This window comes from Streptomyces sp. NPDC042102 (assembly GCF_055582305.1).
In genome coordinates this window covers 180,537-235,513 of record NZ_JBVJDL010000005.1, presented here as the reverse complement: position 1 = coordinate 235,513, position 54,977 = coordinate 180,537, and the positions used below count along the sequence as shown (strand labels likewise).

General features: G+C 73.6%; 54 protein-coding genes, 5 tRNA genes and 1 pseudogene (2 of these 60 cut by a window edge). 38 read left to right on the top strand and 22 right to left on the bottom strand.

The annotated features are described in order from the left end of the window. A protein-coding gene (locus ACZ6KO_RS23235; protein ID WP_469305914.1) for an NUDIX domain-containing protein crosses the window boundary here: on the top strand, positions 1–49 show its final stretch. Its footprint begins 482 nt before the window's first position; only the last 49 of its 531 coding nucleotides appear in the window; the start codon falls outside the window, past its left edge; it ends in the stop codon at positions 47–49. 37 nt (positions 50–86) lie between these two features. Here ACZ6KO_RS23235 and ACZ6KO_RS23230 read toward each other — a convergent pair whose 3' ends face one another. After that, the gene (locus tag ACZ6KO_RS23230; protein ID WP_401449079.1) at positions 87–980 is read right to left on the bottom strand and encodes a 3-hydroxybutyryl-CoA dehydrogenase; all 894 of its coding nucleotides are present in this window, start codon (positions 978–980) and stop codon (positions 87–89) included. A 154-nt stretch (positions 981–1,134) separates the two neighbouring features. Between ACZ6KO_RS23230 and ACZ6KO_RS23225 the strand changes: the two genes are divergently transcribed. Continuing rightward, a complete protein-coding gene (locus tag ACZ6KO_RS23225; RefSeq protein ID WP_469305913.1) occupies positions 1,135–2,415 on the top strand; it encodes a glycoside hydrolase family 10-like protein in 1,281 nt (426 codons plus the stop codon). A 12-nt stretch (positions 2,416–2,427) separates the two neighbouring features. Here ACZ6KO_RS23225 and ACZ6KO_RS23220 read toward each other — a convergent pair whose 3' ends face one another. Continuing rightward, a complete protein-coding gene (locus ACZ6KO_RS23220) occupies positions 2,428–2,625 on the bottom strand; it encodes a DUF1918 domain-containing protein (protein ID WP_469305912.1) in 198 nt (65 codons plus the stop codon). A gap of 61 nt (positions 2,626–2,686) precedes the next feature. Beyond that, positions 2,687–3,643, bottom strand: coding sequence for a DMT family transporter (locus tag ACZ6KO_RS23215; protein WP_469305911.1), 957 nt, complete (start codon positions 3,641–3,643; stop codon positions 2,687–2,689). Here ACZ6KO_RS23215 and ACZ6KO_RS23210 point away from each other — a divergent pair. The 3 genes from ACZ6KO_RS23210 (at position 3,642) to ACZ6KO_RS23200 (ending at position 6,646) form a co-directional block, all read left to right on the top strand. Beyond that, positions 3,642–5,123: an aminotransferase-like domain-containing protein gene (locus tag ACZ6KO_RS23210; RefSeq protein WP_469305910.1), complete on the top strand. Its 1,482-nt coding sequence runs from the start codon at positions 3,642–3,644 to the stop codon at positions 5,121–5,123. The two genes, ACZ6KO_RS23215 and ACZ6KO_RS23210, sit on opposite strands and share 2 nt — an antisense overlap. A gap of 32 nt (positions 5,124–5,155) precedes the next feature. Then, entirely contained in the window at positions 5,156–5,905 is a 750-nt protein-coding gene (locus tag ACZ6KO_RS23205) for an N-acetyltransferase (protein ID WP_469305909.1), read from the top strand. Positions 5,906–5,989: 84 nt separating this feature from the next. Beyond that, positions 5,990–6,646 (top strand): maleylpyruvate isomerase N-terminal domain-containing protein, encoded by a 657-nt coding sequence (locus ACZ6KO_RS23200; RefSeq protein WP_469305908.1) that lies wholly within the window; start codon positions 5,990–5,992, stop codon positions 6,644–6,646. A 69-nt stretch (positions 6,647–6,715) separates the two neighbouring features. Here the strand turns inward: ACZ6KO_RS23200 and rox are convergent, their stop codons facing one another. Then, positions 6,716–8,161 (bottom strand): rifampin monooxygenase, encoded by a 1,446-nt coding sequence (rox, locus tag ACZ6KO_RS23195; RefSeq protein WP_469305907.1) that lies wholly within the window; start codon positions 8,159–8,161, stop codon positions 6,716–6,718. Between the two features lie 219 nt (positions 8,162–8,380). Between rox and argC the strand changes: the two genes are divergently transcribed. The 6 genes from argC (at position 8,381) to ACZ6KO_RS23165 (ending at position 14,266) form a co-directional block, all read left to right on the top strand. Then, positions 8,381–9,409 (top strand): N-acetyl-gamma-glutamyl-phosphate reductase, encoded by a 1,029-nt coding sequence (gene argC, locus ACZ6KO_RS23190; RefSeq protein ID WP_469305906.1) that lies wholly within the window; start codon positions 8,381–8,383, stop codon positions 9,407–9,409. Continuing rightward, entirely contained in the window at positions 9,406–10,599 is a 1,194-nt protein-coding gene (gene argJ / locus ACZ6KO_RS23185; protein ID WP_469305905.1) for a bifunctional glutamate N-acetyltransferase/amino-acid acetyltransferase ArgJ, read from the top strand. The genes argC and argJ overlap by 4 nt, the downstream gene beginning before the upstream one ends. Then, positions 10,596–11,507: an acetylglutamate kinase gene (gene argB / locus ACZ6KO_RS23180; protein ID WP_469305904.1), complete on the top strand. Its 912-nt coding sequence runs from the start codon at positions 10,596–10,598 to the stop codon at positions 11,505–11,507. Before argJ ends, argB begins: the two co-directional genes overlap by 4 nt. Further along, positions 11,504–12,709 (top strand): acetylornithine transaminase, encoded by a 1,206-nt coding sequence (locus tag ACZ6KO_RS23175; RefSeq protein WP_469305903.1) that lies wholly within the window; start codon positions 11,504–11,506, stop codon positions 12,707–12,709. The genes argB and ACZ6KO_RS23175 overlap by 4 nt, the downstream gene beginning before the upstream one ends. Before the next feature lie 7 nt (positions 12,710–12,716). Next, complete coding sequence (locus ACZ6KO_RS23170; protein WP_401449105.1) at positions 12,717–13,256, top strand: arginine repressor; 540 nt, start codon at positions 12,717–12,719, stop codon at positions 13,254–13,256. Positions 13,257–13,318: 62 nt separating this feature from the next. Beyond that, entirely contained in the window at positions 13,319–14,266 is a 948-nt protein-coding gene (locus tag ACZ6KO_RS23165; protein WP_469305902.1) for a hypothetical protein, read from the top strand. On the opposite strand, the gene ACZ6KO_RS23160 is transcribed toward ACZ6KO_RS23165, so the two are convergent. The 3 genes from ACZ6KO_RS23160 to ACZ6KO_RS23150 are packed head-to-tail and all read right to left on the bottom strand — an operon-like array spanning position 14,253 to position 17,031. Further along, a complete protein-coding gene (locus tag ACZ6KO_RS23160; RefSeq protein WP_469305901.1) occupies positions 14,253–14,951 on the bottom strand; it encodes a L,D-transpeptidase family protein in 699 nt (232 codons plus the stop codon). The two genes, ACZ6KO_RS23165 and ACZ6KO_RS23160, sit on opposite strands and share 14 nt — an antisense overlap. Before the next feature lie 3 nt (positions 14,952–14,954). Further along, on the bottom strand, positions 14,955–15,536 hold the full coding sequence (locus ACZ6KO_RS23155) for a pyridoxamine 5'-phosphate oxidase family protein (protein WP_469305900.1): 582 nt from the start codon (positions 15,534–15,536) through the stop codon (positions 14,955–14,957). 43 nt (positions 15,537–15,579) lie between these two features. Further along, a complete protein-coding gene (locus ACZ6KO_RS23150; RefSeq protein ID WP_469305899.1) occupies positions 15,580–17,031 on the bottom strand; it encodes a HEAT repeat domain-containing protein in 1,452 nt (483 codons plus the stop codon). Between the two features lie 162 nt (positions 17,032–17,193). Between ACZ6KO_RS23150 and ACZ6KO_RS23145 the strand changes: the two genes are divergently transcribed. Together ACZ6KO_RS23145 and argH are read left to right on the top strand one after the other, a co-directional pair. Then, positions 17,194–18,387 (top strand): argininosuccinate synthase, encoded by a 1,194-nt coding sequence (locus ACZ6KO_RS23145; protein WP_469305898.1) that lies wholly within the window; start codon positions 17,194–17,196, stop codon positions 18,385–18,387. A 109-nt stretch (positions 18,388–18,496) separates the two neighbouring features. After that, entirely contained in the window at positions 18,497–19,924 is a 1,428-nt protein-coding gene (gene argH / locus ACZ6KO_RS23140) for an argininosuccinate lyase (protein WP_469305897.1), read from the top strand. Positions 19,925–19,990: 66 nt separating this feature from the next. Here the strand turns inward: argH and ACZ6KO_RS23135 are convergent, their stop codons facing one another. After that, positions 19,991–20,542: an HAD domain-containing protein gene (locus ACZ6KO_RS23135; protein WP_469305896.1), complete on the bottom strand. Its 552-nt coding sequence runs from the start codon at positions 20,540–20,542 to the stop codon at positions 19,991–19,993. A gap of 101 nt (positions 20,543–20,643) precedes the next feature. Here ACZ6KO_RS23135 and ACZ6KO_RS23130 point away from each other — a divergent pair, with 101 nt between their 5' ends. The 3 genes from ACZ6KO_RS23130 to ACZ6KO_RS23120 all read left to right on the top strand — a co-directional run bounded on the left by ACZ6KO_RS23130 (position 20,644) and on the right by ACZ6KO_RS23120 (position 24,284). Beyond that, positions 20,644–21,195 carry a TetR/AcrR family transcriptional regulator gene (locus ACZ6KO_RS23130; RefSeq protein ID WP_469305895.1) on the top strand — a complete coding sequence of 184 codons (552 nt, stop codon included), beginning with the start codon at positions 20,644–20,646 and terminating at the stop codon, positions 21,193–21,195. Continuing rightward, the gene (locus tag ACZ6KO_RS23125; protein ID WP_469305894.1) at positions 21,192–22,739 is read left to right on the top strand and encodes an MFS transporter; all 1,548 of its coding nucleotides are present in this window, start codon (positions 21,192–21,194) and stop codon (positions 22,737–22,739) included. Before ACZ6KO_RS23130 ends, ACZ6KO_RS23125 begins: the two co-directional genes overlap by 4 nt. Before the next feature lie 69 nt (positions 22,740–22,808). After that, complete coding sequence (locus ACZ6KO_RS23120) at positions 22,809–24,284, top strand: bactofilin family protein (RefSeq protein ID WP_469305893.1); 1,476 nt, start codon at positions 22,809–22,811, stop codon at positions 24,282–24,284. 39 nt (positions 24,285–24,323) lie between these two features. Here the strand turns inward: ACZ6KO_RS23120 and ACZ6KO_RS23115 are convergent, their stop codons facing one another. Then, positions 24,324–24,953, bottom strand: a complete 630-nt coding sequence (locus ACZ6KO_RS23115; RefSeq protein WP_469305892.1) for a lysophospholipid acyltransferase family protein — start codon at positions 24,951–24,953, stop codon at positions 24,324–24,326. Positions 24,954–25,267: 314 nt separating this feature from the next. Here ACZ6KO_RS23115 and ACZ6KO_RS23110 point away from each other — a divergent pair, with 314 nt between their 5' ends. The 3 genes from ACZ6KO_RS23110 (at position 25,268) to ACZ6KO_RS23100 (ending at position 27,579) form a co-directional block, all read left to right on the top strand. Next, complete coding sequence (locus tag ACZ6KO_RS23110; protein ID WP_469305891.1) at positions 25,268–26,467, top strand: glycerophosphodiester phosphodiesterase; 1,200 nt, start codon at positions 25,268–25,270, stop codon at positions 26,465–26,467. Between the two features lie 73 nt (positions 26,468–26,540). Then, on the top strand, positions 26,541–27,044 hold the full coding sequence (locus tag ACZ6KO_RS23105) for a sigma-70 RNA polymerase sigma factor region 4 domain-containing protein (protein WP_401449132.1): 504 nt from the start codon (positions 26,541–26,543) through the stop codon (positions 27,042–27,044). Between the two features lie 37 nt (positions 27,045–27,081). Beyond that, a complete protein-coding gene (locus tag ACZ6KO_RS23100; RefSeq protein ID WP_469305890.1) occupies positions 27,082–27,579 on the top strand; it encodes a GNAT family N-acetyltransferase in 498 nt (165 codons plus the stop codon). Between the two features lie 45 nt (positions 27,580–27,624). Here the strand turns inward: ACZ6KO_RS23100 and ACZ6KO_RS23095 are convergent, their stop codons facing one another. Together ACZ6KO_RS23095 and ACZ6KO_RS23090 are read right to left on the bottom strand one after the other, a co-directional pair. Next, positions 27,625–28,056, bottom strand: a complete 432-nt coding sequence (locus ACZ6KO_RS23095) for a hypothetical protein (protein WP_469305889.1) — start codon at positions 28,054–28,056, stop codon at positions 27,625–27,627. Then, positions 28,049–28,420: a hypothetical protein gene (locus tag ACZ6KO_RS23090; protein ID WP_469305888.1), complete on the bottom strand. Its 372-nt coding sequence runs from the start codon at positions 28,418–28,420 to the stop codon at positions 28,049–28,051. The genes ACZ6KO_RS23095 and ACZ6KO_RS23090 overlap by 8 nt, the downstream gene beginning before the upstream one ends. Before the next feature lie 608 nt (positions 28,421–29,028). Here ACZ6KO_RS23090 and ACZ6KO_RS23085 point away from each other — a divergent pair. From ACZ6KO_RS23085 to ACZ6KO_RS23055, 7 genes are all read left to right on the top strand, one after another. Next, positions 29,029–30,081 carry a methionine ABC transporter ATP-binding protein gene (locus ACZ6KO_RS23085; protein ID WP_469305887.1) on the top strand — a complete coding sequence of 351 codons (1,053 nt, stop codon included), beginning with the start codon at positions 29,029–29,031 and terminating at the stop codon, positions 30,079–30,081. Continuing rightward, on the top strand, positions 30,078–30,746 hold the full coding sequence (locus tag ACZ6KO_RS23080; RefSeq protein WP_469305886.1) for a methionine ABC transporter permease: 669 nt from the start codon (positions 30,078–30,080) through the stop codon (positions 30,744–30,746). Before ACZ6KO_RS23085 ends, ACZ6KO_RS23080 begins: the two co-directional genes overlap by 4 nt. 101 nt (positions 30,747–30,847) lie before the next feature. Continuing rightward, positions 30,848–31,711, top strand: a complete 864-nt coding sequence (locus tag ACZ6KO_RS23075; protein ID WP_469305885.1) for a MetQ/NlpA family ABC transporter substrate-binding protein — start codon at positions 30,848–30,850, stop codon at positions 31,709–31,711. Positions 31,712–31,867: 156 nt separating this feature from the next. Next, complete coding sequence (locus ACZ6KO_RS23070) at positions 31,868–32,515, top strand: GNAT family N-acetyltransferase (RefSeq protein WP_469305884.1); 648 nt, start codon at positions 31,868–31,870, stop codon at positions 32,513–32,515. A 100-nt stretch (positions 32,516–32,615) separates the two neighbouring features. Continuing rightward, positions 32,616–33,815, top strand: coding sequence for a precorrin-6y C5,15-methyltransferase (decarboxylating) subunit CbiE (gene cbiE / locus ACZ6KO_RS23065; protein WP_469305883.1), 1,200 nt, complete (start codon positions 32,616–32,618; stop codon positions 33,813–33,815). A gap of 248 nt (positions 33,816–34,063) precedes the next feature. Next, positions 34,064–37,456 carry a nicotinate-nucleotide--dimethylbenzimidazole phosphoribosyltransferase gene (cobT, locus tag ACZ6KO_RS23060; RefSeq protein ID WP_469305882.1) on the top strand — a complete coding sequence of 1,131 codons (3,393 nt, stop codon included), beginning with the start codon at positions 34,064–34,066 and terminating at the stop codon, positions 37,454–37,456. Between the two features lie 342 nt (positions 37,457–37,798). After that, entirely contained in the window at positions 37,799–39,016 is a 1,218-nt protein-coding gene (locus tag ACZ6KO_RS23055; protein WP_469305881.1) for an RNA-guided endonuclease InsQ/TnpB family protein, read from the top strand. Positions 39,017–39,031: 15 nt separating this feature from the next. On the opposite strand, the gene ACZ6KO_RS23050 is transcribed toward ACZ6KO_RS23055, so the two are convergent. Then, complete coding sequence (locus ACZ6KO_RS23050; RefSeq protein ID WP_469305880.1) at positions 39,032–39,613, bottom strand: LppU/SCO3897 family protein; 582 nt, start codon at positions 39,611–39,613, stop codon at positions 39,032–39,034. 232 nt (positions 39,614–39,845) lie between these two features. Between ACZ6KO_RS23050 and cobA the strand changes: the two genes are divergently transcribed. Both cobA and ACZ6KO_RS23040 read left to right on the top strand, forming a co-directional pair. Beyond that, entirely contained in the window at positions 39,846–41,078 is a 1,233-nt protein-coding gene (gene cobA, locus ACZ6KO_RS23045; RefSeq protein WP_469305879.1) for a uroporphyrinogen-III C-methyltransferase, read from the top strand. 43 nt (positions 41,079–41,121) lie between these two features. Then, the gene (locus ACZ6KO_RS23040) at positions 41,122–41,940 is read left to right on the top strand and encodes a TrmH family RNA methyltransferase (protein WP_469305878.1); all 819 of its coding nucleotides are present in this window, start codon (positions 41,122–41,124) and stop codon (positions 41,938–41,940) included. Positions 41,941–41,988: 48 nt separating this feature from the next. Here the strand turns inward: ACZ6KO_RS23040 and ACZ6KO_RS23035 are convergent, their stop codons facing one another. Then, positions 41,989–43,155 (bottom strand): serine/threonine-protein kinase, encoded by a 1,167-nt coding sequence (locus tag ACZ6KO_RS23035; RefSeq protein WP_469305877.1) that lies wholly within the window; start codon positions 43,153–43,155, stop codon positions 41,989–41,991. A gap of 552 nt (positions 43,156–43,707) precedes the next feature. Here ACZ6KO_RS23035 and ACZ6KO_RS23030 point away from each other — a divergent pair. From ACZ6KO_RS23030 to ACZ6KO_RS23020, 3 genes and pseudogenes are all read left to right on the top strand, one after another. Next, positions 43,708–43,893, top strand: a complete 186-nt coding sequence (locus tag ACZ6KO_RS23030) for a hypothetical protein (RefSeq protein WP_469305876.1) — start codon at positions 43,708–43,710, stop codon at positions 43,891–43,893. A 297-nt stretch (positions 43,894–44,190) separates the two neighbouring features. Next, a complete protein-coding gene (locus ACZ6KO_RS23025) occupies positions 44,191–45,183 on the top strand; it encodes a phosphotransferase (protein ID WP_469306074.1) in 993 nt (330 codons plus the stop codon). A 67-nt stretch (positions 45,184–45,250) separates the two neighbouring features. Further along, positions 45,251–45,549: pseudogene (locus ACZ6KO_RS23020) on the top strand (TFIIB-type zinc ribbon-containing protein). An 84-nt stretch (positions 45,550–45,633) separates the two neighbouring features. Here the strand turns inward: ACZ6KO_RS23020 and ACZ6KO_RS23015 are convergent. The 5 genes from ACZ6KO_RS23015 to ACZ6KO_RS22995 form a co-directional block, all read right to left on the bottom strand. After that, a tRNA-Val gene (locus tag ACZ6KO_RS23015) sits at positions 45,634–45,708 on the bottom strand. Positions 45,709–45,756: 48 nt separating this feature from the next. After that, positions 45,757–45,828 (bottom strand) — tRNA-Val (locus tag ACZ6KO_RS23010). A 19-nt stretch (positions 45,829–45,847) separates the two neighbouring features. After that, positions 45,848–45,919 (bottom strand) — tRNA-Val (locus tag ACZ6KO_RS23005). A 1-nt stretch (position 45,920) separates the two neighbouring features. After that, positions 45,921–45,994: transfer RNA gene (locus ACZ6KO_RS23000), tRNA-Cys, on the bottom strand. 39 nt (positions 45,995–46,033) lie between these two features. Further along, positions 46,034–46,106: transfer RNA gene (locus tag ACZ6KO_RS22995), tRNA-Gly, on the bottom strand. A gap of 181 nt (positions 46,107–46,287) precedes the next feature. Between ACZ6KO_RS22995 and ACZ6KO_RS22990 the strand changes: the two genes are divergently transcribed. The 5 genes from ACZ6KO_RS22990 to ACZ6KO_RS22970 all read left to right on the top strand — a co-directional run bounded on the left by ACZ6KO_RS22990 (position 46,288) and on the right by ACZ6KO_RS22970 (position 51,223). Beyond that, positions 46,288–47,346 (top strand): chorismate-binding protein, encoded by a 1,059-nt coding sequence (locus tag ACZ6KO_RS22990; protein ID WP_469305875.1) that lies wholly within the window; start codon positions 46,288–46,290, stop codon positions 47,344–47,346. Next, the gene (locus ACZ6KO_RS22985) at positions 47,343–48,164 is read left to right on the top strand and encodes an aminotransferase class IV (RefSeq protein WP_469305874.1); all 822 of its coding nucleotides are present in this window, start codon (positions 47,343–47,345) and stop codon (positions 48,162–48,164) included. The genes ACZ6KO_RS22990 and ACZ6KO_RS22985 overlap by 4 nt, the downstream gene beginning before the upstream one ends. Positions 48,165–48,222: 58 nt before the next feature. Next, positions 48,223–49,062, top strand: a complete 840-nt coding sequence (locus ACZ6KO_RS22980) for a GNAT family N-acetyltransferase (RefSeq protein WP_469305873.1) — start codon at positions 48,223–48,225, stop codon at positions 49,060–49,062. Positions 49,063–49,266: 204 nt separating this feature from the next. Further along, complete coding sequence (locus ACZ6KO_RS22975; RefSeq protein WP_469305872.1) at positions 49,267–50,523, top strand: sensor histidine kinase; 1,257 nt, start codon at positions 49,267–49,269, stop codon at positions 50,521–50,523. A gap of 31 nt (positions 50,524–50,554) precedes the next feature. Then, positions 50,555–51,223 carry a response regulator gene (locus tag ACZ6KO_RS22970; protein WP_469305871.1) on the top strand — a complete coding sequence of 223 codons (669 nt, stop codon included), beginning with the start codon at positions 50,555–50,557 and terminating at the stop codon, positions 51,221–51,223. Between the two features lie 71 nt (positions 51,224–51,294). Here the strand turns inward: ACZ6KO_RS22970 and ACZ6KO_RS22965 are convergent, their stop codons facing one another. Beyond that, positions 51,295–51,801 carry a DsbA family protein gene (locus ACZ6KO_RS22965; protein ID WP_469305870.1) on the bottom strand — a complete coding sequence of 169 codons (507 nt, stop codon included), beginning with the start codon at positions 51,799–51,801 and terminating at the stop codon, positions 51,295–51,297. Positions 51,802–51,999: 198 nt separating this feature from the next. On the opposite strand from ACZ6KO_RS22965, the gene ACZ6KO_RS22960 reads away from it, so the two are divergent. Beyond that, a complete protein-coding gene (locus tag ACZ6KO_RS22960; RefSeq protein WP_469305869.1) occupies positions 52,000–52,437 on the top strand; it encodes a hypothetical protein in 438 nt (145 codons plus the stop codon). Here ACZ6KO_RS22960 and ACZ6KO_RS22955 read toward each other — a convergent pair. Beyond that, the gene (locus ACZ6KO_RS22955) at positions 52,434–53,636 is read right to left on the bottom strand and encodes a hypothetical protein (protein ID WP_469305868.1); all 1,203 of its coding nucleotides are present in this window, start codon (positions 53,634–53,636) and stop codon (positions 52,434–52,436) included. The genes ACZ6KO_RS22960 and ACZ6KO_RS22955 overlap by 4 nt on opposite strands. A 112-nt stretch (positions 53,637–53,748) precedes the next feature. Here ACZ6KO_RS22955 and ACZ6KO_RS22950 point away from each other — a divergent pair, with 112 nt between their 5' ends. After that, on the top strand, positions 53,749–53,928 hold the full coding sequence (locus tag ACZ6KO_RS22950; protein WP_401449192.1) for a hypothetical protein: 180 nt from the start codon (positions 53,749–53,751) through the stop codon (positions 53,926–53,928). Here ACZ6KO_RS22950 and ACZ6KO_RS22945 read toward each other — a convergent pair. Together ACZ6KO_RS22945 and ACZ6KO_RS22940 are read right to left on the bottom strand one after the other, a co-directional pair. Further along, a complete protein-coding gene (locus ACZ6KO_RS22945) occupies positions 53,869–54,483 on the bottom strand; it encodes a CGNR zinc finger domain-containing protein (RefSeq protein WP_469305867.1) in 615 nt (204 codons plus the stop codon). The genes ACZ6KO_RS22950 and ACZ6KO_RS22945 overlap by 60 nt on opposite strands. Positions 54,484–54,739: 256 nt before the next feature. Continuing rightward, a protein-coding gene (locus tag ACZ6KO_RS22940) for an SsgA family sporulation/cell division regulator (RefSeq protein WP_030011909.1) crosses the window boundary here: on the bottom strand, positions 54,740–54,977 show its 3' portion. Its footprint extends 176 nt past the window's final position; only the last 238 of its 414 coding nucleotides appear in the window; its start codon lies beyond the right edge, outside the window — the gene reads right to left on this strand; it ends in the stop codon at positions 54,740–54,742.

Below are 54,977 nucleotides of genomic sequence, written 5' to 3'. Positions count from 1 at the left end.
CAACATGGCGGCCGGGCTGCTCCTGCTGCACCATCTCCGGCTCGGCTAGACGGACAGGGCCCGGCGGGTACGGCCGGACGCGGGCGTCAGCCGTACGGGTAGAAGCCCGAGCCCGTCTTGCGGCCCAGGCGGCCCGCGTCCACCATCCGCTGGAGCAGCGGGGGAGCGGCGTACAGGGGCTCCTTGAACTCGGCGTACATCGAGTCGGCCACCGAGGCGACGGTGTCGAGCCCGATGAGGTCCGCGAGCTTGAGCGGGCCCATCGGGTGGGCGCAGCCCATCTCCATGCCGTTGTCGATGTCCTCGCGGCTCGCGATGCCGGACTCGAACATCCGGATCGCGGACAGCAGGTACGGGATGAGGAGGGCGTTCACGACGAAGCCGGACCGGTCCTGGGCGCGGATCGCGTGCTTGCCCAGCACGTCCCGCACCAGGGCCTCGGCCCGCTTGACGGTCTCCTCGCCCGTGGTCAGCGCGGGGATCAGCTCGACGAGCTTCTGCACCGGGGCCGGGTTGAAGAAGTGGATGCCGATGACCTGGTCCGGGCGCGAGGTCGCGACGGCCAGCTTCACCAGCGGGATGGAGGAGGTGTTGGAGGCGAGGATCGCGTCCGGACGGGTGATCACCTGGTCCAGGACCTGGAAGATCTCGGTCTTGACCTGCTCGTTCTCCACGACGGCCTCGATGACCAGGTCGCGGTCGGCGAACTCGCCGAGGTCGGTGGTGAAGCTGAGGCGGGCCAGGGTGGCGTCCCGCTCCTCCTCGCTGATCTTGCCGCGTTCGGCGGCCTTGGTGAGCGAGTTGTGCAGCCGGGTACGTCCGATCTCCAGGGCCTCGCCGGTGGTCTCGGCGACCTTGACCTCAAGGCCACTGCGGGCGCACACCTCTGCGATACCCGCGCCCATCTGGCCACAGCCCACTACGCCGACTCGTGTGATGTCGGAAGGGAGGTCAGTCACTTCGTGCCTTTCGCAGCTCATCCGTCGGCGGGTCCCCCGTGCTGCGCAGTGTCTCTGCTGCCCGGCGCCCGCCACGCCCCACGACGTTACTCCCGACCTTGCTCCGCGTGTCGGGCCGGGGCGGGCATGCTGGGCGATCGGAGAGGAATGTCACGCAGCGGAACGGAGACATCACATGGAGTGCATGGACCGGCGGGGGTTGCTGGCCGGAGCCGCGGGGGTACTGGCCACGACGGCCCTGGGTGTCACGGCGCCGGGCGCCACGGCGCAGGCGGCGCCGCCGGGAGGCGGGGGCAGGGGCAGGGGCGGCGGCGGGGGCGGGCTCGCCGTGGTCCCGGAGTTCCGCGGCATGTGGGTGGCCACGGTCACCAACGTGGACTGGCCCTCGCAGACCGGCCTGACGGCCACGCGGCAGCGCGAGCAGCTGCTGACGCTGCTGGACCGGGCGGTGGCCCAGCGGCTGAACGCCGTGATCCTCCAGGTCCGGCCGGCCGCCGACGCGCTGTGGCCCTCGCCGCTGGAGCCCTGGTCGCAGTGGCTGACCGGGCGGCAGGGCGCCGACCCCGGCTGGGACCCGCTGGGCACGGCGGTCGCCGAGGCGCACCAGCGGGGGCTGGAACTGCACGCCTGGTTCAACCCGTACCGGGTGGCCACGCACAGCGACCGGGAGCGGCTCGCGGCGAGCCACCCGGTGCGCCGCAACCCCGAGTGGGCCGTCGAGTACGGCGGTCGGCTGTACTACAACCCGGGACTGCCGGAGGTGCGGACCTTCGTCCAGGACGCGATGCTCGACGCGGTGGCCCGCTACCCGGTCGACGCCGTGCACTGGGACGACTACTTCTACCCCTATCCCGAGGCGGGCGAGTACTTCGACGACGACGCGGCGTACGAGCTGCACGGCGCGGGCTTCGCCTCACGCGCCGACTGGCGGCGCCACAACGTCGACCTGCTGGTCTCCGAGATGGCGGCGCGCCTGCCGGGGGTCCGGCCGGGGGTGCGGTTCGGTGTCAGCCCGTTCGCGGTGTGGCGCAACGGCGACCGCGACCCGCTCGGGTCGGCGACACGGGCCGGTGTCGGGACGTACGACGACCTGTACGCCGACACCCGCAAGTGGGTCAAGGAGGGCTGGATCGACTACGTCGCCCCGCAGTGCTACTGGCACATCGGGCATCCGCAGGCCGATTACCGGGTCCTGGTGCCGTGGTGGGCGCAGACGGTCGCCGGGACGGGGGTGGACCTCTACATCGGGGAGGCGCTCTACCGCTGCGAGTCAGGCAGTCCCACGCCCGCGTGGCGCGATCCGGCGGAGCTGTCCCGGCACCTGAGCCTGGCCCGGCAGCACGCCGAGGTCCGCGGCCATTCCTACTTCTCGGCGAAGCAGGTGGCCGCGGACCCCAATGGAGCGATGGCCAGGGTCGTCACCGACCACTACCCGACGGCGGTGCCGCCGCGCTGACGTGTGCGGTGCTCAGGGAGTGGGCTCGGCGGGGTGCCTGACGACGCAGTCGGGTCCCGGTGACATGACTGCCTCGTGGCCGTCCTGGAAACGGACCCGGTAGGGAGGGGTGCCGTTCTCGCCCAGGACCTGAGTGATCTCGCCGACCTTGTCGTGCTGCCCTACGACTCTGCCGTGCTGTACCAGCTGGTCGCCCTCGGTCGCGCGCATAGCTGACCTCCTCGGAGGCGGTCTGGATCCGGTGACAGCAGTTTACGGCGATTCGCCGGAATTATGCCCGCTGGGTGACTGCGATACAGACCAGGACCGCCACGGCGGCCAGTGGCGCGGCGGGGGAGAGGTGCTCGCCGAGCACCAGGACCGACCAGACGAGCGTCAGCAGCGGCTGGGCCAGCTGGAGCTGGCTGGCCCGGGCCGCGCCGATCTCGGCCATGCCCCGGTACCAGACGTAGAGCCCGAGGAAGGTGGAGCCGGCCGCCGCCCAGACCAGACCGATCACCCCGTGCGCGGTCAGGCGGACCGGCTCCTGGGCCAGGCCCAGCGCCGAACCGGCCAGGGTCAGCGGCAGGCACAGCACCAGCGCCCAGCCGATGACCTGCCAGCCGGGGACGGACCGGGCCAGCCGGCCGCCCTCGGTGTAGCCGGCGGCGCACACCAGCAGCGCGGCGAAGAGGAAGCCGTCGCCCGCCGAGGGGGAGCCGCCGCTCTGGGCGAGGGTGAACCCGAGGACCACCACCGCCCCGGCGACGGCGGCCGCCCAGAAGGTGCGTGAGGGACGGGCGCCGGTGCGCAGGGCGGCCAGCGCGGCGGTGGTCAGGGGCAGCAGGCCGACCACGACGGCCGCGTGGGAGGTGGTGGAGGTGCGCAGCGCGAGGGTGGTCAGCATCGGGAAGCCGACCACCACGCCGGCGCCGACGACGGCCAGGCCCGCCCAGTGCTCGCGGCGCGGCAGCGGGGCCCGCAGCGCGAGCAGGAAGCCGCCCGCGATCAGGGCGGCGAGGACGCTGCGCAGCGAGACCAGGGTCCAGGGACCGAAGCTCTCCAGGCCCCAGACGGTGGAGGGGAAGGTCAGCGAGAAGGCGAACACGCCGAGGCCGGCGAGCAGGGTGCCGGAGCGGCGCGCACTCCGCGCGGCCGCCGTGCCCGCCCGGCCGGCCGCGCCCGCCGTGTCCTGCGGGGTGGGAGCCGCTACTCCGGTGGGGGCGATAGCGCTATTCTGTGCTGTCATGAACGAGCGTAGCAGTGTGGCCGAACTGGCGGAATCCCTGCGATCCGAGCTGAACCGCTACTCCATCGGTGGAAAGCTCCCGTCGAGCCGGGCCCTCGTCGAGCGCTTCCGCGTCAGCCCCGTCACCGTCTCCCGGGCCCTCGCGCAGCTCGCCGCCGAGGGGCTGGTGGTCACCCGGCCCGGCGCCGGCGTCTTCCGGGCGCCGCCGCGTACGCCCGCCCGGGCCACCGGGGACACCTCCTGGCAGGAGGTCGCGCTGACCGCCGAGGCAGCCGGCGACATCGTGCCGCGCTCGGTGGACGCCTCCGGGGTGCTCGTCTCGCTCGCCGCGCCCCCGGTCGGGGTGATCGAGCTCAACAGCGGCTACCTGCACGCCTCCCTCCAGCCCGAGCGGGCCATGGCCGCCGCCCTCGCCCGCGCCGGACGGCGTCCCGGTGCCTGGTCCCGGCCGCCCGTCGAGGGCCTGCCCGAGCTGCGCGACTGGTTCGCCCGCGAGATCGGCGGCGCCCTCACCGCCGCCGACGTGCTGGTCACCGCGGGCGGACAGAGCGCGCTGACCACCGCGCTGCGGGCGCTGGCCCCGCCCGGCGCGCCGATCCTGGTCGAGTCCCCGACCTACCCCGGCCTGCTGGCCATCGCCCGTGCTTCGGGCTGCCGGCCGGTCCCGGTGCCCGTCGACGCCGAGGGGGTACGCCCGGAGCTGCTGGCGGCGGCCTTCGAGGCCACCGGCGCGCGGGTGTTCGTCTGCCAGCCGCTGTTCCAGAACCCGACCGGTGCGGTGCTGGCCGCCGGGCGGCGGCGCGAGGTGCTGCGGATCGCGCGGGCCGCCGGGGCGTTCGTGGTCGAGGACGACTACGCGCGGGCCCTGGCCCACGAGGACGCGGGCCCGCTGCCGGCGACCCTGGCCGCCGAGGACGCCGACGGGATCGTCGTTCACGTCCGCTCCCTCACCAAGGCCACCTCGCCGAGCCTGCGGGTGGGCGCGCTGGCCGCGCGCGGGCCGGTGTTCGAGCGGCTGCGGGCGATCCAGGTCGTCGACACCTTCTTCGTGGCGCGCCCGTTGCAGGAGGCCGCGCTGGAGCTGGTCGGGGCCCCCGCCTGGCCGCGCCACCTGAGGGCGGTCGCCGCCGAGCTGCGCCACCGCCGGGAGGTGCTGGCGGGCGCCGTGCGCCGGGAGCTGCCCGCGCTGTCCCTGCCCCATCTGCCCGCGGGCGGATACCAGTTGTGGGCCCGGCTGCCCGAGGGCTGCGACGAGGCCGGCTTCGTCGGCGCCGCCCTGCGGGCCGGGGTCGCGGTGGCGCCGGGCCGCCCGTACTTCTGCGCCGAGCCGCCGGGCCCGTACGTGCGGCTGAGCTTCGCCGGGGTCGCCGGTCCCGGCGAACTCGCGGACGGGGTCCGCCGGCTGGGCGCCGGGCTCGACACGGCGGCGGCCGGGGCGGGACCGGCAGCGGGCGGGGCGGGCGCGGACAAAATCCGTTGAGGAGCCCGTTTCCCCGCCCCTAGCCTGCGGGGATGACCGGCATAGAGATCACCACGGTGGCCCAGCGCCCCGAACTGGCGGCGCGGCTCTGGGACATGGCGGACACCTGGCCCGAGTTCGCGCAGCACGACGCACTCGCCTGGCTGCTCTACCCGCGGATGGTGGCCGAGCTGCCGGACTACGTCCTGGTTGCCACCGACGGGGACCAGGTCGTCGCCCGCGGGTTCAGCGTGCCCTTCGCCCTGCGGGCGCCGGGCCGCGGCGACCTGCCTGCGCGCGGCTGGGACCAGGTCCTCATGTGGGCCTTCTCCGACCTGCGGCGCGGTGTCGACCCCGACACGGTGAGCGCGATCGAGATCAGCGTGGCCACCGGCCGCCAGGGCGAGGGACTGTCCGGGCGGATGCTGGCCGCGATGCGCGAGAACGCCCGCGCCCGCGGCTTCGCCGAGGTCGTGGCCCCGGTCCGGCCCAGCGGCAAGCCCGCCGAACCGGACACCCCGATCCACGCGTACGCCTTCCGCACCCGTGCGGACGGTCTGCCGTACGACCCGTGGCTGCGCGTCCACGTCCGGGCGGGCGGGGTCATCCACGCGGTGGCGCCGCTGTCGATGACGATCAGCGGATCCCTGGCCGAGTGGCGGGAGTGGACCGGCCTGCCCTTCGACACGGCCGGCCCGGTCCGCGTACCGGGCGCCCTGGTCCCGGTCCACTGCGACCCGGAACAGGGCCACGCCGTGTACGTCGAGCCGAACGTGTGGGTCCGGCACCCGCTGACCGGCTGAGCCGCCGGCCAGCCGGCCAGCCGGCCGGCCGACCGGCCGGCCGGGGCGTGGCAGGGACCGGGACGCACGCACTACCGTGCGGGTGTGGATCTGTTCTCCCGCTCGTGGACGGCGCTGCGCACGGCGGTCGCGGACCTCCCGGACGAGGCCTTCGCCCGGCCGTCCGGGTGCACCGGCTGGCTGGTCCGGGACCTGGTGTGCCACCTGGTCATCGACGCACAGGACGTCCTGATCACCCTGGTCACCCCCGCCACGGCGGAGGTCACCGCCGACGAGGCGACGTACTGGCGCGTCGAGGAGCACCCGCCGACCGGCACGGATCCCCTCGACGCCCTGACCGTGCGGCTGGCCGCCGCGTACGGGGACCCGGAGCTCCTGCGGTTCCACCTCGACGACATCGGGTCCGCCGCCGGCCGCGCGGCGGCGCTCGCCGACCCCGGCGCCCGGGTGAGCACCAAGGACCTGGTCCTCACCGCGGGGGACTACCTCACCGCGTACGTCCTGGAGTGGACGCTGCACCACCTGGACCTGGCCGCCCACCTCCCGGACGTGCCGCGGCCGCCCGCGGCGGGCCTGGCCCGGTCCCGCAGGCTGCTGGAGAAGATCGCCGGCGCCCCCTTCCCCGCGTCGTTCAGCGACACCGACGCCCTCCTCGTCGGCACCGGCCGCCGGGCCCCGTCCGGCGCGCAGACGGCCGCACTCGGCGCGCGGGCCGGGCGCCTGCCGCTGGTCCTCGGCTGACCTCCCGCGCCGGACCGGGCCTGCGGTGCCCGATCCGGCTGGGTACGCCCGGCCGCCCGGCCCGGTGCCTCAGTCGCCCCGGGGCGTGCCGAACCACCGCTCCAGGGCGGTGAGGAGCTCGTGGCGGTCCTCGCCGGCCCATGCCACGTGGCCGTCCGGCCGCAGCAGGACCGCGGGCGCGCGGAGCTCCTCGCCGACGTCGACGACGTGGTCGACCCGGTCCGCCCAGCCCGCCACCGAGAGCCCGCCGGTCTGGTCCAGGAGCAGTCCGCGGCCGCCGTGCATCAGCCCGTAGAGCCGGCCCCGCTTCAGCGCCACGTCCCGCAGCCGTCGCCCGAGCAGCTCGTGCCCCGCGGCGCCGTCCGCCTCGCCGAGGTCGTAGCGGACCCCGATCGCGGTGATCTTCTCGATCAGGTACCGGTTCACCTCCTCGAAGCCGACCAGTTCCGCCAGGAGCCGGCGCACCGCCCGGGCCCCCGGTCCGCCCGACATCAGCTCGATCTGCGCGCGGGTGTTGTCCAGGACGGCGGCGGCCACCGGGTGCCGTTCGCCGTGGTAGGTGTCCAGCAGCCCCCGCGGTGCCCAGCCCGCCACCTCGGCGGCCAGCTTCCAGCCGAGGTTGAACGCGTCCTGGACGCCGAGGTTGAGCCCCTGTCCGCCGGTCGGCGGGTGGATGTGCGCCGCGTCGCCGGCCAGCAGCACCCGGCCCACCCGGTAGCGCTCGGCCTGCCGGGTGGCGTCACCGAAGCGGGAGAGCCAGCGCGGTGCGTGCGCCCCGAAGTCGGTGCCCGCGAACGCCCGCAGCCGCTCCTGGAACTCCTCCAGGGTCGGCGGGGTCGTCCGGTCCTCGGCGACCCCCTCGGCGGGCACGACGACGCGGTACGTCCCGTCCTCCAGGGGCATGGCGCCGAACCGCTGCTCGCTCTTGCGGACCTCCGCGCCCACGGCGGCCACGGTCTCCGCCGGCGCGGTCAGCTCCATCACGCCCAGCAGCGTCTCGACCCGGGCGGGCTCGCCGGGGAAGCCGACGCCGATCAGTTTGCGCACCGTGCTGCGGCCGCCGTCGCAGCCGACGAGGTAGCGGGCGCGCAGCCGCGTGCCGTCGGCCAGTTCGACGTCCACCCCGTCCTCGTCCTGGCTCAGTCCGGTCAGCTCGCAGCGGCGCCGGATCTCGGCACCGGCCCCGACGGCGTGCTCGGTCAGCAGCCGCTCGGTGACCTCCTGCGGAATGTGCAGGACGTACGAGTGCGCGGTGTCCAGCCGCTCGGGCCACTCGGCGCCCAGGCCCGCGAAGAAGCCGCCGGCCCTGATCTGCCGGCCGTGCGCGAGGAACCGCTCCAGCAGGCCGCGCTGGTCCATCACCTCGATGCTGCGCACGTGCAGCCCCTGCGCCCGGGACTGCCGGGTCGGCTCCGCCTCCTTCTCCAGCACGAGCACGCGCACCCCGTGCAGCCGCAGCTCGCCCGCCAGCATCAGACCGGTCGGTCCGCCGCCGGCGATGATCACGTCATACATGCAGTCCCCCATGGCACAGCCCCCGATGACAAAAGCCCTGATCAGGGCTCAGACCGGAGATTCTGCGGCATGACCGGGGCCTTGCCGCAAGGCCCCCCGTGCGCTATACGTTGAGAGTGGCGAGGAGTCGGTGCTCAGGTACTCCTTGCCTTTTGTTTTTCCGGCTTTGCATAAACCTGCGGATGTACGTATAGTCATGCCATCGATGAGGAGGATTCGATGGTGGTACGTGTTGCGGTGGCCGGAGCGAGTGGATACGCGGGCGGCGAAGTGCTGCGTCTGCTCCTCTCCCACCCCCAGGTCGAGATCGGCGCGCTGACCGGGCATTCCAACGCAGGGCAGCTCCTCGGGCCGCTCCAGCCGCACCTGCTGCCGCTGGCCGGGCGGACGCTGGAGGCGACCACGCCCGAGGTGCTCGCCGGTCATGACGTCGTGTTCCTCGCGCTGCCGCACGGGCAGTCCGGTGCGGTGGCCGCCCAGCTCGGCGACGGGGTGCTCGTCATCGACATGGGCGCCGACCACCGGCTCAAGGACGCCGGTGACTGGGAGCGCTTCTACGGTTCCGCGCACGCCGGGACCTGGCCCTACGGGCTTCCCGAACTGCCGGGCGGCCGCGCCGCGCTGGAGGGGTCCAAGCGCATCGCGGTTCCCGGCTGCTACCCCACCGCCGTCTCGCTGGCGCTCGTACCGGCGTACGCGGCCGGGCTCGCCGAGCCCGAGGCGGTGGTCGTCGCCGCCTCCGGCACCTCCGGCGCCGGCAAGGCCCTCAAGCCGCACCTGCTCGGCTCCGAGGTCATGGGCAGCATGACCCCCTACGGCGTCGGCGGCGGCCACCGGCACACCCCGGAGATGATCCAGAACCTCAGCCCCGCCGCCGGGCAGCGGGTCTCGGTGTCCTTCACGCCGACCCTGGCCCCCATGCCCCGCGGCATCCTCGCCACCTGCACCGCCAAGGCCGTCCCCGGCACCACCGCCGACGCGGTGCGCGCGGCCTACGAGAAGGCGTACGCGGACGAGCCCTTCGTCCACCTGCTGCCCGAGGGCCAGTGGCCCGCGACGGCGTCCGTCTACGGTTCCAACGCCGTTCAGATCCAGGTCGCGTACGACGAGGCCGCGCAGCGGATCATCGCCATCAGCGCCATCGACAACCTCACCAAGGGCACCGCCGGCGGCGCCGTGCAGAGCATGAACATCGCCCTCGGGTTCCCCGAAGAGCTCGGGCTTTCCACGATCGGAGTCGCGCCGTGACGGTTACGGCAGCACAGGGATTCACGGCCGCGGGCATCGCGGCCGGGATCAAGGAGAACGGCAATCCGGACCTGGCCCTCGTGGTCAACAACGGTCCGCGACTGGCCGCTGCGGGCGTCTTCACCTCCAACCGCGTCAAGGCCGCGCCGGTCCACTGGTCCGAGCAGGTCCTGCGCGGCGGCGCCGTCAGCGCCGTGGTCCTCAACTCCGGCGGCGCCAACGCGTGCACCGGCCCCAAGGGCTTCCAGGACACGCACGCCACCGCCGAGCAGGCCGCGGCCGTCCTCACCGGGCTCGGCGGCGCCGAGCACAACGCCGGGGAGATCGCGGTCGCCTCGACCGGCCTGATCGGTGTGCTGCTGCCCATGGACAAGCTGCTGCCCGGCGTCGAGACCGCCGCCCGGGCCCTGTCCGAGGACGGCGGCGAGGCCGCCGCCGTCGCGATCAAGACCACCGACACCGTGCACAAGACGGCCGCGGTCACCTGGGGGTCCCCCCGGACGGAGTCCGGGGGAGGCTGGACGGTCGGCGGCATGGCCAAGGGAGCCGGCATGCTGGCCCCGGGCCTGGCCACCATGCTCGTCGTCCTCACCACCGACGCCGACCTCGACAGCGCCACCCTCGACAAGGCGCTGCGGGCCGCGACCCGCACCACCTTCGACCGGGTCGACTCCGACGGCTGCATGTCCACCAACGACACCGTGCTGCTGCTCGCCTCCGGCGCCTCCGGCCAGGTGCCGGCGTACGACGCCTTCGCCGAGGCGGTACGCACGGTCTGCGACGACCTCGCCCGCCAGCTCATCGGGGACGCCGAGGGCGCCGGCAAGGACATCCGCATCGAGGTGATCGGCGCGCTCACCGAGGACGACGCCGTCGAGGTCGGGCGGTCCATCGCCCGCAACAACCTCCTCAAGTGCGCCATCCACGGCGAGGACCCCAACTGGGGCCGGGTGCTCTCCGCCATCGGCACCACCGGGGCGTCCTTCGACCCCGACCGGCTGAACGTCGCCATCAACGGCGTCTGGGTCTGCAGGAACGGCTGCGTCGGCGAGGACCGCGACCTGGTGAGCATGAAGGACCGCGAGGTCCGCATCACCGCCGACCTGGCCGCCGGCTCCGAGTCCGCCGTGATCTGGACCAACGACCTGACCGCCGAGTACGTCCACGAGAACAGCGCGTACAGCTCATGACCGGCACCGCGCGCAAGCACACCGCGCTCCCCAAGGCCCAGATCCTCATCGAGGCCCTCCCCTGGCTCACCCGGCACCACGGCAAGACCGTCGTGATCAAGTTCGGCGGCAACGCCATGGTGAACGAGGAGCTCAAGGCCGCCTTCGCCCAGGACGTCGTCTTCCTGCGGCACGCCGGCATCAAGCCGGTCGTCGTGCACGGCGGCGGCCCCCAGATCAGCGCCCAGCTGGACAAGCAGGGCCTGGTCAGCGAGTTCAAGGCGGGCCTGCGGGTCACCACCCCGGAGGCGATGGACGTCGTACGGATGGTGCTCGCCGGACAGGTCCAGCGCGAGCTGGTCGGCCTGCTCAACCAGCACGGACCGTTCGCCGTCGGCATGACCGGCGAGGACGCGCACACCATCTCCGCCGTGCAGCACCGGCCCGAGATCGAGGGCGAGCTCGTCGACATCGGCCGGGTCGGTGAGATCACCGGCATCGACACCGGCGCCATCGAGGCCCTGCTGGAGGACGGCCGGATCCCGGTCATCTCCTCCATCGCGCGCAGTGCCGACGACGGCCACGTGTACAACGTGAACGCCGACACCGCGGCCGCGGCGCTCGCCGCCGCGCTCGGCGCCGAGACGCTGATGGTCCTCACCGACGTCGAGGGCCTCTACGCGGACTGGCCCAACAGCGACGAGGTCATCAGCCGGCTCACCGTGAGCCAGCTGGAGAAGCTGCTGCCCGAGCTGTCCAGCGGCATGGTGCCCAAGATGGAGGGCTGCCTGCACGCCGTCCGCAACGGCGTCACCACCGCCCGCGTGATCGACGGGCGGGTCCAGCACTCGATCCTGCTGGAGATCTTCACCGACGAGGGAATCGGCACGATGGTGGTGCCCGACGCGCAGGGAGGGGACAGCGCATGAGCGGCGGCGGCAACCAGGAGTACAGCGCCCGCTGGCGGGGCGCGCTGACCGACAACTACGGCACCCCCGCGCTGGCGCTCGTCCGCGGCGAGGGCGCCCAGGTGTGGGACGCCGACGGCCGCGCGTACACCGACTACGTCGGCGGTATCGCGGTCAACGCCCTCGGCCACGCCCACCCGGCGATCGTCGCCGCGGTGACCGCGCAGGTCTCCACCCTCGGGCACGTCTCCAACCTCTACGCCTCCGAGCCCGTCCTCGCGCTCGCCGAGCGGCTGCTGACGCTCTTCGGCCGGGAGGGGAGGGTTTTCTTCTGCAACTCCGGCGCCGAGGCCGTCGAGGCCGCCTTCAAGATCGGCCGGCTCACCGGGCGGTCCCACATGGTCGCCACCTCCGGCGGCTTCCACGGCCGCACCATGGGCGCCCTCGCGCTCACCGGCCAGCCGGCGAAGCAGGACCCCTTCCTGCCGTTGCCCGGCGACGTCACCCACGTTCCGTACGGCGACGCCGAGGCCCTGCGGGCCGCCGTCACCGAGGACACCGCGCTCGTGATCATCGAGCCGATCCAGGGCGAGAACGGTGTGGTCGTGCCGCCCGCCGGGTACCTGACGGCCGCCCGCGAGATCACCCGCGCCACCGGCACCCTGCTGGTCCTCGACGAGGTCCAGACCGGCATCGGCCGCTGCGGCCAATGGTTCGAGCACCAGGCCCACGAGGGCGTCGAGCCCGACCTCGTCACGCTCGCGAAGGGTCTGGGCGGCGGCCTGCCGATCGGTGCCGTGGCCGCGTTCGGCCCGGCCGCCGACCTGCTGCGGCCCGGCCAGCACGGCACCACCTTCGGCGGGAACCCGGTCGCCTGCGCCGCCGGTCTGGCCGTGATCGACACCATCGCGGCCGAGGGACTCCTCGACCGGGTCAAGGAACGGGGTGAGCGGCTGCGCTCCGGAATCGAAGGTTCCGGCCACCCGCTGGTCTCCCATGTCCGAGGTGCGGGCCTTCTGCTGGGTATCGTGCTGAAGGAGCCGCTCGCACCGAAGGTGCAGCAGGCGGCTCAGGAAGCCGGCTTCCTGGTCAACGCACCCGCCCCCGACGTCGTACGGCTCATGCCCCCGTACGTGATCTCCGACGACGAGGTGGACGCGTTCGTCCGGGCGCTTCCCGGCATCCTCGACGCAAGCCACGGGGACGGACGATCCGGAGAATGAGACGACGATGAGCCAGGCGCAGGACAACGAGCACGGGGGAGGTCCGTCCGTTCCGCAGACCCGCACCGCCCGCCACCGCCGGATCGTGGACATCCTCAACCGGCAGCCGGTCCGTTCCCAGAGCCAGCTGGCCAAGCTGCTCGCCGACGACGGGCTGAGCGTCACCCAGGCGACGCTCAGCCGGGACCTCGACGAACTGGGTGCGGTGAAGATCCGCAACACGGGCGGCGAGCTGATCTACGCGGTGCCCAGCGAGGGGGGTTTCCGGACCCCGCAGGCACCGCTGGGGGAGTCGGCCAAGGAGGAGCGCATGCGGCGCCTCTCCGGCGAGCTGCTGATCTCGGCGGAGGCGTCCGCCAACCTCGTGGTCCTGCGCACCCCGCCGGGTGCGGCCCAGTTCCTGGCCTCGGCCATCGACCAGGCCGAACTGCACGCGATCCTCGGCACCATCGCGGGCGACGACACCCTGATGCTGATCAGCCGCGACCCGGCGGGCGGCCAGGCCCTGGCCGACCACCTGCTGCGCCTGGCGCAGAAGGAGGGCTGAGCCGCTCCGGCTCGGGTGGAAATCCGGTGCCGGGCCGGTGCCCGTCCGCTTAGCCTCGGGGCGTGCTTCCTTTCGTCCTCGCCGCGGCGGTGTCCGCCGCTGCCGCCGCCGTGTACGCGGCCATCGGCCTGTGGTGGTGGCGCCGGGCCCGGGTCCGGCGCGAGATCCTCCGGATCGTCGCCGCCCTCGACCTCGCACCGTACGACGCCGCCGTGCTGCGCAAGGGCGCGACCGAGGCGGCGGCCGCCGAGCTGGTCCTCGACGGGTACCTCCGGATCGACGCGGAGGGAGCGGCGTTCCTGACCGAGCGGGGCCGTGACGTGGACCGGACCCCCGCCCACCCGGTGCCCGCCGCCCTGCTGGAGGCCGTACGCCGGCACGATCCCGAGCCCGTCTCGATCGGCTATCTCGACTGGCACGACGACGCGTACATGGAGTGCCGCGCCGGGTACCTGAGGCAGCGGGAGGAGCGGCTGCCCGAACTCCCGCGCATGCCGGGCGAAGAGGAGGGGGTGTCGGGCTGCGGCTCCTGCGCGGCCATCGTCCTGCTGCTGTGCCTGTGGGTCGTGGCCGTCAACCTGCTGGTGGAATCCCGCCCGCAGGGCCTCATGGAATGGGCCGCCGCCGTGCTGACCGGGCTGGGCCTGGTGTCCTTCTTCTTCGCCGACGAGGCGGGCAAGGCGGCCCGGGCCCGGACGGAGTGCGGCGAGGCGCTGGAGGACCGGATCCGCGCCGAGCCGCACCCGGCCCTCGCGGCCCTGGAGGAGGAGCAGCGGAGCTACCTGCTGCGGAGCGTCAACGACCACTGGAAGTGGCGCGGCGCCGACGGCGTCGCGGAGGAGGGCGACGACGAGGGCGACGGGGCCGACGAGGACGACGAGTGGCTGGACGACAAGGTGTGGTGGGAGGACGCGTACGAGTACCGGGCCTCCGACGAGGAGGCCGCCCGGGACCCGGGCCCCGGCGCCACCGGGGGACACCTCCCGCCGGACAGGCCTAGGAGCGGGTGACGGCGAGCGGCCCGGTTTCGGTGCCGATCGCGATGTGCGGGTCGCGCCGCGGGTTCGCCCAGCGCAGGATCGCGCGCATCGCCGGCTCCGGCACGGACACGCAACCCGCCGTCGCGCCCTTGCCGTTGACGTGCAGGAAGATCCCCGCCCCGCGGCCGCGCACCGGCCGGTCGTAGTTGAAGGCGATGACGAGCGCGTGCGCGTACTGCTTGTCGTACGTCACCAGGTGCTCCGCCTCACCGGGCGCGCAGTCGGCCGGCAGCGGCTCCGTCCAGCGGTTGTACGCCGCCGAGGCGTTGTCCTGGCACCACCAGGAGTCCGGGGTCACCCGCCGGTAGCCGACCTCGGTCCCGGCGGGCGCCGACCGGATCCCGAAGGCGTACGGCAGCGCGTACAGCCCGGTGGGCGTGGTGTTCGTGCCCTGCACCCGGGTGGCGCCGTCCGTCAGCCCGTTCGCCCCGAACCGGGCCTCGGCGCCACCCGCCGCGAACCAGCGTCCCGCCCGCCGGTCCCACCAGGTCAGCCGCCCCGTGGTCGAGCCGGGCGCGGGGGCCACGGCGGTGATCAGCTGGGTCCCGCCCCCGGTGTCCGTCATCCGGGCGGGCAGCGGCGGGAGGGACGTGTCCGGCGGCAGGGCCGGGCCGGCGAGGAGGGTCACGGCGAGGGCGAGAGCGGTGCGCAGCACATGTCAGACGGTACGGGCCGGAAGGGGCAGGGGCAGCGCAGGCAGGCCGTCGAGACTCCGTCCGATGTGGTCCTTCTTCTCGCAGTACTGCGCGAACTCCTCGTCCGACTTGCGGCCGAAGTACTCCGCGTGCAGCGTCCGCTCGCCCTGGTAATCCATCAACGGGACGGCGTACCCGCACACGTCCGCGATCCGCTTCGCGTGGACGACGACGACGGCCCGGGCCGCCGGGCCGTCCGCGTCCCCGAACAGCGCCACCAGCTCCGGCCAGCGGGGGTCGTCGCGGAAGACGGCCTCGCCCTCGCCGTGGATGCGCACGATGTTCGGCGGCCCGGAGAACGCGCACCACATGAGGGTGATCCGGCCGTTCTCGCGCACGTGCGCGATGGTCTCGGCGCCGCTCCCGCCGAAGTCCAGGTAGGCCAGGGTCAGCTCGTCGATGACGACGAGCGTCCCGGCGCGGCCCTTGGGGGAGAGGTTGATGTGGCCGTCACCGGCCAGCGGTGCCGTAGCGGTGAAGAAAACCGGCTGCGCCTCGATGAACTCGCGCAGTCGGCCGTCTATGCGTTCGTGGAGTTTTCCCATGTCAGGATTATGTGCCGGACGGCCGCGACCGGACGGCCGGTTTTCACGGCGTGGCCTCCTCCAACTCCTCGAACCCCAGTCGCGTCCGTAGCGCCGCCCCCCGGTGGGACCCGTCGAACGCGGGGGCGGCGCGCCGGAACAGCTCCTCCAGCTCGGCCGGGTCGGTGCCCGCCGCGCAGAGTGCCGCCTGCCACTCCCAGCCGCGCACCGTGGCCCCGGCGATGCTCCGCAGCGCCGGCTCACGGTCCGTCAGCATCGCGACGGCGGCCCGCAGCGCGTCCATGCCGCCGCGCGTGCGCAGCAGCCGGAAGGCGACCCGCCGGGTGTGCGACGGCCGGTCGGCGGCGATGCGCGAGGTCAGCTCCGCGAGGGGCAGTCGCGCGGCCCAGGAGGTCAGCGACACGGCCGCCTCGCGCGCCACGGCCGGGTACGGATCGTCCAGCAGCGGCAGCAGTTCCGCGGTGGTGACCGTGCCCAGTTCCCGCAGTCCCGCGAGCGCCGCCGCGCGGACCCGCCCGTCGGGGTGGGCCAGCAGGGCCCGCAGCACCGGCGCGTCGGCACGCTGCCCGCACTCGGTGAGCCCCGTCACCGCCGCGCCGCTGACCCGGGCCGGGTCGGCGCACAGCTCCAGGTAGCGGGCGCGCGGTTCGCCGCCGTCCTGGCCGACGAGCCAGCGGGCGCAGGCCCGCACCAGGCCGGAGGGGTCGTCGAGGTAGTCGTACGCCTGCTCCTGCCGGCCCGCCGCACGCAGGCTGGTCACGCCCGCCGCGCGCACGTGGCCGCTGCGGGCGCCCAGCAGGACCTCGCTGACCCGGTCGTCGGGGCCGTCGGCGGCGAGCCGGGCGAGCACCCCGTCCGTCCACAGCCGTTGCACCAGCGGGTCGTGTACGGCGCGGGCGGCGAGAGCGGCCAGCTCCCGTGCGCCGAGCAGCCCCTCCTCCAGCGTGATCCGGGCCGCGCACCGGGCGGTGGCCCGGTCCGCGCTCTCGCGCAGCTCCGCCAGCACCCCGGCGTGCGCCGGGTCGCGCAAGGCCTCCTCGAACAGCTCCACGGCCCAGCCGCCCTGCACGCGCCGGCCGATCCGCAGGACCACCGGGGTCAGGTGGCGCAGGGCGGAGGCGGGGTCCTCGGCGAGGACCCGCGCGAGGACCCGGCGCGCCGCGGCGCGTACGGGTGCGGCCCAGTCGGCGCACCGGACCACCGTCAGGGACAGCCGCAGCGGGGAGCCCTTGGTGGCGTACCGGAGCGCGGCCTGCCGCTCGCGGCCGTCGTAGTGGCACAGGGCCGTCTCCGCACGGAAGGCCAGCACCGTGTGCCACGGGCGGCTGCGGTCCAGGCCCGCCTCGTACCCGGACAGCCGGCGGACTCCGTGGTCGAGGTGCACGACGCAGTCCGGGTGCCGCCAGTCGGTCACCTCGTCCGGGTCGTGCCCCTGCGCGAGGAGCAGGGCGGCGGCGCGCCCGTCGGCTTCGGTCCAGGTCGATCGGCGTTCCATCCGGTGATCCTAGGCGGCCGCGGCGGCCCCGGTCGTCCGGTTTTCCCGCCGGGGGCGCCCTCGGACACCCCGGCTGACCTGCCGAAACGCCCGCCCGTTGACGAAACATACGGAGTCATGCATAGTTATGCCTGTCGTTGATTGCACCGTAAGGAGAAACCCGTGACCGAGCGCGTCGTACTCGCCTACTCGGGCGGCCTGGACACCTCCGTCGCCATCGGCTGGATCGCCGAGGAGACGGGCGCCGAGGTCATCGCCGTCGCCGTGGACGTCGGCCAGGGCGGCGAGGACCTGGACGTCATCCGCAAGCGCGCGCTCGACTGCGGTGCGGTCGAGGCCGAGGTCGCGGACGCCAAGAACGAGTTCGCCGACGAGTACTGCCTCCCGGCGATCAAGGCCAACGCCCTCTACATGGACCGCTACCCGCTGGTCTCGGCGCTCTCCCGGCCGGCCATCGTCAAGCACCTGGTGGCGGCCGCCAAGAAGCACAACGCCTCGGTCGTGGCCCACGGCTGCACCGGCAAGGGCAACGACCAGGTCCGCTTCGAGGCCGGCATCCAGGCCCTCGGCCCCGACCTCAAGTGCATCGCCCCGGTCCGCGACTACGCCATGACCCGTGACAAGGCGATCGCCTTCTGCGAGGCGAAGAACCTCCCGATCGCGACCACCAAGAAGTCCCCGTACTCCATCGACCAGAACGTCTTCGGGCGCGCCGTCGAGACGGGCTTCCTGGAGGACATCTGGAACGCCCCGATCGAGGACATCTACGAGTACACCTCGAACCCGGCCACCCCCCGCGAGCCCGATGAGGTCGTCATCTCCTTCAAGGAGGGCGTGCCCGTCGCCATCGACGGCAAGCCGGTCACCGTGCTCCAGGCCATCCAGCAGCTCAACGAGCGGGCCGGCGGCCAGGGCATCGGCCGGATCGACATGGTCGAGGACCGGCTCGTGGGCATCAAGTCCCGCGAGGTCTACGAGGCCCCGGGCGCGATCGCGCTGATCACCGCCCACCAGGAGCTGGAGAACGTCACCGTCGAGCGCGAGCTCGCCCGGTACAAGCGGCAGGTCGAGCAGCGCTGGGGCGAGCTCGTCTACGACGGCCTGTGGTTCTCCCCGCTCAAGCGGGCCCTGGACGGCTTCATCAACGAGGCCAACCAGCACGTCACCGGTGACATCCGGATGACCCTGCACGGCGGCCGCGCCGTCGTCACCGGCCGGAAGTCCGAGGAGTCGCTGTACGACTTCAACCTCGCGACCTACGACACCGGCGACACCTTCGACCAGTCGAAGGCCCAGGGCTTCATCGACATCTTCGCCCTCTCCGCGAAGATCGCCGCCAAGCGCGACCTGGCGTAACCCGCCGTACGCCGTACGCCGAACGCCGTACGTGACCGCCTCCCCGTAACCTCCGCGGCGGGGAGGCGGTTCCACATCCGAAGTCATGCAGTCTTGAGGAGCAGCAGCTGTGAGCAGCAACAACGGTGACGTCCGGCTCTGGGGCGGCCGCTTCGCCGACGGTCCGTCGGAGGCGCTGGCCCTGTTGTCGGCGTCCGTCCACTTCGACTGGCGCCTCGCGCCGTACGACATCGCCGGCTCCCGCGCCCACGCGCGCGTGCTCCACACGGCGGGCCTGCTCACGGCCGACGAGCTCGACCGCATGATCGCCGGCCTCGACCGGCTGGAGGCCGACGTCGCCGACGGCTCCTTCACCGGGACCGTCGCCGACGAGGACGTGCACACCGCCCTGGAGCGGGGCCTGCTGGAGCGGCTCGGCCCCGACCTCGGCGGCAAGCTGCGCGCCGGCCGGTCCCGCAACGACCAGGTCGCCACCCTGTTCCGGATGTACCTGCGCGACCACGCCCGGATCATCGGCGGCCTGATCGCCGACCTCCAGGACGCGCTCGTCGGCCTCGCCGAGGCGCACCACGACGTGGCCATGCCCGGCCGAACCCACCTCCAGCACGCCCAGCCGGTGCTCTTCGCCCACCACGTGCTGGCCCACGTGCAGTCGCTGTCGCGGGACGCCGAGCGGCTGCGCCAGTGGGACACCCGCACGGCCGTCTCGCCGTACGGCTCGGGCGCGCTGGCCGGCTCCTCCCTGGGGCTGGACCCGGAGGCGGTCGCTGCCGACCTCGGCTTCGAGCGCGGCTCGGTGGGCAACTCCATCGACGGCACGGCCTCGCGCGACTTCGTCGCCGAGTTCGCCTTCATCACCGCGATGATCGGGATCAACCTGTCCCGGATCGCCGAGGAGATCATCATCTGGAACACGAAGGAGTTCTCCTTCGTCACCCTCCACGACGCCTTCTCCACCGGCTCCTCGATCATGCCGCAGAAGAAGAACCCGGACATCGCGGAGCTGGCGCGCGGCAAGTCCGGCCGTCTCATCGGCAACCTGACCGGCCTGCTCGCCACGCTCAAGGCGCTGCCGCTGGCCTACAACCGCGACCTCCAGGAGGACAAGGAGCCGGTCTTCGACTCCTGCGACACCCTGGAGGTCCTGCTGCCCGCCTTCACCGGCATGATGGCGACCCTCACCGTCAACCGCGCGCGGATGGAGGAGCTGGCCCCGGCCGGGTTCTCGCTCGCCACCGACATCGCCGAGTGGCTGGTCAAGCAGGGGGTGCCGTTCCGGGTGGCCCACGAGGTCGCGGGCGAGTGCGTCAAGGAGTGCGAGGCCCACGGCATCGAGCTCGACGAGCTGACCGACGAACAGTTCGCGAAGATCTCCGAGCATCTCACCCCCGAGGTCCGCACCGTCCTGAACGTGCCCGGCGCCCTCGCCTCGCGCAGCGGCCGCGGCGGCACGGCCCCCGGCGCGGTCGCCGCGCAGCTCAACGAGCTGAAGGCGGACCTGGTCATCCAGCACGCCTGGGCGGCCCACAAGCAGTAGTGCCACCCCGCGCGGCGGGAGGGGCGGCCGGGTCCTCCACGACCCGGCCGCCCCTTCCGCGCGTCGTCAGAGGGCCTGGCCCCAGCGGGCCAGGGCGTCGAAGTCCTGCCCGGTCAGCCCGATCCGCTCGTCGACGTACCGCAGCAGCGCGTGCGCGGGGTGGAGCTGCTCGACGTACTCGCGGTCCATCGCCGTGATGTCGTCGTCGATCCACGCGAAGGGCCGGCCGGCGGCGTACTCCAGGATGTACTGCGTCTTCCAGAACGTGCCGCGCGGCGCCCGCCCGTGCATCACCGGCCAGTCGATGTACGGCAGCCGGGGCAGCCCCAGGTGCGGGCCTATCCAGTCGTTGGCCTCGTCCTTCCAGGTGGTCGCCCACACCAGCTCGTACGTCCGCGCCAGCGCGAGCAGCCGCGTGCCGTGGCCCGGGTTGAGCCACACCCGCAACGGCTTGCCGTCGGTCCAGCCGGTCGGGCGCATGCGGTGGGTGGTGTAGCCCTCCGGGCGGCGCTGGGGCTGTGCGGCGTAGGGGTTCAGCGGGCCGTCGACGTCGATGAGCAGCAGCGGCTTCGGTGGCTTCGGCAGCTTCGGCGTCTGCAGCGTCTGCAGCGTCTTCATGGGTCCAGGATTCCTTTCCGGCTGCCCGTCGGGCAGCTCGTTTTGGCTGTCGGATGCGCGCGAGTGAGACATTCGTGTCTCATTTGGTGTATCGTTGTCTCATGGCCATGGATCGCGACCAGGTGCTGCGCGCTGCCGCCGCCCTCCTCTCCCGCAAGTCGACCGCCACGATGGACGAGGTCGCCAAAGCCGCCGGAATCGGCCGGGCGACCCTCCACCGGCACTTCGCCGGGCGCGACGCGCTCGTACGCGCCCTGGAGGACCTCGGCATCCGGGAGTTCGAGGCGGCGCTCGAGCGGGCCCGCCTCGACGAGGACGGCGCCGTCGACGCGCTGCGCCGGCTGGTCGCCGAGTCCGAGCCCAACGCCCAGCTGCTGGCCTTCCTCGTCACCGAGAACCAGCTCTTCGAGGGCGACCAGGTCAACGAGGGCTGGGCCCGGCTCGACGCCCGCGTCAGCGCCGTCTTCAAACGCGGCCAGGAGCAGGGCGACATCCGGATCGACCTCAGCGCCACCTGGCTCACCGAGGCCCTCTACGGCCTCATCGGCAGCTGTGCCTGGGCCGTGATGGACGGCCGCGTCGCCGCCAAGGACTTCCAGTACATGATCATCGAGCTGCTGCTCGGTGGCGCCCGACGGAGTGTGGAGAAATGACCCGTACCGAACAGCTGACCCAGGGGAAGGGGACGGAGGCGATCAGGAGCAAGGGGCGCTGGCTCGCGCTCTCGGTCCTGGTCCTGGCCGTCCTGCTGGTCGCGGTGGACGCCACCGTACTCGGTCTGGCCACCCCGTCGCTCAGCGAGGACCTCAAGCCGACCGGCAGTCAGCTGCTGTGGATCGGCGACATCTACTCCTTCGTCATCGCCGGCCTGCTCGTCTCCATGGGCTCGCTCGGTGACCGGATAGGCCGCAAGAAGCTGCTGCTGACCGGTGCCACCGCCTTCGGCGCCGTCTCCGTGCTCAACGCCTACGCCACCAGCCCCGAGATGATGATCGTCGCCCGCGCCCTGCTCGGTGTGGCCGGTGCGACGCTGATGCCCTCCACCCTCGCGCTGATCCGCAACATCTTCCACGACCCCAAGGAGCGCAGCCTCGCCATCGGTATCTGGGGCGCCACCGCCTCGGCCGGCGCGGCCGTCGGCCCCGTCCTCGGCGGAGCGCTGCTCCAGCACTTCTGGTGGGGCTCGGTCTTCCTCATCAACCTGCCCGTGATGGCCGTCCTGGTCCTCGTCGGCAGCAAGCTGCTGCCCGAGTCGAAGAACCCGGTCACCGGGCCCTGGGACCTGCTCAGCGTCGCGCTCTCCCTCGTCGGCATCATCGGTGTCGTCTACGCCGTCAAGGAGGTCGCCACGCACGGGCCGACCACGGAGGTCTGGGTCGCCGCCGTCCTCGGCGCCGCCTGCCTGTACGCCTTCGTCCGCCGCCAGTTCGCCCTGAGCGCGCCGCTGCTCGACATGCGGCTGTTCAGGCACCGGGGCTTCTCGGGCGCGGTCCTCGCCGACCTGCTCACCGTCTTCGGCCTGTCCGGACTGGTCTTCTTCCTCTCCCAGTTCCTCCAGCTCGTCCAGGGCCGCGACCCCCTGGAGGCGGGCCTGGCCGAACTGCCCGCCGCGATCGGCGCGGTGGTCACCGGTCTGGTCGCCGGCCGCTACGCCCGCAGGTACTCCGTACGCTCCATCGTGGCCGGCGGCCTCGGCGCCATCGGGCTCGCGCTCGGCGTGATCACCCTGGTGCACCGGGAGACCGGCTACCCGCTGCTCGGCGCGGCCCTGCTCGTCGTCGGCCTCGGCGCCGGCTTCTCCTTCACCGTCACCGCCGACGTGATCCTCTCCAGCGTCCCCAAGGAGCAGGCCGGTTCGGCCTCCGCCGTCTCCGAGACGGCGTACGAACTCGGCGCGGCCCTCGGCATCGCCCTGCTCGGCTCCATCGTCACCGGCGCCTACCAGAAGTTCACGGCTCCCGCCGGGGTCCCCGCCGAGGTCGCCGACGCGGCCCACGAGTCGCTCGGCGGCGCCGTCGAGGCCTCGCGCGCCCTGGACCCGGCGACCGCGCACGGCATGGTCGCCGCCGCCCAGGACGCCTTCGTGGACGGCCTGCGGCTCGCCGCCGGCGTCGGCGCGGCCGTCCTGCTGGCCACCGCCGTGGCCGCCTGGTTCCTGCTGCGCGGCCAGCGGCTCCAGGACGGCATCGAACACTGACGCTCCGCCAGGCAGGGTCGCCGCGACCCGGGTTGACAGTGTGATCACGGGCGCGGCACCCTTCCGGCGATGGAGATCACCGACCTGACCCCGGCGGAGCGCCGCGTCCGGGACGCCTTCCCGCGCGGCGAGGGCGTCGACTTCCGGACGGGCCCCGAGGAGCCCTCCGGAGACGGCGCCTCCTGGGGACCCGAGCGGACCGTGCGCGCGGAGGTGCTGCGGGCCCTGCTGGTCGGCGGTCCCACCGAGGACGGCCGGGTCGCCGGCCTCAAGCTCTACGGAGCCAGGATCACCGGCAAGCTCGACCTCAAGTACGCCGTCGTGGACCATCCCGTCCGGCTGCGCTCGTGCTGGTTCGAACGCAAACCCCTGCTGTACGGCGCCCAGCTGCGCGCCGTCGTCCTCGCCGACTCCACGCTGCCCGGCCTGACCGCCGCCAACGTCCGGGTGGACATCGTCCTGCGGCTGTCCTGCTGCACCCTCAACGGCCCCGTCCGGCTGGCCGGCGCGCGGATCACCGGCGGCCTCTTCCTCCAGGGGGCGGTCATCCGGACCGGGAGCCTGCCCGACGAGGCCGACGAGCCGCCACTCCAGCTCAACCACGCCGAGATAGGCACCGACATCATCGCCGGCGACCTCACCGTCCACGGTCAGTTCCGCATCAACGGAGCCACCGTCGCCGGCCAGATCAACCTCGACCGCGCGCGGCTGATCAACCCCGGCGGCATCGCCCTGCACGCCGAGACCCTGTCCGTCGGCACCGACCTGCGCGGCAACCGGCTGCACGCCGAGGGCATGGTCAACCTCACCGGGGCCCGCATCCCCGGCCAGCTCTTCCTCGGCCGGGCCCGCCTGAGCGCCCCCGGGGCCGTCGCGCTGCGCGCCAGCAGCTGCGTCGTCGGCGAGTTCTGGCTGCGCAAGGCCGCCCCCGTCGAGGGCATCGTCAACCTGCGCCGCAGCCAGTTCGACCTGCTGTGGGCCGAGCCGGCCGTCTGGCCACCCGAGGTACGCCTGGACGGGCTCGGCTACCGGGTGCTGCACCCGCACCTGCCCGCGGAGGAGCGGCTGCCGATGCTGGAGCGGGAGGAGGACGGCTACCTGCCCTCCTCGTACGAGCAGCTGGCCGCCGCCTACCGGGACGTCGGCGACGAGGAGGCCGCCCGTACCGTCCAGCTCGCCAAGCTCCGCCGGCACCGGCGCACCCGGCCCCGGCACGCCCGGCTGTGGGGCCTGCTCCAGGACGCCACCGTCGGCTACGGCTTCCGCCCCTCGCGCGCGGCGCTCTGGCTCGTGGGTCTGCTGGTCACCGGCGCGATCGCGTTCGCCCTGCACCCGCCGCGCCCGCTCAAGGCGGGCGAGGCGCCCGACTTCAACCCGCTCTTCTACACCATCGACCTGCTGCTGCCGATCATCGGCTTCGGCCAGGAAGCGGCGTTCGCGCCGAGCGGCTGGCTCCAGTGGCTGTCCTACCTGCTGATCATCACCGGCTGGATCCTGGCCACGACCACGGCAGCAGGCGTCAGCCGCTCCCTGCGCCGCCAGTAGCCCCGGGGCCCGGGGCCCGGGGCCCCGGAGGGGGGAGGGTCAGGCGGCCTTGGCCTTGGTGGCGTACATGTCGACGTACTCCTGGCCCGACAGGCGCATGACCTCGGCCATCACCGAGTCCGTCACCGCGCGCAGCACGTAGCGGTCGCGGTCCATGCCCTCGTACCGGGAGAACTCCATCGCCTCGCCGAACCGGACGGTCACCCGGCCCGGGCGCGGCATGCCCTTGCCGCCCGGCTGCAGCTTGTCGGTGCCGATCATCGCGAACGGGACCACCGGCGCGCCGGTCATCAGCGTCAGGCGGGCGATGCCGGTGCGGCCGCGGTAGAGGCGGCCGTCGGGGGAGCGGGTGCCCTCGGGGTAGATACCGAAGATCTTGCCCTCCTCCAGCACCCGGCGGCCGGTCATCAGCGCCGCGACTCCGCCGTTCGCGCCGTCCCGGTCGACCGGGATCATGCCGGAGCCGGTGAAGAACCAGGCCATCGCCCGGCCCTTGAGCCCCTTGCCGGTCACGTACTCGTCCTTGCCGATGAAGTGCACCGTCCGGTCGCACACCAGCGGGAGGATCATCGAGTCGATGAACGTGAGGTGGTTGCCCGCGAGGATCACCGGACCCGTGCCCGGAATGTGCTCGATGCCCTCCACCCGGGTGCGGAACATCATGCGCATGACCGGTCCGACAGTGGCTTTGATGAGCGCGGTACGGAACAACGTGGGCCCTCCGGCGTCGACAAGCGGGTTCGCACGGCACTGGGGCGGTGCAGGTAGAGGACGATACTCGCGCGCCGCGACTGATCGCACATCGGGTTCACGTGATGGATACGTCGTGTTGACACACGTTTCCGCCATGTTCCGCCGCCGCTGGCCCGCCCGACACACCCCGCCGCCTACCATCGCTGCGCCGATCGGCGCACGCACGTGCGGGTACACGTACGCACGTTCCTGCGCACCCATGTACGACCGATGACGGGGAGACGCCACTCATGACGCAGGGCGGGGCAGCGCGACGCACGGTACTGGGAGCGGCGGTGTTCGCCGCGGGCGGCACCGCCATGGGCCTGGGCGCGGGAACGGCCGAAGCCGCCGGAACGGCCTCGGCCGCCGGGACGGCCGAGGCGGGCCCGTACACGGGCGGCCACGGCGGCTACCGGGACCTGCCGTACCCCACGGTCATCGGCCACCGCGGGGCCAGCGGCTACCGGCCCGAGCACACGCTCGGCTCCTACCAACTGGCCCTCGACCTCGGCGCCGACGTCGTCGAGCAGGACCTCGTCCCCACCCGGGACGGGCACCTGGTGTGTCGTCACGAGAACGAGATCGGCGGCACCACGGACGTCGCCGACCACCCGGAGTTCGCCTCCCGCCGCACCACCAAGTCCATCGACGGTGTCTCCGTCACCGGCTGGTTCACCGAGGACTTCACCCTCGCCGAGCTCAAGACGCTGCGCGCGAAGGAACGCATCCCCGCCGTCCGCCAGCGCGGCACCCTCTACGACGGCCGGTGGGCCGTGCCCACCTTCGAAGAGGTGCTGCGCTGGGCCGACCGGGAGGGCAAGCGGCGCGGCCGGCCGGTCTGGCTGCACGTCGAGACCAAGCACCCCAGCTACTTCCGCGCCCTGGGCCTGGGCCTGGAGGAGCCGCTGGCCAAGCTGCTGCGCCGGTACGGCCGCGACCGCCGCACCTCGGCCGTCTTCCTGCAGTCCTTCGAACCCTCCAGCATCCAGCGGCTGGCCCGGCTGGTCTCCTCGCCCCGCGTCGTCCTGCTCTCCGACGCGGGCACCCGCCCGTGGGACTTCGAGCTCGCCAAGGACCCGCGCACCGTCGCGGACCTGGTCAAGCCCGAGGGCCTCCAGTGGATCGCCGGCTTCGCCCAGGGCATCGGCCCCACCCTGAACCTCGTCATCCCGCGCACCCCCGACGGCAGGCTCGGCACCCCGACCACGCTGGTGCGCGACGCCCACGCGCGCGGCCTCGTCCTGCACCCCTACACCGCGCGCAACGAGAACAGCTTCCTGCCGGCGGAGTTCCGCAAGGGCACCGACCCGGCCGCGTACGGCGACGTCTTCGGCGCCCTGCGGGCCTACTTCGACCAGGGCATCGACGGCATCTTCACCGACAACCCGGACACCGCCCTGCTGGCAGCCGAGGACTTCCGCCCCGGCCGCCGCCCCGTCAACCGCTAGGCGCACCACCCCGTACGAGTGGGCCGCGGCCGGTGGGGAAACCACCGGCCGCGGCCTTCGCGTCCCGCCCGGCATGGACCTGCTCAAGGAACTCGGCCCCCTGCTGTCCGCGGAGGCGGCCGCCGAGGCCCCCGGTACCGGCGTCGACCCGGCCGACCTCGAACAAGCCGTCTGGGTCAGGCTGCTGGAGCGCGGCCCCGCCACCGCCCCCGCCGAACCGGCACGCTGGCTGCGCCGCGCCGTGCGCGCCGAGGCCCGGCCCGCCCGCCGCCGCGCCCGCCGTGAAATCCCGTACGGCGCACTGCCCGCCCCCCGCGCCGCCGCCCCCGACGAGGAGCTGCTCGGCCGGGAGGAGACGCTCGCCCTCCGATCGGCGGTCGCCCGATTGCCCGGACGCTGTCCGGAGCTCATAGGCGCGTTTCTTTCGCCCCGTGACCTGACTTACCGTGAAATCGCAGGAGAGTTGGGTATCTCACAAGGAAGTTTGGGACCCGTACGTTCCCGTTGCCTGGGATGTCTGCGCAGAATGCTGGCTGCAGAGGTTGCGGCTCCTGGCCTGTGGGGAAAGGAGCGGTAGACCATCGGGCTACCAGGTGAGCGGGAGGCATGCGCACATGGGCATGAGCGTGACCATTTCGGCGGCGGCTGCCGAGGACGCGGAGCAGATCTTCAAACTGCAGTACCTGGCCTTCCAGAGCGAGGCCGAGCTCTACGGCAACTACCGCATCCAGCCCCTGACCCAGTCCCTGGACTCCCTCAAGAAGGAGCTCGCGTCGGACACCGTGCTGGTGGCCCGGCTCGGTGACGAGGTGGTCGGCGCCGTGCGCGGCCGCATCGACGAAGAGGGCACCGCCAGCATCGCCAAGCTGTGCGTCCACCCGCGCATGCAGGGCCACGGCCTGGGCGCGCGTCTGCTGCGCGCCGTCGAGGAGGCCCTCGCCGAGGGTGCCGAGGCCGCCCGCTTCCGGCTGCACACCGGCCGCAAGAGCGAGTCGAACCTGCGCCTGTACCGCAAGGCCGGCTACGTGGCGGTCGGCGGCCGCACCGCCTCCGACGGCGTCGAGCTGGTGATCCTGGAGAAGGAAGCCACCGACTACGCCGTCAGCGCCTGACGCCTGACGCCTGACGCCTGAAGCCCGGCGCCCGACCCCGACGTCTCAGCGCCTGCGCAGCCAGAGCATCCCGGTGACCGGCAGGATCACCGGGATGAACAGGTAGCCCATCCCGAAGTCCGACCACACGGTCGCGTCGGGGAAGGCCTCCGGGCGCACCAGGGTCCAGGTGCCCACGATCAGGACGCCGGCCAGCTCGGCGGCGCAGCACAGCAGCGCCGCCCTGCGGGCCCGCTCGCCGCCGCGCACCAGCGAGTACGTGATGAACGCGTACACCAGGGCGGCCGCGCCGGACAGGCCGTACGCGAGCGGCGCCCGGTCGAACTCGGTGGAGATCTGGTAGGCGGACCGGGAGACCGCGCCCACCACCATCACCCCGTACAGCCACACCAGCAGCAGCCCGGGCCCGGAGACCAGCCGCCTGCGGCCGGTGGCCGTGGCACCCGTCGCGCCGGTCGTCGTGTCAGCGTCAGGCACCGGTGCCACCACTCCAGATGTCGAAGAGCCGTACTTCGAGGACCGCGAGCACGACCGCGCCGGCCGACACCGTCACCGAGCCCCACTTGGTCCGCTCGGACAGCGAGAGCAGACCCGCCGCCGGGATCGTGGCGAAGGCGCCGACCAGGTAGGCCACGAAGATCACCGTGCCCTCGTGGGCCTTCTCCCCGCGCGCGAGCAGGAACAGCCCGATCGCCAGCTGCGCCAGCACCAGCACGGTCACCACGGCCATGCCGATGAAGTGCCAGTCCTTCGTCGGCTGGTCACGGTACGCGGCGTGGCCGCACCAGGCGGCGAGGGCGAGGGCGGCCGCGCCGATGGCGACCGTCAGGGCGTCGAGCATGCAGCGAGGGTATTACGGGCCGTACGACCCGATGCGCCCGCCCCTCGGCCCCCCGGGCGGCCGGACCGGCCGTCGCCGGCGGCGCGGCCGGTGCGCGGACCGTGGTCTTGACCACAGCGAGCCCGGCCGCGGCCCTCACGCGCGGACGCTGTGATTCCGGCGCGCACGCGGTGTCCGCGCAGGTCACGGTGGTCGACCCGGGGCCGGACCGGGGCCGGGACGCGGGGCGTCGACGGGCCGGGGGTGTCCGGTATGCGGGCGGAATCTGTCCGCATACCGGACATCGTTGATCGGTGAGGTGATCCGTCTGCTTTACTGGGGCCCATGACCACGACGAGCAACCGCACCCTTGCGACCGAGGCGATGATGACGCCCGGTGCTCGTTGTATGTGTCGAATGTGCGCCTTCTGAGGGCCCCTTTCCGCACGCCTCGCGCCCCGAAGCGAGACCGGCCGAGCCCCGTGTCCGACCCCTGTCCGACCACGGAACGCTCCTGCCCCGCGCATGCGCCGCCGACGGAAATATCCCCGTAAAGCGGCCCGCGTCCCCAGATGATTGCCCCGTGCCCGGCACCGCAGCGCCGCGCACTCGACAGCGACGGAATTCCTGTGATCACCACATCGGGCCTCACGAAGGTCTACCAGTCCCGTGGCCGCGAGGTCACCGCCCTGGACGGCGTCGATCTCCACGTCCGCGAAGGGGAGGTCTTCGGCGTCATCGGCCAGAGCGGCGCCGGCAAGTCCTCCCTCATCCGCTGCGTCAACCTGCTGGAACGTCCCACCACCGGCACCGTGACCGTCGACGGCGTCGACCTCACCGCCCTCGCCGGCCGCGGCCGCCGCGCCGGCAAGGAGCTGCGCGAGGCCCGCAGCCGGATCGGCATGGTCTTCCAGCACTTCAACCTGCTGTCCTCGCGCACCGTGCAGGCCAACATCGAGCTGCCCCTGGAGATCCTCGGCGTCTCCGGCCGCGAGCGCTCGCGCAAGGCCGCCGAACTCCTCGACCTCGTGGGCCTGGCCGACAAGGCCAAGGCCTACCCCGGCCAGCTCTCCGGCGGCCAGAAGCAGCGCGTCGGCATCGCCCGCGCCCTGGCCGGCGACCCCAAGGTGCTCCTCTCCGACGAGGCCACCAGCGCCCTGGACCCCGAGACCACCCGCTCGATCCTGCAGCTGCTGCGCGACCTCAACCGCCAGCTCGGCCTGACGGTCCTGCTGATCACGCACGAGATGGACGTCGTCAAGAGCGTCTGCGACTCCGCCGCCCTGATGAAGAAGGGCCGCGTCGTGGAGTCCGGGACCGTCTCCGAGCTGCTGGCCACCCCCGGCTCCGAGCTCGCCGGCGAGCTCTTCCCCGTCAGCGGCGCCGCCACCGGCCCGGACGCGACCGTCATCGACGTGACCTTCCACGGCGACGCGGCCACCCAGCCCGTCATCTCGCAGCTCGCGCGCACGTACAACATCGACATCTCGATCCTCGGCGCCGCGATGGACACCGTCGGCGGCAAGCAGATCGGCCGGATGCGCATCGAGCTGCCCGGCCGCTACGAGGACAACGTCGTCCCCGTCGGGTTCCTGCGCGAGCAGGGCCTGCAGGTCGACATCGTGGACGACGCGGCGGAGGTCGTCGCCGCCGCCGAGCTCATCAAGGATGGTGCGCAGTGACCTGGTCCGACATGCAGCCCCTGCTCACCCAGGGCACGTACGACACCCTCTACATGGTGCTGTGGTCCACCGTGGTCACCGTCCTCGGCGGCCTCCCGCTGGGCCTGCTGCTGGTCCTCACCGACACCGGCGGCCTGCTGCAGAATCGTCCCGTCAACAAGGTCGTCGGCGTGATCGTGAACATCGGCCGCTCGCTGCCGTTCATCATCCTGCTGATCTTCCTGATCCCGGTCACCACCGCGATCGTGGGGACCTTCATCGGCCCCACCGCCATGATCGTCCCGCTCGCCATCGGCGCCATCCCCTTCTTCGCCCGGCTCGTCGAGACCGCCGTGCGCGAGGTCGACCACGGCCTGGTCGAGGCCGTCGAGTCGATGGGCGGCGGCATCCCCACCCTGGTGTGGAAGGTGTACCTCCCGCAGGCCCTGCCCTCCCTGGTCGCCGGCGTCACCACCACCGTGATCACCCTGATCGGCTACTCCGCCATGGCGGGCGCGGTCGGCGGCGAGGGCCTCGGCTCCAAGGCCATCACCTACGGCTACCAGCGCTTCGAGACCGGCTTCATGATCGCCACCGTGGTCGTCCTGGTCCTCATCGTCACCGTGATCCAGCTCCTCGGCGACGTCGTGGTCCGCCTGCTCGCCCGCCGCGGCCGGACCGCCTGACCCCCGCAGAACCTCCTCCCCACAAGCCCGCACTTGTCGTGCTCGGGCGCACCACACGCGAGGCGATCCCCGTCCTCGCACCGCAATGAAAGGCACTCTTCGTGCGTAAGAACATCAAGCTCACCGGCATCGCCGCCCTCACCACCGCGCTCGCCCTGGGCGTGACCGCCTGCGGCAGCTCCTCGGACCCGGCCGCCGCCGGCTCCGGCGGCGGCAAGGCCGACGAGAACAAGCCGCTGGTCGTCGCCGCCTCCCCGAGCCCGCACGCCGACATCCTGAACTACGTCAAGGACAACCTGGCGGCCAAGGAGGGCCTGAACCTGGAGGTGAAGGAGTTCACGGACTACGTCCTGCCGAACACCGCCACCCAGCAGGGCAGCGTCGGCGCGAACTACTTCCAGCACAAGCCGTACCTGGACGACTTCAACAAGAAGAACGGCACCACCATCGTCCCGGTGGTCAACGTCCACCTGGAGCCCCTCGGCCTCTACTCCAAGAAGGTCAAGTCCCTCGGTGACATCAAGGCCGGCCAGACCATCGCCGTCCCCAACGACACCACCAACGAGGGCCGCGCGCTCCAGCTGCTCGCCGCCAACAACCTGATCACCCTCAAGGAAGGTGTCGGCACCAACGCCAAGCTGTCCGACATCACCGACAAGAAGGGCCTGGAGTTCAAGGAGCTGGAGGCCGCCACGGTCCCGCGCGCCCTGAACGACGTGGACGCCGCCGTCATCAACGGCAACTACGCCCTGGAGGCCAACCTCAAGCCCGCCCAGGACGCGCTCGCCCTGGAGAAGGCCGAGGGCAACCCGTACGCCAACTTCCTCGCCGTCAAGGAAGGCAGCCAGGACGACCCGCGGATCAAGAAGCTCGCCAAGCTCCTGAACTCCGACGAGGTCAAGAAGTTCATCCAGGACAAGTACCAGGGCTCGGTCATCCCGGCCTTCGGCACCCCCCAGTCCTGACCCGCGGCATCCGGCCCCGCAACCCCGGCACCGGGGGTGCGGGGCCCAGCCATGCACATCACGGGGCCCATGCTGCATGCTGACCCCCTGGGGCCCCGCACCCCGGCGCCCCGCACGAACGGTCCCGCACCACGGTCTTGAGGCATGGAGCAGCGCATGACAACCACCTTCCCGGACGTCTCCATCAGCACGGACCGGCTGGTGCTGCGCCCCTTCGAGGAAGGCGACGTCACGGCGCTCACCGAGATGATGAACGACGAGCTCATCACCGCCTGGACCGGCGTACCGCACCCCTACACCCACGCCGACGCCCACGGCTGGGCCACCCGCCACGCCCACGCCGAGCGCACCGAGGGCCGCGGCATCGTCTTCGCCGTCACCGAGTTCCTCACCCAGCGCCTCGTCGGCGTGGTCCACCTCCAGCACACCAACTGGCGCACCCGCAGCACGGAGGTCGGCTACGTCACGGCCCCCTGGGCCCGCGGCGAGGGCTACGCCAGCGAGTCCGTCCTCGCCGTCGCCCAGTGGCTCTTCCACGACCAGCGCTTCGAACGCCTCGAACTGCGCACCGCCGCCGACAACACCGCCAGCCAGCAGGTCGCCCAGAAGATCGGCTGCATCAGCGAGGGCGTCCTGCGCAACGCGTGGATAGTGCGCACCCAGACGGCCGACGGCGGCTGGACCGACACCCGTACCGACCTGATCGTCTGGAGCCTGCTCCCCGAGGACCTCGACGAGCCGGGCGACTACGACGCCCAGATGGCCGAAGCGAGCGGCTACGCCGTTTCCGCCGACTGGCACTGACCCGATGACCAGGTAGTCTCACCGTGCCCGTGCGGGTGCCTCCCGGCGGCGGCCGGGGGAGCCCGGTGGAACGGTAGAACCAGATCAGGAGACTGACGAGATGGCCGACCGGGTCACGGTGATCGGCTGGGACGGCTCGCCCCTCACCGCGGCCGCGCGGTCCGCGCTCGCCGCCGCCACCCTGGTGGCCGGCGCCGCCCACCATCTCGCCCTCCCCGAGGTTCCGCCCACCGCCGAACGCATCCGCCTGGGCAGCATCGGCCTCGCCGCCCGCCGCATCGCCGGCCACCGCGGCACCGCCGTCGTCCTCGCCGACGGCGACCCCGGCTTCTTCGGCGTCGTCCGGACCCTGCGCGCCCCCGAGCACGGCCTGGAGGTCGAGGTCGTCCCCGCCGTCTCCTCGGTCGCCGCCGCCTTCGCCCGGGCCGGCATGCCCTGGGACGACGCCCAGGTCGTCGTCGCCCAGCGCCGTACGCTGCGCCGCGCCGTCAATGTCTGCCGCGCCCACCCCAAGGTCGCCGTCCTCACCTCGCCCGGCGCCGGCCCGGCCGAACTCGCCCTGCTCCTCGAAGGCGTCCACCGCACGTTCGTCATCTGCGAGCAACTGGGCACCGAACACGAGCAGGTCACCGTCCTCACCTCGGACAAGGCCGCCGACCACAGCTGGCGCGACCCCAACGTCGTCATCGTCATCGGCGGCGCCGGCCAGCCCGCCTCCGCCGAACCCGGCTGGCTGCTCGGCGCCGTGGCCGGAAGCCCCCGCGGCTGGGCCCGCCCCGAGCCCGGCACCGGCGAGGGCGAGTCCGCCCAGCTGCGCGCCGCCCAGCTCGCCCGCCTCGGACCCCGTACCGGTGACCTCGTCTGGGACATCGGCACCGGCTCCGGAGCCCTCGCCGTGGACGCCGCCGCCCTCGGCGCCGCCGTCATCGCCGTCGACGCCGACCCGGGCGCCTGCGAGGGCGTAACTGCCGCCGCCCGCACGCGCGGCGTACAGCTCCAGGTGGTCGCCGGACGCGCCCCGCACGTCCTGGAATCGCTGCCCGAGCCCGACGTGGTCCGCGTCGGCGCCGGGGGAGCGGCCGTCGTCGCCGCGTGCGCCGACCGCCGTCCCGAACGGATCGTCACCCACGCCGCCACACGCGACGCGGCGGAGGCGATCGGCCGCGCCCTGGCCGAACGCGGGTACGCCGTCGAATGCGCGCTCCTGCAGTCCGTCGGCCTGGACACCCGCACCTGGGCCGAGCAGGAACGCTCCGTCGTCTTCCTGCTCGCGGGCGAACGGCCGCCGAGCGCCCGCTGAACCAGTGGGCCCACAGCCGGGGTAGGCTGGCCGATCGTCGTACCGCCGCCGGGCGTACGGCAGCGGCACACGGCACGCACGTGACGTGTCCGCGACGTGGCGCAGTCCACAGCGGACCATGTCGGTTATGGCCGCCGTGGCCGGCGAACGGACGCGACAATGCTTAGTGGTTGCCACCGGGCAGCCACGCTCGTTGGGCTAGCGGGCGCCGGCGATCGAAGAAGCACACCGATGGGCGAGGGGTACGCATGACTGACACCGGCCAGGTTCCGGGCGAGGGCCTCCCGGACGACGCGGGCATGGTGGACCAGCAGGGCCTCCCCGTGCAGCCGCCGGTCCCCGCGATGCCTCCGCTGCCGCCGGTCGCGCCGATGCCGGGCGGGTACGCCTTCCAGGACCTGGTGGAAAACCCGGTCGAGGACGCCGAGGACGAGGAACTGCTGCTGATGCCGAGCGGGCAGGGCTCGTGGAGCGACCCGCAGGTCGTCCCGCCCGTCCCGGCGTTCCCCGCCCTGGCCGAATCCGTGCTGCCGCCGTTCTCCCCGGAGTACCCCGCCGCCACCCCGGAGTACCCCTCCGCCGCGTCCCCCGCCTCGCCCGCCGGGGCCGGCTACGCCGACGCCGGGTACGGCGACGGCGCGCACGAGGCGGGCGGCCGGGACTCCGGCTCCCTCGACCTCGGCGGCCTGCTGCCGCCGCCGTCCGCGCCCGCCGCGCAGACCGCGGCCCCGGTCCGCCGTCCGCTGCACATGGGCCCGCCCGTGCCCGACGCCTCCGGCGGCGTCGTACGGTCGCTCGCCGACCGGGGTCCCGCCCCGGTGGCCGCCCCCGCGCCGCTCCAGCAGCCCGCCCCGGGCCCGGAGTACCTCGACGTGGCGCGTCCCGCCGAGGTCCCGCCGCAGGCGGGCGCGCCGTGGGCGCCGGAACAGGTGGCCGTACCGGTCGCCCCGGCCTCCCTCGTGACTCCGGCGGCCGCGCCCGTCGTGGCCGCCCCGGCGACGCCGCTCGCCCCGACCGAACCGGTCGCGCCGGTGCCGGCCGAGCCGGCCGCCGCGGCCGCGTCCGAGCCCCTCGCGGCCGCCGCCGAGCCGGTGGTCCTCGTGACCCCCGCGCCGGCCGCGCCCGACGCCCTTCTGGGCCGGCTCCTCCCGGATGCCGTGCCGGTGGCCGCGCCCGCGGCCCCCGAGGCCGCCGCACCGGAGCAGCCGGCCGAGCCGGTGGCCGAGCCCGTCGAGCCGCAGGCCGCCGAGGCCGAGGCCGAGGCCGCGCAGGAGCCCGCGGCGGAGCCCGTGGCCGGCGCTGCAGAAACGGTGGTGCAGGCCCCCGCCGAGCCGGTGGCCGAGGAGCCGCAGCCGGCCGGGACCGCGCCCGAGCCCGATCAGCCGGAGTCCGTCCAGGAGACCGGCCCCGCGGCCGAGCCGCAGCCCGAGCCCGCGGTCGCCGAGCCCGCGGTCGCCGGGCCCGCGGTCGCCGGGCCCGCGGTCGCCGGGCCCGCGGTCGCCGGGCCCGCCGTCGTCGAGCCGGTCGCCGTGCTCGCCGCCGCGGCCGAGGACGCGCCCGAGCCGGTCGCGGAGCCCGTCGCCGACCCCGTGCCCGAGGCGGCCGCCGATGCCACCCCGGTGCCCGCGGCCGAACCCGTTCCCGTCGCCGCGCCCGCGACCGCTCCCGAGGCAGCGGTGCAGCCCGAAGTCACCGCCGAGGCCCCCGCCGAGGCCCCCGCCGAGGCCCCCGCCGAGGCCGAGGCCGAGGTCGCGCCGGAGGCCGGGCCCGAAGCCGCGCCCGCGCCGGTGACCGCCCCCGCGCAGGAGACCGCCGACGAGCCGCCGGCCGCTCCCGGGCCGCAGGACCCGGCCGGGCCGGAGATCCTGGCCGCGCCGGAGTTCACCGCTCCGCCCGGGCGTTCCCCGGGCGAGCCCGCCCCGGGCTACGCCGACGCCGAGCGCGAGGCCGTCCTGCGCGTCATGCGCGAACGCCGCGACATCCGCAACGGCTTCCGCACCGACCCCATCCCGCACGAGGTGCTGCTGCGCGTCCTCGAAGCCGCGCACACCGCGCCCAGCGTGGGCCACTCGCAGCCCTGGGACTTCGTCGTCATCCGGTCCGCCGACACCCGCCGGGCGATGCACGAACTCGCCCAGCGCCAGCGCGAGGCGTACGCGAAGTCGCTGCCCAAGGGCCGGGCGAAGCAGTTCAAGGAAATGAAGATCGAGGCCATCCTCGACACGCCGGTGAACATCGTGGTCACCGCCGACCCCACCCGCGGCGGCCGGCACACCCTCGGCCGGCACACCCAGCCGCAGATGGCGCCGTACTCCTCCGCGCTCGCGGTCGAGAACCTCTGGCTCGCCGCCCGCGCCGAGGGCCTCGGCGTCGGCTGGGTCAGCTTCTTCGACGAGCGGGAGATGGTCCGTACCCTCGGCCTGCCCGAGCACCTGGAGGTCGTGGCCTACCTGTGCGTCGGGTACGTCGACGAGTTCCCCGAGGAGCCCGAGCTGCTCCAGGCGGGCTGGTCCAAGCGCCGGCCGCTGTCCTGGGTCGTCCACGAGGAGACGTACGGCCGCCGCGCGCTGCCCGGCGAGGAGCCGCACGACCTGCTCAGCGAGACCGTCGCGAGCATCCGCCCGCTGGACGCCAAGGCGCTCGGCGAGGCCTGGGAGCGGCAGAAGCGGATGACGAAGCCGGCGGGCGCGCTCGGCATGCTGGAGATCATCTCCGCGCAGCTGGCCGGGCTCTCGCGGGTCTGCCCGCCGCCGATCCCGGAGCCGGCCGCCGTCGCGATCTTCGCGGGCGACCACGGCGTCCACGCGCAGGGCGTCACCCCGTGGCCGCAGGAGGTCACCTCCCAGATGGTGGCCAACTTCCTGGGCGGCGGCGCGGTCTGCAACGCCTTCGCCAACCAGGTCGGGGCCGAGGTCTGCGTCATCGACGTGGGCGTCGCGGGCGACCTGCCGGCCACGCCGGGCCTGCTGCCCCGCAAGGTCCGGCCCGGCACGGCCGACCTCTCCACCGGCCCGGCGATGACCCGCGAGGAGGTCGTCGCGGCCATCGAGGTGGGCATCGAGACGGCGCGCGACCTGGTCGCGGCCGGCAACAAGGGCCTGCTGACGGGGGAGATGGGCATCGCGAACACCACCGTGTCCGCGGCCCTGATCTCGGTCTTCACGGGTGTGGACCCGGCGGAGGTCACCGGGCGCGGCACGGGCATCAACGACGAGACGCACGCGCGCAAGGTCGACGTGGTGCGCCGGGCCCTGGAACTGCACCAGCCGGACGCCTCGGACCCGATCGGCGTGCTCGCGGCCATCGGCGGCCTGGAGCACGCGGCGATCGTCGGCCTGATCCTGGGCGCGGCCTCGCTGCGTACGCCGGTCATCCTCGACGGTGTCAGCGCCGGCGCGGCCGCCCTGGTGGCCCGCGCCATCGCCCCGGAGTCCCTCTCGGCCTGCATCGCGGGCCACCGCAGCGTGGAGCCGGGCCACGTGGCCGCTCTCAACAAGCTGGGGCTGCGCCCGCTGGTCGACCTCGACCTGCGCCTGGGCGAGGGCACGGGCGCCCTGCTCGCGCTGCCGCTGGTGCAGAGCGCGGCGCGGGCCATGCACGAGGTGGCGACCTTCGACTCGGCGGGCGTCACCGAGAAGTAGCCGCGCCGCCCGCGGCGCACACGGAAAGGCCCCGGACCGTCCTCGGTCCGGGGCCTCGCCGTTTCCGGCCGCCGCAGCGGCGCGGCTACCGGTGACTTGGCCCGTGCGCCGGGTTCCAGCCCGGTGGTGAGGGCCGTCCTTGGCCCGGAGGCTCGAAGCGCCGGAGTTCGCTGCGCTTCCGAGGACCTCAGCTCAGGCTGGGCGGATCTGCTGCTCGGTGTACTGACGGACGACGGGCAGCGGAGCCCCGCCGACCGAAGGCGTGAAGGACGAAACCGCAGTGCCGGCCCGTACGGATGTTCTGATGGTCGGCCATGAACCAACCGACGTACGCTGATCATCATGCAGCTCAGGTACTCCTTCCGGATGTACCCGAACGGTCCTCAGCGCTCGGCGCTGGCCAGGGCGTTCGGGTGCGCCCGGGTGGTCTTCAACGACGCGCTGCGCGTCCGCGAGACCGCCCGTGCCGCCGGGCTGCCGTTCGTCTCCTCCGCCGAGCTGGGCAAGCGGCTCACCGCCACGAAGAAGACCGAGGAACGGACCTGGCTCAGCGAGGTTTCCGCCGTCGTCCTGCAACAGTCCCTTCGGGACCTGGACACCGCCTATCGGAACTTCTTCGACGGTCTGAAGGGCAAACGCCCGAGGATGGGGCCGCCCCGGTTCAAGTCCCGCAAGGACAACCGGCAGTCGGTCCGGTTCACCGCGAACGCCCGATGGAAGATCACTCCCGGCGGGGACCTGTCGTTGCCGAAGATCGGCGATGTGCGGGTGAAGTGGTCACGTGCCCTGCCCTCTACGCCGTCCACGGTGACGGTGGTAAAGGACGCGGCCGGGCGGTACTTCGCTTCGTTCGTGGTCGAGACCGGCACCGGCGAGGCGCTGCCCGGGACTGCCGGTCAGGTCGGTATCGACCTGGGCCTGTCGCACTTCGCGGTCCTCTCCGACGGCACGAAGATCGGCAGCCCGCGTTTCCTGCGCCGGGCCGGGAAGAAGCTCAGGAAGGCACAGCGGAACCTGAGCCGTAAGGCGAAGGGCTCCAGCAACCGGGCAAAGGCCCGGCTCACGGTCGCCCGTGCACACGCACGGGTGGCCGACGCACGGCGCGAGTTCCATCACCAGCTCTCAACGAAGATCATCCGTGAGAACCAAGCGGTTGCCGTCGAGGACCTGGCGGTCAAGGGGCTTGCCCGTACGCGCATGGCCAAGTCCGTCCACGACGCCGGATGGGCCGCCTTCCTGGGGATGCTGGAGTACAAGGCAGCCCGGTACGGGCGCACCCTCGTCAAGATCGGCCGGTTCGAGCCGACCTCACAGGTGTGCTCGCAGTGCGGCGTCAAGGACGGCCCCAAGCCCCTCCACATCCGCGCATGGGAGTGCGGGGCGTGCGGGGCCGTCCTCGACCGGGACATCAACGCGGCGGTCAACGTCGCCAAGGCCGCCGGACTGGCGGTATCAGCCTGCGGAGCGCGGGTAAGACCGGGACCCGTCCCGGCACAGCGCGGAGAAACAGGAACCCACCGAGACGGTCAGACGACCGTGGCAGGAATCCCCGCCCTTTAGGGCGGGGAACGGAAGTCAATTCTTGATCTGGTTGATGCAGAGCACGAACTGCTTGCCGGAGCTGCGCCGGCCGCCGCGGGTCTGCTCGTGGTAGCCCATGTCCGACTTGCCCTCGCACTTGGTGCTGTCCACCGTGTCCTGGAACACCTCGACGACCTTGTACTGGGCGTCGGCGCCACCGCACTTCACGACCTGGAGGTCGGGGGAGATGGTGGTCCCGTTGTTCTTGAGGCAGTCGCCCGCCTTCGCGTGGTCGGCGTCGTCCTGGCTCAGGAAGTAGCCCACGCCGATCATGATGAGGACGGCCACGGCGCCGATGATCTTCAGGATCTTCAGGACGCCCATGCGCTTGGCCGGCGGCGCCGGCGGCGGCGGAGCGGTCCACTGCCGCTGCATCGGCTGCCCCGGCTGCTGGGGCGGGTACGGCTGCGGCTGCGGGGCGCCGTACGGGGCCTGGCCCTGCGCCTGCGGGTGCCCGTATCCCGGCGGGGGCGGGTAACCCTGGCCCGGCTGCGCCGGGTGTCCCTGCGGGGGCTGCGGTGCCTGGCCGGGCTGCTGGCCGTACGGGCCGGGGCCTTGCTGGGGCGGATAAGTCATGGAGAGTCCCCCGTGAGCAGGTGAAACATGGCGTCTTTGACGCGGACACGCTATCAACTGAGCGGCGCGGGGCATTCCGCGGTCCACCCCCGCGTGACGGACCCCGCACGGGGCCGTGGCCCACCGGGCCGTATCGTGGACCCGACAAGCGAAACCGCACGTCACACGCGACCCAGCCGCTCCAGCGCAGCAGCGGCCCGCCGACACCGCCGCACCAGGAGCCACCACCGCCATGGCACACCCGGCACACCCCGCCTACCCTGTAGGACTCCGCCTCGCCGGCCGTCGCGTCGTCGTCATCGGCGGCGGCCAGGTCGCCCAGCGCCGCCTTCCCGCGCTCGTCGCGGCCGGCGCGGACGTCCTCCTGATCTCCCCCTCCGCCACCCCGTCGGTCGACGCGATGGCCGAGACCGGCGAGATCCGCTGGGAGCGCCGCGGTTACCGGGACGGCGACCTCGCCGACGCCTGGTACGCGCTGATCGCCACCCAGCACCGCGAGGTCAACGAGCAGGCCTCCGCCGAGGCCGAGCGGGAGCGCGTCTGGTGCGTGCGCGCCGACGACGCCTCCGCCGCCACCGCCTGGACGCCGGCCACCGGCCGCAGCGAGGGCGTCACCGTCGCCGTCCTGACCGGCAACGACCCGCGCCGCTCGGCCGCCGTCCGCGACGCCGTCGTCGAGGGCCTGCGGGACGGCTCCCTCGCCGCCCCCGCGCACCGCCGCGAGCGCACCCCCGGCGTCGCCCTCGTCGGCGGCGGCCCCGGCGACCCCGACCTGATCACCGTGCGCGGCCGCCGGCTGCTCGCCGAGGCCGACGTGGTCATCGCCGACCGCCTCGGCCCCCGTGACCTGCTCGACGAACTCCCGCCGCACGTCGAGGTCATCGACGCCGCGAAGATCCCCTACGGCCGGTTCATGGCCCAGGAGGCCATCAACAACGCCCTGATCGAGCACGCCAGGGCCGGCAAGGCCGTGGTCCGGCTCAAGGGCGGGGACCCGTACGTCTTCGGGCGCGGCATGGAGGAGCTCCAGGCCCTCGCCGAGGCGGGCATCCCCTGCACGGTCGTCCCCGGTATCTCCAGCTCCATCTCGGTGCCGGGCGCCGCCGGTATCCCGGTCACGCACCGCGGCGTGGCCCACGAGTTCACCGTGGTCAGCGGGCACGTCGCCCCCGACGACCCGCGTTCGCTGGTCGACTGGGAGTCCCTCGCCAAGCTCAAGGGCACCCTGGTCGTCCTGATGGGCGTCGACAAGATCGGCGCGATCGCCGAGGCGCTCGTCCGGTACGGCCGGCCCGCCGGTACCCCGGTCGCGGTCGTGCAGGAGGGCACCACCGCCGCCCAGCGCCGCGTCGACGCCACCCTCGCGACGGTCGGCGCGACCGTGCTCGCGCAGGAGGTCCGGCCCCCGGCCGTCATCGTCATCGGTGACGTCGTGACCGTCGCCGCCGCGCCCAGCAGCCAGTAACCGTGCCGTTGGCACCGCACCCCGGACAAGGCAGTATCACCCTGTGGCAGATCTCATCACCGTCGAGGACCCCGACGACCCGCGCCTGCGCGACTACACGGGCCTGACCGACGTCGAACTCCGGCGCAAGCGTGAGCCCGCCGAGGGCCTGTTCATCGCCGAGGGCGAGAAGGTCATCAGACGGGCCAAGAACGCCGGCTACGAGATGCGCTCGATGCTGCTCTCCGCCAAGTGGGTCGACGTCATGCGCGACGTGATCGACGAGCTCCCGGCCCCGGTCTACGCCGTCAGCCCCGAGCTCGCCGAGCGGGTCACCGGCTACCACGTGCACCGCGGCGCGCTCGCCTCCATGCAGCGCAAGCAGCTACCGACGGCCGAGGAGCTGCTGGCCACCACCCGCCGCGTCGTCGTCATGGAGGCGGTCAACGACCACACCAACATCGGCGCGATCTTCCGCAGCGCGGCCGCCCTCGGCATGGACGCGGTCCTGCTCTCGCCGGACTGCGCGGACCCGCTCTACCGCCGTTCGGTGAAGGTCTCCATGGGCGCGGTCTTCTCCGTGCCGTACGCCCGCCTGGAGACCTGGCCCAAGGGCCTGGACTCGGTGCGCGAGGTCGGCTTCAAGCTGCTCGCCCTCACCCCGCACCAGAAGGCCTCCCCGATCGACGAGGCCGCCCCCCAGAGCCTGGAGCGGGTCGCGCTGATGCTCGGCGCCGAGGGCGACGGCCTGTCCACGCAGGCCCTGGTCGCCGCCGACGAGTGGGTCCGCATCCCCATGGCCCACGGCGTCGACTCGCTCAACGTCGGCGCGGCGGCCGCGGTCGCCTTCTACGCCGTGGCCCAGGGCCGCACCACGTCCTGACGACGGCTGGTGGCGCCTGCGGCTCGTGGCGCTGACAGCTCGTGGCGCCTACAGCTTCTGGGCCGCCGCGATGCCCAGCGCCACGACCAGGGTGACCACCACGAACACGATCAGGCGCTGGCGCATCAGCTTCGGGTCGGGGCGCGAGGGACGCCGGCCCGTCCCCGTCGTCCGCGGCCCCGGCCGGCTGCCCGTCCGTCCGGCCGTCGGCCGCGAGGCGGGTCCGCCGGTGCGCCCGGCGGTCGGCCGCGAGGACGGCCCGTTCGCCGGGACCGGCGCCGGGGTGCCCGCCGGGCCCCGCTGGGTGCGCTGGTCGGCGTACCCCTGCGCGAGCCGGCCCGTGGGCCGCTCGGTGCGGGCCCGCTGGGCCGGCGGGCGGCCGTCGGAGAGCCCCTGGGCCTCGCGGGCGGCGATCTCCTTGAGCCGCATCGACAGCTGGAGCGTGCTCGGCCGGTCCTCCGGGTCCTTGGCCAGGCAGGCCCGTACGAGCGGGGCCAGGGCGTCGGGGACCCCGTGCAGGTGCGGCTCCTCGTGCACCACCCGGTAGAGCATGACCTCGGAACTGCCGTGCCCGAAGGGCGAGTCGGCCGTCGCCGCGTACGCGAGCGTGGCTCCCAGCGCGAACACGTCGGTCGCCGGGGTGACCACGGCCCCTCGCACCTGCTCCGGGGCGAGGAAGCCGGGGGAGCCCACGGCGGTGCCCACGTGGGTGAGGGTGCTGGCCCCGGTGGCCCAGGCGATGCCGAAGTCGATGATCCGGGGGCCCTTGGGGGAGAGCAGGATGTTCGAGGGCTTCAGGTCGCGGTGGACCACCCCCGCCTCGTGGACGGCGACCAGGCCCTCGGAGAGCGCGGCGCCGATCGCGGCGATCTGGGCGGCCGTGAGGGGTCCCTCCTCGGCCACCTTGTCGTGCAGGGAGGGCCCGGGCACGTACTGGGTCGCGAACCACGGCCGCTCGGCCTCCAGGTCCGCCGCCACCAGCCGGGCCGTGCACCCGCCGCGGATCCGCCGGGCGGCGGACACCTCGCGGGCGAAGCGCGAACGGAACTCCTGGTCCTCGGCCAGATCCGGCCGGATCACCTTCAGCGCGACCCGCTGCCCGCGCCGGTCCGATCCCAGGTAGACCACACCCATGCCGCCGGCGCCGAGCCGCCGGTGCAGCCTGAACGAGCCGACGACACGCGGGTCCTCGCGCCGGAGCCGCATCATCGCCATGTCCACCCCGCTGACCGCTCGTCCTGCTGACGTGGCACAGCTTACGGACCATCCGCCACGCGCGCTCAGAGGCCGCGCCCTCGTCGGGAGATTCGACCGTCAGTACGGCGGGGCCCACTTGAGGGAGGTTCAGGTGTGCGAGACCTCCGGCGGGCGGAGAACTGGCGTACGGCCAAAGGCCCTTCCGGCCAAGGGGCTTGATCGTTACGGCCGCTCGCGGCGGCACCGTCCCGGCGGGCCGGGGACCCGCGGCCGCTCCCCGGTCGCGGCCGGGCCGGACGCCCGGCGCGCCGTGCGCGGGGAGTGACGCACGTGAGAGAAGTCACTCACACGCGGTCACCCCCTCCGGGAAGACCCTCAGGCAGGGGGACCCGTCTCCACCCAGGGGAGTACACGAGCCCGGCGGCCGTCATCCTCCTGGAGGCCGCTCAATGGGTACGAGGGCATGAGGCCAGGGGGCTTCCGCGCGCCTAGTGTTGAGGACAAGCGGCGGGTGGCGCACTCGTCCCCCGAGGTCACACGCCCGCCGCTGCCAACGACAGGGAGAGGACCATGGCGGACGTCGCACGGCGGGGACGCAAGGCCTTCGCGTTCAACGGCCACGAGTCCGGCACCCGCCACCCGCTGGTGGCCGCGGCCATGGTGATCCCCCTGGCCACCCTTCTGGTCGTCCTCTTCGGCGGCTGGGAGGCGGTGGTGACACAAGCGTCGTCCGTGGGCGCGATGCTGGGGCGCTGATCGGCGCACCAGGTCCGGGAGAGCGGCCCGGGCCGGACATCGGCCTTCACCCCGTGGGGACGGGGGTTACGGCGGACGGCAGGGAAAGGGTGCTGCCCGTACGACTGGGGAGTCGTACGGGCAGCACCCTTTTTCGGTCGCCGCGTACGATCCCCCAGGGGGCCGCCGTCGCCCCGTACGGACGACCCGGGGGTGACCGTGACCGCCTTGCTGCCGCAGGCCCTGGCCGACTTCGCACGCCGCACGCTGCCACCGGCACCGGCACCGGCACCGGCACCGGCACCGGCACCGGCCTTCGTGAAGCCCGCGGCCCCGCCCGCCCCGCCCCCGCCGGCCGCTCCCGGGTCCGCCGTTCCCGCGTCCGCCGTTCCGGCCCCGGGCGGTCCCGCGTACGCCCTGCTCGCCGACCGCCCCGACGGCACCGTCGTGCGCTGCGCCGGCTCGGTGGTCAAGGCGCACGCCGCCGGTACCGACCGGGCGGAGCTCGCCGCCCGGATACGCATCGCCGGGGCCCCGGCGCTCGCGGGCGTCCTGCTGCCGCCGCTGCGCCCGGAGGCGGACGAGGTCCACGGCCGGCCGGTGTCCGTCTGGCCGTACGGCAGCCCCGTGGATCCCGAGCGGCCCGCCGACGCGCCCTGGGAGGAGGCCGCCGTGCTGCTGGCCCGGCTGCACCGGATACCCCTCGCGGACCTGCCCGGACCGGTGCCGCCCATGCGCGGCCCCGCGAAGGTGGCCCGGGCGCTGCACCGGATGGCCGCCGCGACCGGTCCCGCCGGGCCGTACGGCCACCCCTACCCCGAGGCGGCCGACGTGCGCGCGGCCGCCGCCCGGCTGCCCGGCTGGGCGCGCGGCGAGGAGCCCGCGCCCCGCTCCGGGGCCGAGGCGCTGTGCCACGGCGACCTGCACCTCGGCCAGCTCGTGCGGCACCCGGCCCCGGACGGCCCCTGGCACCTGATCGACGTCGACGACCTCGGACACGGTGCCCCCGCGTGGGACCTGGCCCGCCCCGCCGCCTGGTACGCGGCCGGACTGCTGGACGCGACGACCTGGACGCGCTTCCTCGACGCCTACCGCGCCGCCGGCGGCCCCGCGGCGGGCCCGCCCGGTACCGATCCCTGGCCGGAACTCGATCTCGCCGCCCGCGCCTTGACCGTCCAGACCGCGGCGCTGGCCGTGGCCAGGGCGGCCCGGGCCGGGCGCCGACTCGACGACGTCGAGCGGGCCATGACCGACGCCTGTGTCCGAATCGCCGCCCTCCGGGCCGACTTGGAGCCGGACGCCCCGGCATAGGGTGAGCTCCACGCCACCGGGCAGGAATTCCGGTGTCGACGTCCGACGGCGAGGAGTTGAGCCGAGCATGCAGTGTCCGAAGTGTCACGCGATGATGCACACGTACAACCGCAACGGCGTCCAGATCGAGCAGTGCAGCGGCTGCCGGGGCATCTTCCTGGACTACGGCGAGCTGGAGGCCCTGACCCGCCTGGAGAGCCAGTACGGCGCCCAGTACGGCCAGGTCCCGCCGCCGGCCGCGCCGCCCGCCCCCTACCCGGCCGCCCCGCCGCCGCCCCCGCCTGGGGCGCCCCGCACCACGGGCACGGTCACGGGCACGGCCACCACGGCCACCGCGGTTTCGGCCGGATGCTGTTCTCCTCCTGAGGCCCCCTCCTGATCACCTGGGCCCGCACGGTCGCGCGCGGGCACGCGAAAGCCCCGGCCGTCGAGACGGCCGGGGCTTCCCGGTGGTGCGCGATACTGGGATTGAACCAGTGACCTCTTCCGTGTCAGGGAAGCGCTCTCCCGCTGAGCTAATCGCGCGGGGACCAAGGCTCCGTGGAACGAAGCCGCAGGTCGGGCTGTACTGCGTGCGCGATACTGGGATTGAACCAGTGACCTCTTCCGTGTCAGGGAAGCGCTCTCCCGCTGAGCTAATCGCGCGGGGATCCTTGCGGACCAGTGGACGATACTGGGATTGAACCAGTGACCTCTTCCGTGTCAGGGAAGCGCTCTCCCGCTGAGCTAATCGTCCTTGGAGGTGGAGACGGGATTTGAACCCGTGTAGACGGCTTTGCAGGCCGTTGCCTCGCCTCTCGGCCACTCCACCATGGAGCTGCAGGGGTTCTCGGGAAGATCCCCCACTTCGAGCGGACGACGAGATTCGAACTCGCGACCCTCACCTTGGCAAGGTGATGCTCTACCAACTGAGCCACGTCCGCATGTCGCCCCGGCCTGCTTCCGGAAGTTTTTCCTTCGCTCCCCGGCGACGTGTTGAACTCTAGCGGATTCCCGGGCCAGCTCAAAAACGCGTTTCCGCAGCGTGCTGCCGCCCGATCACGGCGGGTCACCCGGATGTCACCTCACCGGCGCCCCGACGTCACCGGTCATAGACTCACAGCCGTGCACGACCTGCCTCCTCTGGCCCGCTTCGGCGGCCTCCTCGCGACCGATCTGCGCGACGTCACCAGCGACCCGTCAGCCCTGGACTCCGCCGGCTTCTGGGCCGTGGCCGCGGATTTCGAGGGCGGGCTGGTCTGCGCACGGTTCGGGGACATACGCCCCGATCCCGTCCCCGATCCCGTCCCGGGAGCCTGGTACGGCCCCGCCGCCGGCGACTGGACCTCCTCCCTGGACCGTGACGGCTACACCGCCGGCGTACGGCGCATCCGCGAGCACATCGCGGCCGGCGAGGTCTACCAGGCCAATCTGTGCCGTGTGATGTCCGCGCCGCTGCCCCGCCCCGACTCCGCCGACGTGGACGCGCTGACCGCCCTGCTCGCCCGCGGCAACCCGGCCCCGTACGCAGGAACGATTCGCCTGCCGGCCCACGGCGTCGAGATCGCCACCGCCTCGCCCGAGCTCTACCTGCGCCGCCGCGGCCGCCACGTCGAGTCCGGCCCCATCAAGGGCACCGGCCGCACCGCGGCGGACCTCCTGGAGAAGGACCACGCCGAGAACGTGATGATCGTTGACCTGGTCCGCAACGACCTCGGGCGGGTCTGCGCCACCGGCTCCGTCACCGTTCCCGAGCTGTGCGCCGTCGAGGAGCACCCGGGCCTGGTCCACCTCGTCTCCACCGTCAGCGGCGACCTCGCCGACGGTGCCGGCTGGCCCGAGCTGCTCGCCGCCACCTTCCCGCCCGGCTCGGTCACCGGCGCCCCCAAGTCCTCCGCCCTGCGGATCATCGAGGCCCTGGAGACCGCCCCCCGCGGCCCCTACTGCGGCGGCATCGGCTGGGTCGACGCCGACCGCGGCACCGCCGAGCTCGCGGTGGGCATCCGTACCTTCTGGATCGACCGCGAGGCGCCCGGCGGCCCCCGGCTGCTCTTCGGCACCGGCGCGGGCATCACGTGGGGGTCCGACCCCGAGCACGAGTGGGCGGAGACCGAACTGAAGGCCGCCCGGCTGCTCGCGGTAGCGTCGGGCGCGTACCAGGCGAGTGGAGGGACCGTACGGTGACGATCTGGCTCGACGGAGCGCTGCGGGACACCGGCAGCGCGAAGGTGTCCGTGTTCGACCACGGGCTGACGGTGGGCGACGGCGTCTTCGAGACGCTCAAGGCGGAGCACGGCCGCTGCTTCGGCCTCACCCGCCACCTGGAGCGGCTCACCCGCTCCGCCCGGGGCCTGGGCCTGCCCGACCCCGACCTCGACGAGGTGCGCCGCGCCTGCGCCGCCGTCCTCGCCGCCAGCCCGATGCCGCTCGGCCGGCTGCGCATCACCTACACCGGCGGCCTCTCCCCGCTCGGCTCCGACCGCGGCGACGCCGGCCCCACCCTGGTCGTCGCGCTCGCCGAGACCACCCGCCGCCCCGACACCACCGCCGCGATCACCGTCGACTGGGTCCGCAACGAGCGCAGCGCCGTCGCCGGCCTGAAGACCACCTCGTACGCCGAGAACGTCGTCGCCCTGGCCGCCGCCGCCCGCGCCGGCGCCTCCGAGGCCCTGTTCGCCAACACCGTCGGCCGGCTCTGCGAGGGCACCGGCTCCAACGTGTTCGTCGTCCTCGACGGCGAACTGCACACCCCGCCGCTCACCTCCGGCTGCCTCGCGGGCATCACCCGCGCCCTCGTCCTGGAATGGACCGGCGCCAAGGAGACCGACCTGCCGCTCGACGCCCTCCGGCAGGCGGAGGAGATCTTCCTGACGTCCTCGCTGCGCGACGTCCAGGCGGTGCTGCGCCTCGACGACCGCGTGCTCGGCACCGGACCCGGTCCGGTCACCGCCCGCGCCCTGCGCGATTTCGAGACACGCGCCGCCGACGACGTCGATCCGTAAGATCCGCCTCCGGCAAAAGGGGCTGACGCGCGGCCGCGGGGCGGGTAGAACACCAGTGATGACCACCACCCTGCGGCCGTCCGGGCCGCTCCAGCAGAACGGGACGGGGGCGCGCTCGCGCCCGTACGAGATCCGCGTCAACAGCCGGCGCGTCGGCTCGCTGGTGATCGCCGCCGACACCCCGATGGGGCCGCGCGTCGGCGAACTGCGCGAGCTGTACGTCGACGAGGCCGACCGGCGGCGCGGCCGTGCCACGGTGGCCGCGCTCGCCGCCGAGGAGGTGCTGCGCGGCTGGGGCTGCCGCCACGTCCGGGCCACCGTCCCGGCCGCGTCCGAGGCCGGTCTGCGGCTCGCGCGCGCCCTCGGCTACACCGAGGAGGGCCGCACGATGCGCAAGGCCCTGCCCGCCGAAGCCCCCGCCCTGCCCGCCGGCGTACGCCTGCGGCGGATGACCGACCAGGAGTACGGGGACTGGTTCCGGGGAGCCGTCGAGGACTACGCGGCCCGCTGCGTGGAGCGCGGCATGACGCCCGACGCCGCCCTCGCCCACGCCCGCGAGGACAACGGGGCCCTGCTCCCGCAGGGCCAGGACACCCCCGGCAGCACGGTCGCCGCCCTGGAGGCCGACGGCGCCGACGTCGGCCGGCTGTGGATGGCCGAACGCGAACTCGCCCCCGGCGTACCCGGCTGGTACGTCTTCGACGTCGGGGTGCTGCCCGCCCACCGCGGCCGGGGCCACGGCCGCACCCTGCTCCTGCAGGCCGAACGCACCGCCCTGGCCGCCGGTGCCGGCTGGATCGGCCTGCACCGCTTCTCCGACAACACCCCCGCGGTCCGCCTCTACGACTCCCTCGGCTACCGCGCGGCCTCCGTGAACTTCGCCAAAGTCCTCCTGTAGGTCCCGTCCCCCGACCCCCGTACGGGGGACGGGACCCGTCACAGAGGTCCGCCCAGGGGAAAACTAGCCGTCCCGGGACCGCGCGCACGCCCCACCAGAGGTTGAACCCCACCGCCCACCTGGGGTGTCACCCGGCTACAACCAGGGTGGTAGGTCCGTGCAGTTGTGCGGACGCGGCCGGGGGTCCGCGCATACGCTCGCCCGGTGTCACAACCAGCACAGCGCGACCTGATCCGGTCCACGGCCGTCCGCCGGGCCCGCCGTGCGCTCCCGCACGTGGCCGAAGTCGTCTACGCCGTCGGGTCGTTCGGGATCTCCTGCACCATGCTGCGCAACTGGCCCGATCCGTACGGCTACTGGCGCGACACCGACACCCTCGCGTACGCCCTGCTCGCCGCCGTCTACCTGCCGCTGGCGCTGCGCCGCCGCGCCCCGCTGCTGATCCTCGCCACCACCGCCACCTGCGTCTTCACCTACTTCACCCTCGCCTACTACCACGTGACCGCCGTCTGCGGCCTGGGCCTGGCCCTCTACACCGTCGCCGCCCTGCGGCCCCGGCGCGTCTCGCTGCGCTGCGCGGTGCTCACCCTCGCCGTCCTGCTGTGGGGCACCCGGCTCGCCGAACCGGGCATCGGGGCGCTCAGCGTCGCCTTCGTGACGAGCATGACCACCGTCTGCTGGGTGGCGGGCGACGGCTCCCGGCGGCTGGCCGAGCGCGGCGAACGCCTCGCCCTGCTGACCCGGCAGCTGCACCACGAGAAGGAGGAACGGGCCCGCCGGGCCGTGATCCAGGAACGCCTGCGGATGGCCCGGGAGCTGCACGACGTCGTCGCCCACCACGTCTCGGTGATCTCGGTGCAGACCGGGCTCGCCCGGTACGTCTTCGCCTCCGACCCCGCCACCGCCCGCGCGGCCCTGGAGACCATCGCGGGCAGCAGCCAGGAGGCCATGGCCGAGATGCGGCGGATGCTGCTCGTCCTGCGCCACGGCGGCGACCCGGGGGAGGAGCGGGCCGTGGAGGCCGCCCTCGGGCCGGCCCCGGGCCTCGGCCGGCTCGAGGAGCTGGTCCAGCGGGTGGCGGCGGCGGGCGTCGACGTACGGGTCACGCGCGCCGGGACGCCGTACGCACTGCCGGCGGGGGCGGACCTGTGCGCGTACCGGGTGGTGCAGGAGGCGCTGACGAACGTCATCAAGCACGCGCCGGACGCGCGCACGGCGACCGTCCGGGTCGACTACCGGCCGTCGTCGGTGTCGGTGACCGTGACCGACGACGGGAACCAGCAGGTTTCGGCCAGCCGTTCGCCGTTTGCCGGACACGGCTTGATCGGCATGCGGGAGCGGGTCACTATCTACGGCGGGACGGTGACGGCCGGCCCCGCCCCGCGCGGTGGGTTCGAGGTGCGGCTGACGCTGCCGGTGCCCGACGACCCGTGCCCGACGACCGTGACCGACGACCCGTGACCGCGGCGCGTCAGAGGCAGGAGGCCGGACGATGCCCTCGGTGCTCGTCGTCGACGACCAGTTCCTCATCCGGGCCGGGCTGACCGCGCTGCTGCGCGCGGCGCCCGGCATCGACCTGCTGGGGGAGGCGGCGGACGGCGAGGAGGCCGTACGGCTGGCGGCCGAGCTGCGTCCCGACGTGATCCTCATGGACATCCGGATGCCGGGCCTCGACGGGATCGCCGCCACCGAGCGGATCCTCGCCGAGGCCGCGGGACGCTCCGGGACGCTGCCGAAGATCTTCGTGCTGACCACGTTCGACCTCGACGAGTACGTCTACGGCGCGCTGCGCGCCGGGGCCTCGGGCTTCCTGCTCAAGGACACCCCGCCGGAACGGCTGCTGGCCGCCATCGACACCGTGCACGCGGGCGAGATGCTCTTCAGCCCGGCCGTCGTGGCCCGCCTCGTCGACGCCTACACGCCCCGAACCGCCGGCCGGGCGGCCTCGCACCCGGGCCTTCAGATGCTGACCCCGCGCGAGGTGGAGGTCCTCGGCCTGGTCGGGGCGGGGCTGTCGAACTCCGACATCGCCGAGCGGCTGGTGCTCAGCGCGGCCACGATCAAGACCCACGTGCACCGCTGCATGAGCAAGCTGGAGCTGAGCAGCCGCGCACAGGCCGTCGTCTTCGCGTACGAGGCGGGCCTGGCGGCCCGGCCCTGACCGGGACCGGACCCGGACGTGACCCGGGACCCGGCCCCGGCCCGGGCCCGATCCGGGCCGCGCGGGCCGCGTCAGCCGGCCAGCAGCCGGTCGGCGATCTCCTCGATCCGCGCGCGCAGCCCCTCCTGGCTCTTGCCGCCGTCCAGGCGCTCGCCGCCGATGACGTACGTCGGGGTGCCGGTCACACCGATCGCCTTGCCCTCGGCCTGGTCGGCGTCCACGATCAGGATGTGCCGGCCGTCGATCAGCGCGGTGTCGAACTCCTCCGCGTCCAGGCCGAGTTCCCGGGCCACGTCGATCAGCACGGCCTCGCCCCGCTGCCCGAGCTCGGCGGTGCGCTCCAGCACGGCCTCCACGTACGGCCAGGCCCGGCCCTGCTCCGCGGCCTCCTCGGCGGCCTGCGCGGCCGCGAAGGCGTGCTTGTGCTTCTCCAGGGGGAAGTGGCGCAGCCGGATGTCCAGCCGGTCGCCGTAGCGCTCGCGCAGGGCGCGCACGTCGTCGAGGGCGGCGTGGCAGTCGGGGCACTGGAGTTCGCACCAGACGTCGAGCACGACGGGGGAGACGGGGGAATCGCTCATGCGCACAGTCTCCCAGCCGGCGCGCCGTGCGGCCCCACCGGCACCCGGGCCCCACCCTGCCCCGCTCCCCGCCGCAAGGAGGAGACGCGACCCGGAGATCTCCCGGAGATCGGCTCGCATGGCGCTCGGCGCATGGCCCCGGCGGGCGGTGCCGGTGCAGGATGGATAAGGACAGAACGCCCAGGGCTGGAGGACCGCATGCTTGCCGAGACCATCTGTTCCGCCGTGTCAGCGGCGGGCCTGGGGATCGCCGCGCTCACCGCGTACCGCAAGCGCTTCCTGGCCGCGACCCGCATCGCCGCGTACGCGCTGGTCCCGGTCGCGCTGGTGATGACCGGCCTGATCGACTGGCTCTCCGGGATCGTCTTCAACCCGGTGGTGTGGGCCGGCTTCGGCCTGCTGGGGCTGTCGTGGGTGCTCTTCATGACGACGCGCGCGATCGAGCGGCGCGGCCAGGGCACCGGCAAGCTGCCCAAGGCCGCCAAGGGTGCGGCGGCCCCGGAGGCGGTGGCCCCCGGTGCCTCGGCCCCGTCCCTGGGCCCGGCCTCCCGCCCCCGCCCCGCCCCGCAGAAGACCGCCGCGCCCGGGGACGACTTCTCCGACATCGAGGAGATCCTGAAGAAGCACGGGATCTAGGACGGAGCCGGAACGGCGGCGGTGGGGTCCGGGGTGCCGACGGCGGTCAGGGTGGTCGCGAGCGCCCGGCACAGGGCCTCGTCCTCCAGGATGTTCGGCAGGTGCGGCCACCGGCGCACGGTCCGGCGCCGGGCCGACAGCAGGCGGTGCAGCACGGGTGCGGCCGCGGCGGCCGGGGCGCCGATGGCGCCGAGGTGCCGGACCGCCTCCAGTGTCGGGACGGCGTAGAACTCCGTGGGATCCCGCTCCAGTTGGTCCAGTTCCCGCAGCAGCACCGGGACCGCGGTCCCGGCCTCGCCGGTGATGCGCCACCAGGCGTGGGCGGCCCCGACCCGGGTCCAGCGGCCGGGGGCGTCGAGCAGCGCCCGTACCGCGTCGGCGTAAGGGGCCGCGGCCGGCCCGAGGTCGGCCAGGTACCGCAGGACCGGCCGGCCGAGCCCGGCCCTCGCCGCCGCACCGCACACCGCCAGGGCGGCCGTGTCGTCCCCCGTGACCCGCCAGTGCGCCCACGCGGCCGCCTGGTCGCCGTGCCAGGGGCGGGCGTCCGGATTCCAGCCGTACGGCCGCAGCCGGCCGGCCGCGAGGTCGGCCAGCACCTCGGCCGCGGCCGCCGCCCCCGGCCCGATGCGGCCCAGGGCCTCGACCGCGGGCCGTGCGTGCATGCCCTGCACATGGACCAGCAGCTCGGGGACCGCGGCCGCGGCGGCGGGCCCCCAGAGCCCCAGCACGGCGAGGGAGGTCTGGTGCCCGTCCCGCTCCGGGGCCGTGCGCAGGCCCGCCCGGAGCGCGGGCAGGAGCGCCGCCGCGGGCAGCGCCGCGAGCGTGGGCGCGTGCCGGCGGTCCATGAGGCGCAGCGACCCCTGCTCCAGACTCGCCCCGAGCAGCGGCGCGGCGCGGACGTCGCCCAGCCCGGCCAGGGCCAGCAGCAGATCCTCCGCGACGCCGTCGGCCCGCGGTGCGCCGCGCCGAAGGCGGGGGAACCGGCGGTGGCCGAGCCGGCGACGTGCGCACGCCAGCAGCCGGTCGGCGTGCGCCGCCACCGCCTGCCCGGCCTCGGCCACGGTGTCGGCCGCCTCGTACGCCAGGTGCTCGTCGCAGGCGGCCACCGCCAGCTCGTCCCAGTACTCCTGCGGGGCGCTCCGGAAGGTCCGCACCGTCCAGGCCGCCGCCGCCACCTCCTGCCACCGCCGGTCGCGCACGGTCCTTTCCCCCTCCTGTGCGCGGCAGTTGCCGAGATCCGGCGAACTCCCGCGTGTTCCCTGGCGTGTTGAGGGGCGAACCGGGGGCGCGCTGCGCCATCATCGCCCCGACATGCTCGACACATCGCAGGGTGAGCCGCCGGGATCCGGCCCCGCCGCCGTACGCGTCCCCGCCGACGAGGAGCCCCGTGGCTGTCTCTTCGCCCTCTCCCAGCCGCCGCTGATGATCTTCTTAGGAGTGATCGCGCTGCTGCTGCTGTCCGCCGCCGTGCACGACCTCTTCGTGCTCTGACCCCTGCTCCGACTTCCGCCGGGCCCGGTACGCCGCCACGTGCAGCCGGTTCCCGCAGGTCCGGCTGTCGCAGTAGCGCCGCGACCGGTTGCGCGAGAGGTCCACGAACGCGCGACGGCAGTCCGGGGCCTCGCACCGGCGCAGCCGCTCCTGCTCGCCGGAGACCACGATGAACGCCAGTGCCATGCCGCCGTCCGCCGCCAGGTGGTCGCCGACCGAGGCGCCCGGGGCGAAGTAGTGCACGTGCCAGTCGTAGCCGTCGTGGTCGGTCAGCTGCGGGGTGGTGCCCGCGGTCGCCACCAGCTCGTTGATCAGCGCGGCCGCCGCCCGCGAGGTCGGCGCCGCGAACACCTGTGCGAATTTGCTACGGACCGTCCGGACCCCCGAGAGGTCACGGGCGCCGAGCTCACCGACGTCGCTGATCGCGTACTCCCGGACGAAGCCGCGCAGCGCCCCGACGTCCGCCAGTCCGTCGGGCTGGTCGGTCTCCGGCGCCGTGTTCACCAGGGCGACGACGACGTCGAGCGCACGACGGGTGTCGTGGGGGATCTGCACGGTGAACGCTCCCTAGAGGGCCGGGCCTGCCGCGGCGGGCAACCTGCCGCCGCGTGGTGGCCGACAATAGCCGCCTCCCGGCGCAGGTGGGAGGGGCGCCGGGGTCCGCGGCGGGTTCGCGACCCCCGGCGCAAGCGGAACGGCGCCGCCCGCGCGGGTGGCTCCCGCGAGGACAGCGCCGGTCGTTGCCGTATGTGATTGTCCGGCTCGCACCGTCGCCCCGAGTCGGACGGTGTCGAGCGGGTGTCGGGCTGACTCAGCTCTCGGCCAGGATGTGCGAGAGCTCCTTGTCGAGGTCGAAGTGCCGATGCTCCGTCCCGGGCGGGACGGCGGCGTCGGTCCGCTTCAGGAACGACTCCAGAGCTCGCGCAGGGGCTTCGAGCAGGGCTTCTCCCTCCGGTGAGCTCAGGGCGATGCACACGACGCCCTGACCGTGGCTGCGGGACGGCCAGACGCGGACGTCTCCGGTGCCGGTGGGCCGGTGCAGGCCCTCG

Bases quoted from the DNA above. Each gene is read 5' to 3' on its own strand.
- ACZ6KO_RS22950 (WP_401449192.1), top strand. From the start codon at position 53,749: ATGCTCGACACATCGCAGGGTGAGCCGCCGGGATCCGGCCCCGCCGCC.
- ACZ6KO_RS23170 (WP_401449105.1), top strand. From the start codon at position 12,717: ATGAGCCAGGCGCAGGACAACGAGCACGGGGGAGGTCCGTCCGTTCCG.
- ACZ6KO_RS23035 (WP_469305877.1), bottom strand. From the start codon at position 43,155: ATGGCGATGATGCGGCTCCGGCGCGAGGACCCGCGTGTCGTCGGCTCG.
- ACZ6KO_RS23100 (WP_469305890.1), top strand. From the start codon at position 27,082: ATGGGCATGAGCGTGACCATTTCGGCGGCGGCTGCCGAGGACGCGGAG.
- ACZ6KO_RS23115 (WP_469305892.1), bottom strand. From the start codon at position 24,953: ATGCGCATGATGTTCCGCACCCGGGTGGAGGGCATCGAGCACATTCCG.
- ACZ6KO_RS23070 (WP_469305884.1), top strand. From the start codon at position 31,868: ATGACAACCACCTTCCCGGACGTCTCCATCAGCACGGACCGGCTGGTG.
- ACZ6KO_RS23210 (WP_469305910.1), top strand. From the start codon at position 3,642: ATGAACGAGCGTAGCAGTGTGGCCGAACTGGCGGAATCCCTGCGATCC.
- ACZ6KO_RS23175 (WP_469305903.1), top strand. From the start codon at position 11,504: ATGAGCGGCGGCGGCAACCAGGAGTACAGCGCCCGCTGGCGGGGCGCG.
- ACZ6KO_RS23030 (WP_469305876.1), top strand. From the start codon at position 43,708: ATGGCGGACGTCGCACGGCGGGGACGCAAGGCCTTCGCGTTCAACGGC.
- ACZ6KO_RS23155 (WP_469305900.1), bottom strand. From the start codon at position 15,536: ATGGGAAAACTCCACGAACGCATAGACGGCCGACTGCGCGAGTTCATC.
- cbiE (WP_469305883.1), top strand. From the start codon at position 32,616: ATGGCCGACCGGGTCACGGTGATCGGCTGGGACGGCTCGCCCCTCACC.
- ACZ6KO_RS23125 (WP_469305894.1), top strand. From the start codon at position 21,192: ATGACCCGTACCGAACAGCTGACCCAGGGGAAGGGGACGGAGGCGATC.
- ACZ6KO_RS23215 (WP_469305911.1), bottom strand. From the start codon at position 3,643: ATGACAGCACAGAATAGCGCTATCGCCCCCACCGGAGTAGCGGCTCCC.
- ACZ6KO_RS23120 (WP_469305893.1), top strand. From the start codon at position 22,809: ATGGAGATCACCGACCTGACCCCGGCGGAGCGCCGCGTCCGGGACGCC.
- ACZ6KO_RS23050 (WP_469305880.1), bottom strand. From the start codon at position 39,613: ATGACTTATCCGCCCCAGCAAGGCCCCGGCCCGTACGGCCAGCAGCCC.
- ACZ6KO_RS23055 (WP_469305881.1), top strand. From the start codon at position 37,799: ATGCAGCTCAGGTACTCCTTCCGGATGTACCCGAACGGTCCTCAGCGC.
- cobA (WP_469305879.1), top strand. From the start codon at position 39,846: ATGGCACACCCGGCACACCCCGCCTACCCTGTAGGACTCCGCCTCGCC.
- ACZ6KO_RS22960 (WP_469305869.1), top strand. From the start codon at position 52,000: ATGCTTGCCGAGACCATCTGTTCCGCCGTGTCAGCGGCGGGCCTGGGG.
- ACZ6KO_RS23220 (WP_469305912.1), bottom strand. From the start codon at position 2,625: ATGCGCGCGACCGAGGGCGACCAGCTGGTACAGCACGGCAGAGTCGTA.
- ACZ6KO_RS23090 (WP_469305888.1), bottom strand. From the start codon at position 28,420: ATGCTCGACGCCCTGACGGTCGCCATCGGCGCGGCCGCCCTCGCCCTC.
- ACZ6KO_RS23205 (WP_469305909.1), top strand. From the start codon at position 5,156: ATGACCGGCATAGAGATCACCACGGTGGCCCAGCGCCCCGAACTGGCG.
- ACZ6KO_RS23135 (WP_469305896.1), bottom strand. From the start codon at position 20,542: ATGAAGACGCTGCAGACGCTGCAGACGCCGAAGCTGCCGAAGCCACCG.
- ACZ6KO_RS23110 (WP_469305891.1), top strand. From the start codon at position 25,268: ATGACGCAGGGCGGGGCAGCGCGACGCACGGTACTGGGAGCGGCGGTG.
- ACZ6KO_RS23130 (WP_469305895.1), top strand. From the start codon at position 20,644: ATGGCCATGGATCGCGACCAGGTGCTGCGCGCTGCCGCCGCCCTCCTC.
- ACZ6KO_RS22965 (WP_469305870.1), bottom strand. From the start codon at position 51,801: ATGAGCGATTCCCCCGTCTCCCCCGTCGTGCTCGACGTCTGGTGCGAA.
- ACZ6KO_RS23105 (WP_401449132.1), top strand. From the start codon at position 26,541: ATGGACCTGCTCAAGGAACTCGGCCCCCTGCTGTCCGCGGAGGCGGCC.
- ACZ6KO_RS23230 (WP_401449079.1), bottom strand. From the start codon at position 980: ATGAGCTGCGAAAGGCACGAAGTGACTGACCTCCCTTCCGACATCACA.
- cobT (WP_469305882.1), top strand. From the start codon at position 34,064: ATGACTGACACCGGCCAGGTTCCGGGCGAGGGCCTCCCGGACGACGCG.
- ACZ6KO_RS23150 (WP_469305899.1), bottom strand. From the start codon at position 17,031: ATGGAACGCCGATCGACCTGGACCGAAGCCGACGGGCGCGCCGCCGCC.
- ACZ6KO_RS23225 (WP_469305913.1), top strand. From the start codon at position 1,135: ATGGAGTGCATGGACCGGCGGGGGTTGCTGGCCGGAGCCGCGGGGGTA.
- ACZ6KO_RS22970 (WP_469305871.1), top strand. From the start codon at position 50,555: ATGCCCTCGGTGCTCGTCGTCGACGACCAGTTCCTCATCCGGGCCGGG.
- rox (WP_469305907.1), bottom strand. From the start codon at position 8,161: ATGTATGACGTGATCATCGCCGGCGGCGGACCGACCGGTCTGATGCTG.
- argB (WP_469305904.1), top strand. From the start codon at position 10,596: ATGACCGGCACCGCGCGCAAGCACACCGCGCTCCCCAAGGCCCAGATC.
- argC (WP_469305906.1), top strand. From the start codon at position 8,381: ATGGTGGTACGTGTTGCGGTGGCCGGAGCGAGTGGATACGCGGGCGGC.
- ACZ6KO_RS22980 (WP_469305873.1), top strand. From the start codon at position 48,223: ATGACCACCACCCTGCGGCCGTCCGGGCCGCTCCAGCAGAACGGGACG.